The following is a 48816-nucleotide window of genomic DNA, read 5'->3' on the forward strand; positions in this document are numbered from 1 at the left end:
GGCGGCCTGTTCAGCGAGTCGATCAGCCAGTGGCTGGGTGCCGTCTTCGCGCTCGTCGCCCAGCGCCTCGGGCTGCGTCCCACAGCGCTGACCATCGCCAACCTGGTGCTCGGCCTGGCCACCTCGGTCACCGTGGTGGCGCTCGCCGGCCCGGTCGCCGACGGAGACGTACCGGCCTGGGTGGTCGGCCTGTTCGCCCTGATCGGCTGGCAGGTGGCGTACTCCCTGGACTGCGCCGACGGACAGCTGGCCCGGGTGACCGGGCAGGGCAGCGCGGCCGGGGCCCGGGTCGACATCCTCTGCGACGTGGCCGCGCAGATCGCCCTGGTCGCCGCGCTGGCCGCGACCGCCGTGGCGCAGGAACCGGCCACCCCGACCTGGCTGGTCGCGACCTTCGCGGGCACCTGGATGGTCAACCTGGTCACCTCGGTCATGCAGGCCGGTCCGAACGCCGCAAGCATGGTCACCTCGACCTCGCTGCCGGTCCGCCTGGTGAAGCTGGTCCGCGACTACGGCGCTGTGGTCTTCGTGGCCGCCCTGGTGCTGGCCGTGGCCCCGGCGCTGGTCCTCTGGGTGATTGTGGCGTTCACGATCGTCAACGGCGGCTTCCTGCTGGCCAGCATCGCCTTCTCCGCCCGCGCCTCCCTGCGCTGACACCACCCGCGCGCCCCCAAGATCACACCGCCACCCACGGGTGCCCGCCCGACTCCAAGACCGCGCCGGCACCCACGGGTGCCCGCCCGACTCCAAGATCGCACTCGATCCAGGATGAAGTGGCTTCAAAGCGGCCGGATGCCACTTCATCCTGGATCGAGCGCGATCATGACGTGCGGCCGCGGCCGCGGCGGGGGGCGGAGCACGGGGCACGGCGCGCACGGGGCACGGCGCGCACGGGACACGGGGCGCACGGGACACAGGGCGCGGCGCACGGGGCACGGCGCGCGGCGCGCGGCGCGGGGGCGCGGGCGGGGGCGGCGCGCGAGGTTAGACGTGGTCGGGGGTTCGGGACATCCCGGCGTAGATGTCGATGAGCTGCTTGGTGACCACGTCGGGGTGGAAGGTCCGCTCGTAGCGGGCGCGGGCGGCCAGCGCCAACCCGGACGCGCCGGCACGGGCCACCGGCAGGGCTGCCGCCAGCGCGGCCGGCTCCGGCGCCACCACCCAGCCGGCCTCCCCGAGGCCGATTCCGGCCGGCATGACCGGCCCGCCGCCCCCGGCGACCGCCGAGGCGGTCTCGGCCGGGCCGGTGCCGGCGGGCTCGTGCGGGGCGTCCGCTCCGACGAGGTACGGAATGCCGCCCAACGCGGTGCCGAGCACCGGCCGACCGCTGGCCAGCGCCTCGATGATCACGGTAGGCAGCACGTCGTGCCACATCGAGGCCGCGATCACCACGGCGCTCGCCTCGACCGCGGCGCGTACCCCTGAGCGGTCGAGCTGACCGAGGTAGACCACGTCGGGTCGCTCGGCGGCGGCGGCCTCCACCAGCGGGCGCAGTTCGCCGTCACCTGCCACGCGCAGCGTGCCCAAGGTGCCCACCGGGTGCCGACGCCAGGCGTCCAGCAGCAGGTCGACGCCCTTCTCGGGCGAGAGCCGGGCCATGTAGAGGAAGCCGTCACCCAGCGGCGCCGGGCGGCCCGGATCGGGTACGGCATTCGGCTTCACGACGATCCGGTCGTCCGGAATGCCGTAGTCGCGGAGGTGGTCGGCGATGGCCGTGGTGAGCGCGACGTACCGATCCACCGACTTCCAGGTGCCCCGGTGCACGGCCAGGGTGGTCGCCATCAGCGCACTCTGCGCCGCCGAGTCGCGGTAGCACCGGTGCTTGATCGCCGGCACGCCCAGCGCCCGACCCTTGCAGTCCTGGCAGATCACGCCGTCCCGGAAGTAGATCCCCGACGAGCAGACCTGCCGGTAGTTGTGCACCGTCTGCAGCACCGGCACGCCGTGCCGGTGCGCGGTCCGCACCACCCAGGGCGAGATCAGGGGGTACGGGTTGTGCAGGTGCAGAACGTCCGGGCGGTGCTCGGTGAGCAGCCGGCTGAGGTCCTGCTGGGCACGCGGAGCCCAGATCGGCGAGATCGGCAGCAGCGCCTTGGCGGCCTTCGACATCGACGGGATCTCGTCCGAACTGCGGATGAACGGCAGCACCTCGACGCCGGCGGCGTTGAGCTGGGCGATCTCCGAGTCGACGATGGTGTTCTCGCCGGACGGTTGGGCTTCCCGGTACCGGTTGTGCGCCACCACGATTCTCACGGGAAAGAAGGCTACCGTTGGGTCGTGCCCGAACTACCGGAGGTTGAGGCGCTCGCGGGTTATCTGCGACAGCGCGCGGTGGGGCGGCGCGTCGATCGGCTGGAGATCGCCGCGATCAGCGCCCTGAAGACATACGAACCGGCACCGACAGCGGTCGCCGGGCGGGCGGTCATCGACGCCGGCCGGCACGGCAAGTTCCTCGACGTGCTCTTCGAGGGCGATCTGCACCTGGTGGTGCACCTGGCCCGGGCCGGTTGGCTGCACTACCGGGAGGCGTTCCCCTCCACCACCCCGCTGCGTCCCGGCAAGGGCCCGATCGCGGTGCGGGTACGCCTGGACGACGGCTCCGGCTTCGACCTCACCGAGGCCGGCACCCAGAAGAAGCTTGCCGCGTACCTGGTCACCGACGTGGCGGCGGTGCCCGGGGTGGCCAAGCTGGGTCCGGACGCGCTCGCCTCGGATCTACCCACCTTCGCCGAGCGGCTGCGCAGCCGGCGGGGGCAGGTCAAGGGGGTGCTCACCGACCAGTCGGTACTGTCCGGGGTGGGCAACGCGTACTCCGACGAGATCCTGCACGCCGCGAAGCTGTCCCCGTTCGCGATCACCGATCGGCTCACCGACGCCCAGATCGCCACCCTGCACGCGGCCACCCGGCAGGTCCTCGGCGACGCGGTCGAGCGGTCGCTCGGTCAGCGGGCCGCCGAGTTGAAGGGCGAGAAGCGCTCCGGGTTGAAGGTGCACGCCCGGACCGGGCTGCCCTGCCCGGTGTGCGGGGACACCGTCCGCGAGGTGTCGTTCGCCGATTCCAGCCTCCAGTACTGCCCAACGTGCCAGACCGGGGGCAAACCGCTCGCTGACCGACGGTTGTCCCGACTCGTACGGTGAGTAATTCCACTCGCCGACTACGCAGCGGAATCGCCCACGCTGAGCGGAAGCTCCGGTCCGCCGTTCTGTTCACGCGCGTATCCATCGGTATAGTGGCCCGGGTCCCCGGCTTCTGAAATGGTGCGGAGCCGGCCAGATCGCACCGGCACCATCGCTCGCCAATCTCCTTCGGGGCGGCGACCGGTGGGGGCCCGCGTGGGAGACTGGGACGGTGGGCGACCCGGGCCCTCACGCCGAGTGAGCGGCCCGTGTCATGCGGGAGGACATGGGTGAGGTGACGGCAAGCCTCCAGCGCCCGGTAACCAACGAAGGCCGGAGCAGACTCGTGCGGCACGTCGACAGCTTCGAGATCCAGCCGCCGACGCCGCCGTCTCACAACGGTGTCCCCCGGTCGGCGTGGACCAGGTCGCGTCGCCGGGTCTCCCGCTGGCACCGCCCCTACATCGCCATCCTGCTGCTGCTCGACTTCGGCGCGGCGGCGTTCGCCAGTTGGATCGCGATCCAACTGTTCGACCAGGCCGCCTCCGGGTTCTCCGGCACCCAGCAGGACCCGACCTGGTTCCACACCGTCTCCTACCTGCTGCTTCCGCTGGGCTGGGTGGTGATCCTCTGGAGCAACCGGGCCTACGACCGGCGCTACCTGGGGCTCGGCCCGGACGAGTTCAAGCGGGTGATCCGGGCCTCGGTGACGGTGGCCGCGAGTGTCTCGTTCCTCGCCTTCTCCACAGTCACCCAGCTGTCCCGGTTCACCGTGGGCACCGCACTTGTCGGTGCGACGCTGCTGATCCTCTGGGGTCGTTTCGTGGCCCGCTGGGCGCTGCACTACATCCGACGGCGGGCCGGCCAGGCCGCGCACCGGATGGTGCTCGTCGGCACGCTGCCCGAGTGCCTGGAGGTCTACGCGGCGGTCACCCGCAGCCCGGCCGCCGGGCTGATGCCCGTCGCCATCCACATCACCGACGGGTACGCGGCGGCCCGCGGCATGCCGACCCCGGTCCCGGTGTACGCCGGACGCGACGTCCTCGCGCTGGTCCGTGAGGTCGGCGGGGACACCATCGCCGTCTGCGGATCGGCCAGCGCCGAGCCGGGTGAGCTGCGCCGACTGGCCTGGCAGTTGGAGGGCTCCGGCGTCGACCTGGTGGTCGCCCCGCAGTTGACCGACATCGCCGGCCCACGGGTGCACATCCGCCCGATCGAGGGTCTGCCGCTGCTGCACGTCGAGGAGCCGACCCTGTCCGGGCCGGCGCTGCTCGCCAAGAACCTGATGGACCGGGTCGCCGCCGGCCTCGGTCTGCTGCTGCTCGCCCCGCTCTTCGCGGCCATCGCGGTGGCGATCCGGATCTCCGATCCCGGGCCGGTCTTCTTCCGCCAGCCTCGGGTGGGGCACGAGGGGCGCACGTTCCGGGTGTGGAAGTTCCGGACCATGTACGTCGACGCTGAGGATCGGCTGGCCAGCCTGGTCGACCGCAACGAGACCGACGGCATGCTGTTCAAGATGAAGGAGGACCCGCGGGTCTTCCCGGTCGGTCGGTTCCTGCGGGCCACCTCGCTCGACGAGCTGCCGCAGCTGATCAACGTGCTCTGGGGCGAGATGTCGCTTGTCGGGCCGCGTCCGCTGCCGGCCGACGACGGCGACTTCCTCGGCGACGTACGCCGGCGGCTGCTGGTCCGCCCCGGCATGACCGGCCTCTGGCAGGTCTCGGGCCGCTCCGACCTGTCCTGGGACGAGTCGGTCCGGTTGGACCTCTACTACGTCGACAACTGGTCGTTGGCGTACGACCTGAGCATCCTGTGGCGCACCGTCGGCGTGGTGCTCGCCCGCAAGGGCGCGTACTAGGGCTTGGCGCACCGGCTCACAGGGGCAAGGATCACTGCGTGGGCGCCAACCTCTCCGCCGTGGTCGGCGTCGTATCACTCGTTACCGCGCTGACCGCGGCCCTGCTGGCGGTGCTGCGACTGCGGGCTCGCCGGGGCATCGCCACCGCCACCCAACGGGCCACCTACGAGGTGCTGCACACCGCCGGCCTGGCCGCCGAGCCGCTGCGGGCGGGGTTGAGCGCGGCGGGCGCGGCGAAGGCCGTACGTCATCTGCGGGCCCTGGTGGGCGCGGTCGGGCTGGCCCTCACCGACGTCGAACGGCTGCTGGCCCTCGACGGACGGGGCACGCACCACGGCGATCAACTGCTCGCGGCGGCCCGGCGGACGGTGGACACCGGGCGGTCGACGGTGCTCGGCGAGCAGGAGCTGCACTGCGACCGGGTGGACTGCCCGATCCGGGGGGCGGTGGTCGCGCCGTTGCAGGGGGCGGACGGGCGGATGGTCGGCGCGCTGGTGGCCGTCGCCGACAGCCCGCCACCCCCGGGGCTGGTGCAGGCCACCCTGGAGACGGCGCACTGGGCCGGTAACCAGCTGGCCCTGGCCGAGCTGGACTCGTCGCGGGAGCGGCTGGCCCGTGCCGAGATCCGCGCGTTGCGGGCGCAGATCAGCCCACACTTCATCTACAACGCGCTCACCGCGATCGGCTCGTTCGTCCGCACCGACCCGGAGCGGGCCCGGGAGCTGATCCTGGAGTTCGCGGAGTTCACCAGGTACTCGTTCCGGGCGCACGGGGAGTTCACCACCCTCGCCGAGGAGCTGCGCTCGATCGACCGTTACCTGACCATCGAGCGGGCCCGGTTCGGCGACCGGTTGCAGGTGCGGTTGCAGATCGCCCCGGAGGTGCTGCCGGTGACGCTGCCGTTTCTCTGCCTCCAGCCGCTCGTGGAGAACGCGGTTCGGCACGGGTTGTCCCGCAAGCCGGGCACGGGCATGGTGAGCATCGAGGCCCGGGACGCGGGCGCCGAATGTCACATCACGGTGGAGGACGACGGAGTGGGAATGGACCCGTCCACGCTTACCGCCGGCATCGCCGAGCTGGCCCGGGGCACCGGCGATCCGGGGGACGACCCGGGTCAGCACGTCGGCCTCTCCAACGTCGACGAGCGGCTGCGCTCGGTCTTCGGGGACCGGTTCGGCCTGGTGGTGGAGACCGGGTTGGGCTCGGGTACGAAGGTGAGCATGCGGGTGCCGAAGTTCCACCCCGGTGTGCGGGCGGGCTCGTGACCACGGGGTTCCTCCGGGTGCTGGCGGTGGACGACGAGCCGCCCGCGCTCGACGAGTTGGCGTACCACCTGCGGGCCGACCCCCGGGTGGCCCGGCTGCACACCGCCGGGGACGCGACCGAGGCGCTGCGGTTGCTGCGCGACGGTGACGTGGACGTGGTCTTCCTGGACATTCGGATGCCGGGCCTGGACGGGATGGAGTTGGCCCGGGTGTTGCGCCGGTTCGCCCGGCCGCCGGCGATCGTCTTCGTCACCGCGTACGACGACGGCGCGGTGGACGCCTTCGATCTGGGTGCCACCGACTACGTGCGCAAACCGGTTCGGGCCGACCGGCTGGCCGAGTCCCTGCGTCGGGTGATCGGGTCGCGGGTGGTGCCGTCTCATCCGGCGGCGCTGGCCCGCGCTGAGGAGGACCCGACGATTCCCATCGAGTTGGCCGGCACCACCCGGATGTTGCCGCGCTCGGCGGTGCGGTGGGTGGAGGCGCAGGGCGACTACGCCCGGTTGCACACGGCGGACGGGTCGCACCTCGTGCGGGTCTCGCTTGCCACCCTGGCGGAGCGGTGGGCCGATGCCGGTTTCGTCCGGGTGCACCGGTCGTACCTGGTGCAGTTGCGGTTGATCGCTGAGCTGCGGCTTGTCAACTCCGGCTATGTCGTGGTGATCGACGCCACCGAGCTGCCGGTGAGCCGGCGGCACACCCGGGAGCTGAAGGACAAGCTGGTCCGGGCGGCGAAGCAGGACTGGGGCCGCTGACCAGGCGCCTGGCCGACCGGCACGATCGCGCAGCTGCGGCGGGAATAAGCGCGCCGAGCCGTACGTCGTACGGTACGTTATCCGGACGACGATTGGAGCCGCCGTGTTCGACGCCGCCACCGAGTTCGACAGTCAACTCGACCACCTGGTGCGACTCGACTACCCCGCGCTGGCCGGGCTGACCGAGCCCGCCTTCCGCGACCTGGTCGCACCGCTGCGGGCCAAGGCGATCGAGGGCACCGCGGGCCTGCCCGCCCCCACCGACGCCCGGGTGCCGTTCCTGCTTGTCATCACCCGGGAGTTGATCGGGGTGGTGGAGCGGCTCGGGCGCACCACCCTGGCCGGCAAGCGCAAGCCCGGCGTCCTCGACCGCAACTACGCCGACGACGACCTGCCCCGCTTCGACCCGATCAAGGAGCTGGAGGTGCCGGCCGGCCCCGCGTACCTGCTCTTCGACGTCGACCGGGGCGAGGAGTTCCGCAATCTGGCCCCGGCCACCGCCATGGAGGGGATCACCGCCCAGGGCCGGCTGCCGCTCTCCATCGACGAGGGTCTCGCCTTCATCACCCTCTACCCGGCCGCGCTGGCGAGCAACAGGTGCTTCTCGCTCGTCGGTTCCCGCTGCGGCGACCGGCGGGTGCCGGCCCTCTGGATCAGTCAGGGCGCACCGAAGCTGGGGTGGTGCTGGCACGGCAACCCGCACACCTGGCTCGGCTCGGCCTCGGCCCGCCCTGAGCGCGTCGGCGTGGAGTGACAGTCCGCTGAGGAGGGATGACCGGTCGTTCAGGTCCGCCCGACCGGCCCTGCCGACGGATATCGCCGGTGGCCTATTCTCCGGGAGCCGATTCCCGTACGGGGCGCAGGGGCGGTGTGGGCGAAGCCTGCTCAAGTCGCCCCACCACCCTCACAAAGGGACATCCATGCAGCTATCCACAGCCCGCCGAGCCCTGCTGGCCGGTGCCGTCGTGGCGGCACTCGTGCTGCCCGGCGCCACTCCGGCGCAGGCCGCGGCCACAGGTGCGGTCAGCGGACACCTGACCACCAGCACCGGCACGGCTGCCGCCGAGGTCCAGGTGCTGGTCTACGACGCCGACAGCTACTCGTACGTCCACGACACCTACACCGACGCCGACGGCAGCTACACAGTCGCCGGGCTGCCCGCGGGCTCGTACCTGGTGGGCTTCTTCCCGCTTGAGCAGCCCGGGCAGTACTACCACCAGCAGCCGACCATCTTCAGCGCCACCCCGGTGGACGTCACCGCTGGTGGCACCGCCAGGGCCGACGATCAACTCTTCGCCGTCGGCACCATCACCGGCCAGATCGTCAACGCCGCCGGTGAGCCGGTGCCGAACCTGGCCGTCAACGCCCGCGAGGTCGAGACGGGCGCCGCGACCGGAGGCCTCACCGACGACCAGGGCCGGTTCAGCTTCACCACCCAGCCGGGCCGTTACACACTGAGCTTCGAGCCGATCCCGGGCTCCTACCAGAAGCAGTACGTGCCCGGAAAGATCGATCAGGACAGCGCCGGTGTCTTCGAGGTGAAGGCGGACGAGACGATCGTGGTCAACGAGACCGCGCTGTCGGCGGGCACCCTCAGCGGCCGGTTCACCAACGCCGCCGGTGCCCCGCTCGCCAACGCCCAGGTCAGCATCAACACCGCCGGTGGTGGCAGCGGGGCGTACACGGAGACCGACGCCAACGGTGAGTTCACCGCGCAACTCCTTCCGGCCTCCTACCTCGTGGGCCTGTACGCCGGTGACCGGCAGCAGTACTACCGCGGCAAGTTGAACTCTGAGGACGCCGACCGGGTCGAGGTGCGCGGCGGGGAGCAGACGACGATCACGGACAGCCTGCTCGGCACCGGTTCGGTCACCGTGCAGGCTGTCGATTCGGTCACCGGAGCGTCCATCGCCAACTTCTGCGTCCGGTCGGTCTGCAGCAACGGCAGCGGCACGGCGACCGTCACCGACCTGCCGCAGGGCAGCTACACCCTGGACGTGAACGTAGCGGACGGGCTGCACTTCTCCCGCGAGGTGACCGGGGTCGACGTGCGGGCCGGCCGCGACAAGAAGCTGACAGTGAAGCTCCGGCCCGCAGCGGTTATCAGCACCACGATCGTGGACCGACAGAGCGGCCTTCCCGTACCGAACGTCTGCCTTGACACGTTCCTACCGAAGCAGGCGAAGCTGGGGGCCGGCTACGGCAACTGCAGCGACCGCACCGGCAAAATCAAGACCGGCCCGCTCGCGGCCGGCAGCTACAAGCTCTTCGCAGTGCCGCGCGGCGACACCTACGGCCGCCAGTGGGTCGGCGTCAATGGCGGCACCGGCGACGAGCGGGAGGCAGCCGTCGTCACCGCGACCGTCGGTCAGGTCGTCACCGGGCCGCAGATCAAGCTGGACCGGGCCGGGTCGGTCACCGGCACGGTCACCGACCCGACGGGCAAGCCGGCGCCGGAGGCCGCAGTGTCGGTGCTGACCGCCCACCCCGGGGTCGGGGCAGAGGACGCCACCACCGACGAACACGGCGTCTACACCCTCAACCGGCTCGGCCCGTACGCGTGGCCGGTGGTGGTCAGCGGCTACTCGTACGTCAGCGAATGGTCCGGCGACAAGCCGAGCCGGTTCACCGCCACCCCGGTGACGGTCACCGCCGGGGCGGCAGCCACCTACAACGTCCAGCTCGACCAGGGCGTCCAGTTGACCGGCACCTTCCGGACGCCGGACGGCACCCCCTTCACCGATGGCTTCGTCATTGCCCGCAGCGTCGACACCGGCGACATCGCGGGCAACAGCAGGATGGAGAACGGGCAGTTCAGCTTCCGCCTCAAGGGTCCGCAGAAGATCTTCTTCACCTACGACGTCTCGCTCGGTGACAAGCAGTTCGACGGTCGCTACCTGGTGACCCAGCCGGACGGCACCCGCAAGCTGGCACGGTTCACAGTGCCGACGAGCGGCAGCATGTCAGTGGATCTGGTCGTTCCGACCAGCTGACGATTCGACACGGCGGGGCCGGTGGCACCACGCCACCGGCCCCGCCGCCTACCCGAAGGAACGTGTGCGCTCAGTCCGGGAGCGCCAGGCGCGTCCAGGTGGTGCCGTCGCTGGTGAGCAGGACATGGTCGGCTCCGCTCACCGTCATGTCGTCCCGGCCGTAGAGCCAGGCGTATCCGGGCGCGGCACCGACGCCTCCGTCGCTGTCGTACTCGCGGACCGTCTTGAACTGTCGCCCGGCATCCAGGCCGATCATGGCCCTGGACGTGTTGCGGGAGGGCTCTGTGTTACCCGCCTCGACGAGCAGCAGGGAGCCGCCCGAGCCGACAACGAGGAACCGGGTCTCCACCGAGTTGGGCAGGGTGGTGCCCATGTCCGCCCAGGTCCGCCCTCCGTCCGTGGTACGCAGCAGCTGCGACGTGCCCTCGACCTCCATCGGCTGGGCACCGGCCGGTGGTGGCGGCGCGATCAACAGGTACGCCTCCTGGGCGCTGACCCCCGCTATCGCGATCACGTTCGCCCCGTCGGCTGGCCGCCAGGTGGTCCAGGTGGCTCCCCGGTCCACGCTCCGCGCCACCACCATGGCGCCGACGTCACCGGGCCAGTAGGTCACCCAGATCGTTCCGTCCGCACTCGGATAGATGCTCGCGGGCGGATAGGGCGACGGCGGCTTGCTTCCGAGCCGGTACACCGTCCCCGTCGGCGAGACCGCCACCGGTTCACGCAGCGCCCCGCAGCCCCGGCCCCACTGACAGAAGACCGGCTGCGCCGTAGCCGGAAAGGACGGCACCGTCACCATGGCCTGCTCGGCGTCCTGCCAGGTGCGACCGTAGTCGGTGGAGAGCCGGAGCTGGGCGCCGTCCCGGACCAGGTAGGAGCGCTGGCCCAGCACCGAGAACTCCGGGTTGCTCAGCGGATTTCCCTGTTCGTCCTGTCCGCATTGGCTGGTGGTGCGGTAACGGGTCGTCTCGTCATCGGTCCAGCTCCGCCCGCCGTCGTCGGTGTGCCGGAACCGCACAGTGAAGCAACCCTCGTCGGCGTCCCACACCCCCGCGACGACTGCCGATTCCGGCCCGGTCAGGAAGAGCTCGCCGCCGCGGTCCGGCTTGACCGGCGGCTGGTCAGGACCAGTCCATCCATCCCGGCCGGTGTTGCCGAACAGCGGCAGCAGCGCGATGCTCGCCACGGCGACAACCAGGACAAGCGCCACCCCGCTGGTACGCCGCCGACGGCGGGCGTGCGCTGCCGTCCACAGGTCGTCCAAGGGTGGCTGGCGAATCGCGTCGGCGACGGTGTCGACGTCGAAGCCACTGAACTCACGACCGGACATCGATCCTCCCGATGGTCATGCTCTCGCTGATCTCTGAATCGGTGAGCAGCGCCGCCAGGGCCTGCCGGCCCCGGGACAACCGGGACTTCACAGTGCCCGGCGAAACGCCGAGTGTCGCCGCCACCTCGTCGATCGGCAGGTCGACCAGGTAGTGCAAAGCCAGCGCGTGCCGCTGCCCCAGGGGCAGTTCGCGCAACGCGGCGAGCAGTGCAAGGTGCTCGGGCGAGCGGTCGGCAACCGTCGGGGGCGGCCCGATCCGACGCAGCAGCCCGTCCAGCACCCGCCGCCGCCGGTGGCGGCTACGGGCGACGTTCACCGCGACCCGGCGCAGCCACGCCTCCGGGTTGTCGAGGCGGGTCAGCCGCCCGGGTGCGGTCAGCGCCCGGGTGAACGCCTCCTGGACCGCCTCCTGCGCCTCGCACAGATCGCCGGTCACCGCGTAGAGCTGGACCACCAGGCGTCGGAAACAGCCTGCGTACAGCTCGCCAATCAGATCACCGTCGGACACCCTCACCACCCTTCTTCACCTGTCCCACTCCTGGGCGGAGGGAAAGGTTCCGGGCGACGATCAGAAGGTGGTGACGGCCAGCAGGGCGGGAGTCCCATGCGCCAGCCGGCGACCGGAGTTATCCACAGGCGTGAGCCGTTCTCCACAGGTTGTTCACAACGCAACCCACTGATCTCCACGGCGGCTCCCTACAGTCGTGACCCATGAGGGAACGCCGGATACTGGTCGTCGAGGACGAACGGACCATCGCCGATTCCATCGCCGCCCGTCTGCGGGCCGAGGGTTTCACGGTGCAGGTCGCGGCGGACGGGCCCAGCGCTGTCACGCAGTTCCGCACCGGCCAGCCGGATCTCGTCGTACTCGACGTGATGTTGCCGGGCTTCGACGGCCTGGAGGTGTGCCGCCGGATCCAGGCCGAGCGGCCGGTGCCGGTGCTGATGCTCACCGCCCGGGACGACGAGACCGACCTGCTGGTCGGGCTCGCGGTCGGTGCCGACGACTACCTCACCAAGCCCTTCTCGATGCGGGAGCTGGCCGCCCGGGTGCACGTTCTGCTGCGCCGGGTGGAGCGGGCCGCCACTCCGACGCCGCCCGCGATCCGCCTCGGCGACATCGAGATCAACGAGTCCGAGCGGCGGGTCCGCCGGGCCGGCGCCGACGTGCACCTCACGCCGACGGAGTTCGACCTGCTCGTCCACCTCGCCCGGCGGCCCCGCACCGTGCTCCCCCGGGAACGACTGCTCGCCGACGTGTGGGGATGGGTCGACGGTAGTGGCACCCGCACTGTGGACAGCCACATCAAGGCGCTGCGCCGCAAGCTCGGTGCCGACCTGATCCGGACCGTGCACGGCGTCGGGTACGCCCTGGAGGTGCCCGCGTGACCGGTCGGCTGTTGGACTGGCTGGAACTGGTGTTACCGCGTCCGCTGGATCCGGTCCGCTCGATCAAGATGAAGCTCGGTGTGCTGCTCGTCGCCTCGTGGGCGGTGGCCATCGGCTACTTCTGGTACGGCATCGGTTGGCTCCCGCCCGGCACGGCGGCCACCAGCATCCTCATCGGGCTGGTCACCTCGCAGGTGCTCGCCCACGGGATGACCTCGCCGCTGCGCGAGATGACTGCGGCCGCCGGGGCGATGGCCCGCGGCGACTACACCCGACGGGTCCGCGCCACCTCCCGGGACGAGGTCGGTGAGCTGGCGCAGGCGTTCAACAAGATGGCCGAGGATCTGCACGCCGCGGATCAGCGCCGACGTGAGTTGATCGCGAACGTCTCGCACGAGCTGCGGACCCCGATCACCGCGTTGCAGGGCGTGCTGGAGAACATGGTGGACGGGGTGGCCGACCCCGAGCCGGCGGCGCTGCGCTCGGCGCTGGCCCAGACCGAGCGGCTCGGGCACCTCGTCGCCGACCTGCTCGACCTGTCCCGCCTCGACGCCGGGGTGGTGCCACTGCGCCGGGTACGCATCGACGTTGACGACTTCCTCGACGAGGCGGTGGAACACGCCACCGCCAGCGCGTCCGGAGCCGGGCTTGATGTGCGCTTCCAGCTCCGCGAGCTGCCGGCGCCGCTCACCGTCCACGCGGACCCGTGGCGGCTGCACCAGGTCTTCGCGAACCTGCTCGACAACGCCGCCCGGCACAGCCCGCCCGGTGGCACCGTGCGGCTGAGCGCCGAGGAGCACGCCGGCCAGCTCCGCTTCGAGGTCAGCGACGAAGGCCAGGGCATCTCACCGGGTGAGCGGTCCCGGGTCTTCGAACGGTTCACCCGCGGCGACCGATCCGCCGGTGGCGGGACCGGGCTCGGGCTGGCCATCGCCCGCTGGGTCGTCGAACTGCACGGTGGTCGGATCGCGGTCCTCGACCCCGTCAAACCGCACCGGGTTGATCGGCCCGGCTGCCGCATCCAGGTCACCATCCCGACCGACGGGCCACACCGGAAAGAGGTCGCATGACCAGCCCTGGCACCACTCCGCCGCCGGCCACCGGACCGACCGGACCGACCGGATCGCAGGTCCTCCCGACCGTCAGACCGGGTCCGACAGTCGCACCGGCCGCCGCTCATCAGCCCCAACCGTGGCCGAGCGCACCTGCCGTACCACGGCCACCGTCGGCTATCGCGCGGCGCTGGCCGGGACCGTCCGGCCCGGCCCGGCCGCTGGTGCTGGCGGCGTTGGCGGCGGCGGCGGTCGTCGGCGCGACCACGCTCACCACGGTTCGTCCCGGCCTCGGCTGGCTGGTGGCCACGCTGGTCGGCACCGCCGCCCTGGTCACCGCCGGCGTGGCCCGGTCCAGGACATCGCCGTCGCCGGCTGGCGTCACCGCGCCGGTCAGCGCACCCGGCGCACCGGTGACGCCGGCCGCCGCCGCACCGACTACCGCCAGCACGCCGCCACCCACCACCACCGCGCCAGCATCACCGACCGCGCAGCCCGCCGCGCCAGCACCACCAACCGCGCAGCCCGACACTCCGACGCCGACCGCCGCCGCCCCGGCACCCTCGGGTGGGTCGGCGACCGTCACCGCGCCAGCACCCCCATCCGCGGGGACGCCCGCCCGTTCCGGTGCCACGGGGGCACCGGGGCGGACGGCACAGGTCGCCTGGGCCGTCTTGACAATCGCACTGGTCGCGGTCGGCACGGTCCGCGCCGCCGGCTGGCTCTTCGCGCTCTGCGTGCTCGCGGCGGCGGTGACCGGGACCCTCGCGGTAACCGGCGGTCGAAGCCCACTCGGGATGCTTGTCGCCGCGATGCTGCCGCCGGCCGCGACAGTACGGGCGCTCCCCTGGGCGGCACGCGGGCTGGGCGACACCCGCCCGGCCGGCACGGGGATCGGGGTGGGCCGCATCCTGAAGAGTTTGACGATCTCCGCCGGTCTGTTGATGCTCTTCGGCCTGCTCTTCTCCTCCGCCGACGCGGTCTTCGCCGACCTGCTCACGGGTCTGCTGCCCGACATCTCGCTGGACGGTGTCGTCGGCTGGCTGGTGCGTCTGGGGCTGATCGGCGGCGCGCTGCTCGGTGCCGCGTACCTGGTCAGTCGCCCACCCGACCTGGAGGGCCTGCGGCCGGGGCCGGCCCGACCGGCCCACCGGCTGGAGTGGACCATGCCGCTGGTGTTGCTCGACACCCTGTTCGCCGCGTTCGTACTGGTCCAGCTCACCGTGTTCTTCGGTGGCGCGGGGCATGTGCTGCGGACGGCCGGGCTCACCTACGCCCAGTACGCCCGTGGCGGCTTCTGGCAGCTGCTCGCCGTCACCGCACTCACCCTGCTGGTGATCGCTTTCGCCGCCCGCCGGGCACCGAAGGCCACCCGAACGGACCGGCTGCTGGTTCGAGCGCTACTCGGCACCCTCGCCGCGCTCAGCCTGGTGGTCGTCGCCTCCGCGCTCTACCGGATGCAGGTCTACGCCGACGCGTACGGTGCCACCCGCCTCCGGCTCTTCGTGACGACAGTCGAACTCTGGCTCGGGCTGCTCTTCGTCCTGGTCGGGGTGGCGGTGGTGCGGCTGCGGGCCGCCTGGTTGCCCCAACTGGTGGTCGGCACGGCGGTGCTCGCGCTGCTCGGGTTGGCAGTGGTCAACCCGGACCGGATGATCGCCGACCGGAACGTCGACAGGTACCAGCAGACCGGCCGCTTGGACGTCGGTTACCTGTCCGGATTGTCGGCGGACGCGGTACCGGCGCTGAACCGGCTGCCCGAGCCGATGCGTGGCTGCGCCCTGAGGCAGCTCGCCGCCGAGATGCCCCGCGACGGGCTCTGGGGGACGAACCTCGGCCGGGAGCGGGCGCGGGGAGATCTCGAGGAGGTCCAGGGGGCCGCTGCGCTGATGGACTGCACCGCTGTGCGGGGCTGGTGAGCGTGAACGCTTGACAATCGCGCGCGGCGGGCAAGACTGCCGGGGTGGCCAAGCAACTCCCTGACGTGGGGTCGGGCGGTGCGGTACCGCCGCCCCGGCGGACCCGGGTCGTGCTGGCCGAGATCAGCCGGCAGGACACCCGCGCCGAGCGGACCCGCGCCGAGCTGGCCCAGCAGACCCAGGTCGGCGAGGCGCTGGTCCGCGGCCTGGTCCGGGCCCAACTCGCGCTTGCGTTGCGGCTGTCCCTGGTGGTGGTCATCGGGTTGGGTGGGCTGCCTCTGCTGTTCGCCATCGCCCCGTCGCTCGGCCGGACCACGGTCGCCGGCGTCAACCTGCCGTGGTTGCTGCTCGGGCTGGCCTCGTTCCCGTTCCTGATCGGGGTGGGCTGGGCGTACGTGCGGTTGGCCGAGCGCAACGAGCAGGACTTCACCGACCTGGTGCAGCGGCCGGAGCGCTGAGTGGGCAACGACTTCGTGGTCCCGGCAATCGTCGCGGTTACCCTGGTCACCGTCGGCATCGGCTTCTACGGGCTGCGGTTGGCCCGGACCACGTCGGACTTCCTGGTGGCGTCCCGGGCGATCAGTCCGACGTGGAACGCCGCCGCCATCGGGGGTGAGTACCTGTCGGCGGCGAGCTTCCTCGGCGTCGCCGGCCTGGTCCTCAAGTACGGCGTGGACGTGCTCTGGTACCCGGTCGGTTTCGCCGCCGGTTACCTGGCTCTGCTGCTCTTCGTGGCCGCGCCGCTGCGCCGCTCCGGCGCGTTCACCCTGCCCGACTTCTGTGAACTGCGGCTGGGGTCGCGCCGGCTGCGCATCCTGGCCACCGCGTTCGTGATCTTCATCGGGTGGTTGTACCTGGTGCCGCAACTCCAGGGCGCCGGGCTGACCCTGGCGACGGTGGCCGGTTCCCCGTACCCGGTCGGTGCCCTGCTGGTGGCCACGGTGGTCACCGCGAACGTGGCGCTGGGTGGGATGCGGGCCATCACCTTCGTGCAGGCGTTCCAGTACTGGCTCAAGCTGACCGCGCTCGCCGTACCGGTGATCTTCCTGGCCTTGCAGTGGCAGGCCGACGGTCGCCCGGCGGTGACGCCACCCGACGGGCCGACGTTCCGGGTCGCGACCACCGTCGTGGTCGAGCACCGCGCGACCCTCACCCTGCCCGACGGCGACATCCGCGAGGTACGCCCCGGCGACGAGCTGACCTTCGCGGCCGGCGATCCGGTGCCGGACGTGTCCGGGGTGGCCACCGCCGCCAGCGACTGGCTGCTGCCCAGCGCCGCCGGTAACGACGACCGGGGGCTGTTCGCCACGTACTCGCTGATCCTGGCCACGTTCCTGGGCACCATGGGCCTGCCGCACGTGCTGGTCCGCTTCTACACCAACCCGGACGGCGCGGCGGCCCGCCGGACCACCCTTGTCGTGCTGGCCCTGGTCGGCCTCTTCTACCTGCTGCCCACCCTGTACGGGGTGCTCGGCCGGATCTACACGCCGCAACTGCTCGTCAGCGGACAGACCGACGCGGTGGTGGTGTTGCTGCCGGGTGCGGCCCTCGGCGACGGGGCAGCCGGTCGACTGCTCGCCGCACTGGTTTCGGCGGGCGCGTTCGCGGCCTTCCTCTCCACCTCGTCCGGGCTACTGACAAGCGTCGCCGGGGTGATCTCGACGGATGTGCTCGGCCGGGGCTCGGTGCGCGGTTTCCGGCTGGCGACGGTGATCGCCGGAGCGGTGCCGACGCTGCTGGCGCTGCACGTCTCCGGACTGGACGTGTCGCAGGTCGTCGGGCTGGCCTTCGCCGTCGCCGCGTCGAGTTTCTGCCCGCTGCTGGTGCTCGGCATCTGGTGGCGGGGGCTGACCGACGTGGGTGCCGCCGCCGGTGTCGTGGTGGGCGGCGGCGCGGCCATCGGGGCGGTGTTGGTCACCGTGCTCGGCCCGCCGCTGTCCGGCTGGCCGGCCACGCTCACCACCCAGCCGGCCGCCTGGACGGTGCCGCTTGCCTTCACCGTGATGGTCGTGGTGTCGATGGCGACCCGCCGCCGGGCGCCGGCCGACGTCGCAGCCACCATGCTCCGCCTGCACACCCCGGAAGCCCTGCGCATGCAGTGACTGCGGGTGCCCTTCGCGGACCCACCCCACCCCGCCCCGCCGATCATGGAGTTCTGGTGCCTGGATTGCTCTTTCACGGGCGCTTTGTCACCCACCACAAGTCCCTGATCGACAGGGTCAACACGTGCGGACGGGATCCGGTGCGGATCAGGTTATGAATGGATCTCGTGGTACGTCGCGACACGACGAGCAGCTGCGACAGGGCAGCGGTGTTACCGACGGCAGCGGCCTCCGCAGTGGGCGACAAAGTCGGAGGAGCAGGTGACTCTACGCCTCCAGGATGATCGCGGGTCCGTCGGTCGCCGGACGGCGGAACTGGTGGTCGGCGGATAACGTCGGTCCATGACTGGTGAGCATCCCGCGCTCGCGCTGCGGGGCCTGGCGAAGCGATTCGACGGCACGGTGGCGGTGGCCGGCGTGGACCTGGACGTCCCGGCCGGATCCTTCTACGGCCTGCTCGGCCCGAACGGCGCTGGCAAGACCACCACCCTGTCGATGGCGGTCGGGCTGCTGCGGCCGGACGCGGGATCGGCGTGGGTGCAGGGGCACGACGTCTGGCAGGACCCGGTGACCGCCAAGCGGCTACTCGGCGTGATGCCCGACGGGGTCCGGCTGTTCGACCGGCTGACCGGGGCGGAGTTGCTCGCGTACAACGGGTTGCTGCGGGGGATGGACCCGGCGGTGGTCGACCAGCGGGCCGCCGAGCTGCTTGACGTGCTGGCGCTCGGTGACGCTGGTCGCACGCTCGTGGTGGACTACTCGGCGGGCATGAAGAAGAAGATCGGCCTGGCCTGCGCGCTGCTGCACGGCCCTCGGGTGCTGGTGTTGGACGAGCCGTTCGAGGCTGTCGATCCGGTCTCCGCGGCGCTGATCCGGGACATCCTCACCCGGTACGCGGCGGGCGGCGGCACTGTCGTCTTCTCCAGTCACGTGATGGAGGTCGTCGAGCGGCTCTGTTCGCACGTGGCGATCCTCGCCCAGGGCGTCATCAAACGGGTCGGGACGATCGACGAGGTCCGCGACGGCCGCTCGTTGGAACAGATCTTCGTCGAGGTGGTCGGCGGGCGCACCGCGACCGGTGAGGAGCTGTCGTGGCTGTCCCAGTGAGCGTGGACGCCACCTCCGCCGCGCCCGTACGCGCGGTCTCCGCTCGCCACTTCATGCGGCTCAAGCTGCGGGTGATGGGCAACAACTTCCGGGGCCAGGGCTGGCGGATCGCCCTGTTCATCGGTGGCGCGCTGGTCGGGCTCTGGTTCGCCGCCAGCGGCTTCTTCCTCTTCGCCGCGCCCGGCCTGGCCGACGACGGCCAGTACGCGGTGCTGATCGCGGCGGCGGGCGGCGGGCTGCTGGTGCTCGGTTGGCTGCTGCTGCCCCTCGTCTTCTTCGGCGTGGACGAAACCCTGGACCCGGCCCGGTTCGCGCTGCTGCCGCTGTCCCGCCGCACGTTGGTGACCGGCCTGTTCGCGGCGGCCCTGATCAGCGTGCCGGTGCTCGCGGTGCTCATCGCGACGTTCGGGCTGGTGCTGACCTCCTGGTCGTTGGGTGGCTGGTCGGCCGGACTGGTCGCGGTCGTGGGTGTGCTCGCCGGGCTGCTGCTCTGTGTGGCCGCGAGCCGGGCCGTGACAAGCGCCTTCGCCACCATGCTGCGCTCACGCCGGGTCCGCGACCTGGCGGCCGTGCTGCTGGCGGTGACCGCCGCGCTGATCGGCCCGTTGCAGGTCTTCGGTCTCGCCGCGCTGCGGGAGGCGGACTGGTCCCGGCTGTCCAGCGCGGCGACCGTGATCGGTTGGACGCCGTTCGGTGCCCCGTGGACCGCCGGCATCGACGTGGCCCAGGGCCGGGTGTGGGCGGCACCGGTCAAGTTGCTGATCACGGTGGTGGCGCTCGGCGCCCTGCTGGCCTGGTGGTCCCGGTCGCTGGAGTCGGCGATGGTGGGTGCGGCGAGCGCCGGTAAGGCCCCGGTTCGGCGAGGCGTGAGCGGCGGTGCGGTCGCTCAACTGTTTCCCCGCGTGGCCGGCTGGGTCCGTCGCGACCGGTTCGGCGCCCTGGTCGCCCGGGAGGCCCGTTACTGGTGGCGGGACGCTCGCCGCCGGGCCAACCTGATCACGATCGCGGTGGTCGGCATCTTCGTACCCGTGTTCATAAACGTCACTGGCGGGGACTTCGCGGCCATGGAGAGCGGTGGGTTGACGGCTGCGGCGAGCGACAGCTCACCGGTCGTGGTCACCATCTCCATGGTTCTCGTGGGTGTGCTCGCCGCGGCCACCCTGGCCAACCAGTTCGGCTTCGACGGCAGCGCGTACGCCGCGAACGTGGTGGCCGGGGTGCCCGGTCGGGTGGAGCTGCGGGCGCGGATGACGGCCTTCTCGCTGTACGTGCTGCCGATGTTGGCGCTCGTGTCGGTGGTGCTCGCGGTGCTGCTCAGTCGACCGGGTTGGCTTGGGCTCACCTTCGGCAGCCTGGTCGCCACCTACGGTGCCGGGCTGGCGGTGAACAGCCTGGTCTCCGTGCTCGGGGCCTACTCGCTGCCGGAGACGAGCAACCCGTTCGCGATGACCAGCGGCGCGGGCCTGACGAAGGGGCTCCTGGTCATGCTGAGCATGGTCGCCTCGGCGGTCGCCGCGGTGCCGATGGTGGTGGCCGCCGCGCTCCTCGGTGACGTGTGGCTCTGGCTGGCTCTGCCGCTCGGTGTGGCGTACGGGCTGGGCACGGCGTTGCTGGGGGCGTACCTGGCCGGCGACGTGCTGGACCGACGTCAGCCGGAACTCCTGGCCACGGTTACGCCGCGCCGTTAACCGGCGCGGTGGCCGGGACCTGGGCAGCGTTGGCGATGAAGTCGCGCCAGACGGCCGGAGCGAAGGTGAGGACCGGGCCGGAGCGGTCCTTGCTGTCCCGGACCAGGACGACACCGGGCACGTTGTCCGCCACCTCGACGCAGGCACCGCCCGTGTCACCGGACCTGGTCGACGTCCTCCAGCGGGGTTGAGCAACGGTCATGGCGTCACCTTCAGCTTCCGGACCAGATCCAGCGAGGCGCTTGTGGAGAGTGCTTCGCCGAGCAGGCTATCCCATTTACGACCAATCAGACGGACCACGTCCGGGTCGTCGATGACGTGTCCACGAGCAACATCCTCGACATAGGTGACCCGTTCCCCGTCGGGCAGTTCAGCGAGCAAGAAGCCGCCGGTCAGTCCGACGTGAGCGCCGGCGTCGAGCGGCACGACGTGCAGACTGACGCTGGGTATGACGGCGATTTCCATCAGCCGACCGAGCTGAGCGTCCAGTACCGCCGGCCCGCCGACCGGGCGGCGTAGAGCCGTCTCGTCCAGGACGAAGACGCATTGCGGCGACTCTGCACGCTGCCACAACTGCTGTCGTTCCATCCGGACCGTGACCAGCTCGTCCACGACCTTGGTGGGATTGAGGCCACCAGCGGAAATGACCGCGCGGGCATAGTCCTCGGTTTGCAGGAGTCCCGGAATCAGGCACGGCTCGAACTCGCAGAGCCTGATCGCCTGCTCCTCATGGTTGCGCCATGGAACGAACCACGTCGGCAGCCGCTGCCGATCGGCAGCCCGCAACAGTTCGGCGAGGAGGCCGCCGGTGGCGAGGGCCTCGTCGGCGGCGACCGCGAATTCCATTGTCGGCCTGCGTCGGCCGGTTTCGATGGCTGCGACGGTGGATGGACTCCACTTGGTGAGTGTCGCCAACGTCTCCTGGGACACCTCGGCACCGGCGCGGGCGGCCTTCAACGCCCGTACCCACATCTCGACGTTCATCCTTACCTCTCCGGTAAGTACGTGACTGCGCTGCGTAGTAAGCCCTGGCATCCTCCCCTTTCCGCGCCTTCCCGTCCAGGGTGGAGGGCACGCGGCCCGGCCGGTGGAGGCGACGTCCCGGCGACTGGGTCCTGCGTTCGGGCCGCCCCGGTCATCCCCCGGCCGGGGCGGCCCTCGTCGACCGGGAGGAGATGAGCCATGTTCCGATTCGTCAGGGGCAGGCACGGGGCGCGGTGGTCGTACCGGAGAAACAAGCCGGTGGTGAGCGCGGAGAGTGCGCCGAGGACGGAGCCCACGCGGCGGCCCGCGTGGGCGGACGGGCCGACGGTAGCCGTGCCGCGACCGGGCCGGGCCGGCTGGCTGACCCCGGCGCAGACCTGGCGCGCGAACGGCGGTCGCTGGTGAGCCGACCGCACCTACCGATGCGGCCGCTCTGGCGGTGTCGCGGCTGCGGGGCTCCCTGGCCGTGCCAGTCGGCGCGGCTGGCGCTGCTCGCCGAGTACCGGCACGACCGCGTGGGGCTGCTGGTCTACCTGGGTGCCCTGATGACGGAGGCCGGCGCTCAGCTCACGCGGCTCACCGGGCGACCCGCCGACCTGCACGAGCGCTTCCTGGGTTGGGCGCGGGGCCGGGGCGGCACAATGTTTCACGTGAATCATGAGCCGGGTGCCGAGATCCATTCCACCGACCCGTTCGCGGTGCCGAGCGGGCAGCGGTCGCCGGTACGCCGGCTGCGTGGTCGCCTCGCCGCGCCGGTGACCCTCTGGACGGCGCCGGGCCCGGCCGGGCTGACGGTGTCGTCCACCCTGGTGGCCGAGGGGGAGCCGGACCGGCTGCTCGGGCTCGTCGACGCCGAGTCCGACCTCTGGGCGGCCGTCGAGGAGTCCGGGCGCTTCGCCGTCACGCCGCTCGGTCCGCCGCACCGGCAGCTCGCCGACCGGTTCGCCGGCCTCTTTCCCGCCCCGGGCGGGCTCTTCGCCACCGGTGGGTGGATCGAGACGCCCTACGGGCCGGTGCCGGCGGATGCCGGCGGGTGGGCGGGGTGCCGGCTGGACACCGCCCGGGAGTACGGCTGGGGCCTGCTGGTCGAGGCCACGATCGAGGCGGTCGACCTGGTCGAGGACGCCACTCCGCTGCTGCACTACCGAGGTCGCTATCACGAGCTGCCGGCCTGAACGGAGGCCTCGCCCGGGCGACCGATCATCGCAGTGACCTGAGTCACTTGGCGCAGCCAACCAACCGCTCGGCGCACTCGCCGACCGCCGTCGATCTCAGCCTTCCCTGCCGGGGAGTGCGCTCTTTACGGTGCGCAAAACTCCCCTGACGCCTGTGAAGGTGGTGATCCACAAATGTCCACGGACACACCCGCTCCGGCCGCTTCCCAGTCGGACAAGTACCTCGCCGTACAACAGTCGGACGAGTTCGCCGGGCTGCGGCGTGCGCTGCGCGGCTTCGTCTTCCCGATGACCGTCGCGTTCTTCCTGTGGTACGCGCTCTACGTCATTCTCTCCGCGTACGCCCGGGACTTCATGGGCACGAAGCTGTTCGGCAGCAACATCAACGTCGCACTTGTCTTCGGCCTGCTCCAGTTCGTCTCCACGTTCGTGATCGCCTGGCTCTACTCCCGGTACGCGGACCGGAAGATCGACCCCGTCGCCGACCGGATCCGCGCCGAGATCGGGGAGGTGACCCATGAAGACGGTCCTCGCGGCTAATCCGCTCCTCGCGGCCGAGGCGGGCAACCACACGGCCCGCAACCTGACGATCACGCTGTTCCTGGTCTTCGTGGCGGTGACCCTGGGCATCACCATCTGGGCCAGCCGACAGACGAAGACGGCGACCGACTTCTACGCGGGCGGCCGCTCCTTCTCCGGTTTCCAGAACGGCATGGCGATCGGCGGCGACTACATGTCGGCCGCGTCGTTCCTCGGCATCGCCGGCATCATCGCGCTCTACGGTTACGACGGCTTCCTCTACTCGATCGGCTTCCTGGTCGCCTGGCTGGTGGCCCTGCTGCTGGTCGCGGAGCTGCTGCGTAACTCGGGCCGGTACACGATGGCCGACGTGCTGGCGTTCCGGATGCGCCAGCGCCCGGTGCGGACGGCGGCGGCGGTCTCCACCATCACGGTGTCGATCTTCTATCTGCTCGCGCAGATGGTGGGTGCCGGCGCGCTCGTCGCGCTGCTGCTCGGCATCCGGCCGGGCACGACCTTCCTGGGCATGGACGCGTCCACCGCGAAGATCGCCACCATCATCATGGTCGGCGCTCTGATGATCATCTACGTGACCGTGGGTGGCATGAAGGGCACCACGTACGTGCAGATCGTCAAGGCGTTCCTGCTCATGAGCGGCGCGCTGCTGATGACGATCCTGGTGCTGGCCAAGTTCCACTTCAACCTGTCGGAACTGCTCGGCGCTGCCGCCTCCGCCTCCGGCAAGGGTGACAAGCTCCTCGAACCGGGTCTGCGGTACGGCGTCGAGGTCGCCGGCAACTCGACGCAGACCTTCTACAACAAGATGGACCTGCTCTCGCTCGGCATCGCCCTGGTGCTCGGCACCGCCGGCCTGCCGCACATCCTGATCCGCTTCTACACGGTGCCGACCGCGAAGGCCGCCCGCAAGAGCGTGCTCTGGGCGATCGGCATCATCGGCACGTTCTACCTGCTCACCCTGGCCCTCGGCTTCGGTGCGGCGGCGCTTGTCGGCAGTGAGGCAATCACCGCGCAGGACAAGGCAGGCAACACTGCCGCACCGCAGCTCGCCGAGGCGCTCGGCCTGGAGTTCTTCGGCGGCGACCTGGGCGGGGCGGCTCTGCTGGCGATCATCGCGGCGGTCGCCTTCGCCACCATCCTGGCGGTGGTGGCCGGGTTGACCCTGGCCTCCTCGTCCAGCCTGGCGCACGACTTCTACGCGAACGTCCTGAAGAGGGGCGAGACGTCCGAGCGCCAGGAGGTACGGGTCGCCCGGATCTCCGCCCTGGTGATCGGCGCGATCTCCATCCTCCTGTCGATCTTCGCGCAGAACCTCAACGTGGCGTTCCTGGTGGCGTTGGCCTTCGCGGTCGCCGCCTCGGGCAACCTGCCGGCGATCCTCTACAGCCTGTTCTGGCGGCGGTTCAACACCTCCGGCGCGGTCTGGGCGATCTACGGCGGTCTGCTCTCGGCAGTCCTGCTGGTGTTCTTCTCACCAGTGGTCTCCGGCGCGGCGACCTCGATGTTCCCGGAGCACGACTGGCAGTGGTTCCCGCTGTCCAACCCGGGCATCCTCTCCATCCCGTTCGGTTTCCTCTGCGGGTGGATCGGCACGATCATTTCCAAGGAGCACGACGAGGACAAGTACGCGGAGCTGGAGGTGCGCTCCCTCACCGGGGCTGGCGCCCACTGATCCAGGCACCGGGCCCCCTGTTGACGCCACGCGTCGGCAGGGGGCCTCTTGCCGCAATCGGGGCTCGGTAGGCTGACCAGTATGAAGGTTGCTGAGCGCTTCGGTCCCGGTCATCGCGTTCTCGTCACCGGCGGCGCTGGTTTCGTCCCATCGCACCTTGTCGACGCCCTGATCGCCCGTGGCTGCACGGTGGTGGCGCTCGACAACTTCGTCACCGGTTCCAAGGAGAACGTCGCCCACCTGCTGGGCCGGCCCACCTTCACGCTGGTCGAAGCGGACATCTCCGAGGGTCTGCCGACCCACGACCCGGCGCTTGCCGAGCGGTTCGACGCGATCCTGCACATGGCCTCGCCGGCCAGCCCCACCGACTTCGCCCAACTGCCCGTGGAGATCCTCCGGGTCGGCTCGGTGGGCACCCTGCACCTGCTTGAGCGCGCGGTCGCCGACGGCGCCCGGTTCCTGATGGCCTCCACCTCCGAGGCGTACGGGGACCCGAAGGAGCACCCGCAGCGCGAGACCTACTGGGGCAACGTCAACCCGATCGGGGTCCGCAGCGTCTACGACGAGGCGAAGCGCTTCTCCGAGGCCGCGACAATGGCGTACCACCGCTACCGCGGGCTCGACGCGGCCATCGTCCGGATCTTCAACACGTACGGCCCGCGGATGCGCCCGGACGACGGCCGCGCCATCCCCACCTTCATCTCCCAGGCGCTGCGCGGTGAGCCGATCACCGTGCACGGCACCGGCAACCAGACCCGGTCGATCTGCTTCGTCGAGGACCTGGTGCGGGGCATCCTGCTGCTGCTCGACTCGACCGAGACCGGCCCGGTCAACTGTGGCACCGAGCATGAGATGTCGATGCGGCAACTCGCCGAGTTGATCGTGTCACTCTCCGACAGCACCTCGTCGGTGACCTACGTCACGCGCAGCTCGGACGATCCGGAGATGCGCCGGCCCGATCTCACGCTCGCCCGGGAACTACTCGGCTACGAGCCGACGGTGGCGCCCGAAGATGGCCTGCGCCGCACCATCGCGTACTTCCGGGCGCGGCTGGGATAGGCACCCACGGTCTCTGAGTGTCGGCTGAAGGCGGCGGTGGCTCCGGCTACGTACCCTGAGTGACATGTCTGCGACCTCGTCTGCCGGCGTCCCGTACCTGCACCGCAGCTCCGGACGCGCGTCGGTCCCTGGCCCCGACCGGGGTGCCTCCGGGCGTGCCCGTCCGACCGAGGCGCGCTTCTACCCGCCGTACGACGAGGAGCAGCCCAGGCCCGACGGCCCGGTGGGGCCACGGGGACCCGGCGGGCCGGGTGGCCCCGGTGGGTCGGGGCGTCGTGGGCCGCGCCCCCGGTGGGGTCGGATCGCCCTCGTCTCGGGGGTCGCGGTGCTGGTGCTGGCGCTGCTCGGCGGCGTCGGCGCCTGGCTGTACGCCCGCAACCTCGACGGCGACCTGGCCCGCACCGACCCGTTCGCGGAGATCACCGGTGGCCGGCCGGGCAAGACGGTGGATGGTGCGTTGAACATCCTGCTGGTCGGCAGCGACTCGCGGGACCCGGACGCGCCTGTCGACGCCAAGAGCCAGTGGCGTGCCGACACGATCATCGTGATGCACATCCCGGCCGACCACCAGGAGGCGTACCTGGTCTCCATCCCGCGCGACCTCTACGTGCCGATCCCGGAGAGCGCCGGCGCGGACTGCGGTTCCGGACAGCGCGCGAAGATCAACGCTGCGTTCGCGTTCGGCGGCCTGCCGCTCGCGGTTCGCACAGTGGAGTGCTTCACCGACGTCCGGATCGACCACGTGATGGCTATCGACTTCGGCGGTTTCAAGGAGGTCACCGACGCCCTCGGCGGTGTGGACCTGAAGGTGGAGCGGACCATCACCTCGATCCACAAGCCGTACCGGACGTTCACCAAGGGCACCAACCACATGGACGGCGCGGAGGCGCTTGACTGGATCCGTCAGCGCAAGCAGTTCCCGGACGGGGACTTCGCCCGGATGCGGCACCAGCAGGAGTTCCTCCGGGCGCTGATGGACAAGGCGGCGAGCTCCGGCACGCTGGCGAACCCGGGCAAGCTCAACAACTTCCTCAAATCGGTGACCGCGGCCGTAACCGTCGACAGGGATTTCTCCGTTACCGATATGGCGTTGCAGTTCCGCAACCTGCGCGGCCAGAACCTCACCTTTGTGACCAGCCCGAACTCGGGCAGCGACACGATCAACGGCGAGTCGGTGGTGGTCTCCGACCGGGAGAAGGCGCTCGCCATGTACCAGGCAATGACTGCGGACACCATGGCGGACTGGGTCAAGGCCAACCCGCCGAAGGGCAAGGACGGCGGCTGACCGCACCGGTCGGTCGGGTGGTACGCCGGGCGGACGCTCACCCCGCCGTTCGGGTCATCGAGGTGCGACGATCGATCCGATTCGGGTAGGTCCGTGTCGAGATTGACCCGGGATGAACTCGCCAAGTCGATTTGATGTACGTACAGTGGTGCCGCCCCCTCCTGATCACGAGCTGGAGCACGCATGCCGGTTCAGGCCAGTCGCCGCCCCTCCTCCCCCGGGTCCGCCGCCCCCAGCGGCCGCGTCGCCGCGGCCATACCGGCGCAGGTACACCCCGCGCGTGGTGGGCCGGGTGGCCGCCCGCCCGGCGGCGGTGACGGCGGCCGGGTGGGTGGCGCAGGGGCTGCGAAGAAGCGGACCAAGCGCAAGGACCCGCTCTGGGCCCGGCTGACTGTGGTGTTCGGGGCGGTGCTGATGCTCAGCAGCGGTGTGGGCATCGTCGGCGGCAAGGTGCTGATCGGCCAGGCCACCGGGGACATCGCCCAACGCAACCTGCTCGGTCAGGCGAGCAAGTCCGACGCCGAGGGCGGGGCCAGCCTGGACGGCCCGATCGACATGCTGCTGCTCGGGGTGGACGCCCGGGAACGCTGGGCCGCCGACAACGTCCGCTCGGACAGCATCATCATCCTGCACATCCCGGCCACCCACGACCAGGCGTACCTGATCTCCATCCCCCGGGACACCGAGGTGCAGATCCCGGCCCGCCCGAAGAACGGTTGGTCCGGTGGCAGCGCGAAGATCAATGCGGCCTTCGAGGTGGGCGCCCGCAACGGCGGCGGCTGGGAGGGCGGCGCCCAGTTGATGGCCGAGACGATCAAGGGGCTCACCGGCGTCAGCTTCGACGGCGCGGCGATCATCAACTTCGGCGGCTTCAAGAACGTCATCGACACCCTCGGCACCGTGCGGATCTGCGTGAGTCAAGAGGTCAAGTCGAAGCACATGTCGTTCGTCGACGGCAAGCCGATGTGGAACGCCGACGCCAAGAAGACCGGCAAGAAGATGACCCAGGTGGTGCACAAGAAGGGCTGCCAGCAGATGGAGGGCTGGGCGGCACTTGACTACTCCCGGCAGCGCTACGGGCTGGCCAGTGGCGACTACGACAGGCAGCAGAACCAGCAGCAGCTGATCAAGGCGATGGCCAAGAAGGCCACCGACGGCGGGATGCTCACCAACCCGGCCAAGCTCCAGCAGCTGATCAAGGCGGCCGGCAAGGCGTTCGTGCTGGACACCGGCGGCGCGTCGATCGAGAACTTCATCTTCACCATGCGCGGGGTGACCGCGAACGAGCTGACCATGCTCAAGACCAACAACGGCACCTTCAACGGCACCAGCAACGGCACCGAGGCGCTGAACGACGAGACGAAGGAAATGTTCCGGGCGGTCAAGCAGGACAAGCTCGCCGAGTTCGTCTTCAACCACCCCGAGGTGATCTCCACCCGCAAGTGAGGCCGGTGGCGGGAGTCCCGGAAAGCCGGCGACCATCCCGTCACCCCCCGTAGCCTGACGTGAGCAGGTTTCACGTATCGGCTGCGGGGAGGCGGTCACGTCCAGGTGGGGACGGAACGCGGCGGGCCGGGCCGGGGCGGCCCCGCCCACCCGGGCACGCCACGCCCTCGGGTCACGGATCATGCTCGGCCTCGGCCTGGTCCTCGTCCTGCTGGCCGGGCTCGCCATGGTCGGGCTCAAGACGCTCACCAACCGGTACGACCGCACGGTGACCAAGGAACAGTTGCTCGACCCCGACGCCCGCACCGCCCGCACCGACCTGGACGGGCCGCTCAACTACCTCCTGGTCGGCTCCGACCGCCGCCCCGGCGGCAGCGGCCCGGACCAACGCTCCGACACCATCCTCATCGTGCACGTGCCGGCCGGCCAGCACGAGGCATACCTGATCTCCGTCCCGCGTGACCTGCTGGTCGCCATCCCGCCGGGAAACGGCTTCGGCGGCGGTCAAGACAAGATCAATGCGGCGTACGAGCACGGCGGTGGCGGGCCAGCCGGGGCCCAACTGCTCTCCGCCACCCTCAACCGGCTCACCGGAATCCGGTTCGACGGTGCCGCGCTCATCGACTTCTCCGGCTTCCGGAAGGTCATCGACCTCCTCGGCGGGGTCCAGATGTGCGTGGACACCGAGGTCCGCTCCATCCACACCAACCGGGTCTTCGGAGTCGGCTGCCAACAGATGGACGGAGCGCAGGCCCTGGACTACGTCCGGCAGCGCTACGACCTGCCCGGAGGCGACTACGACCGGCAGCACCACCAGCAGCAACTGCTCCGGGCGATGCTGGACAGCGCCGGCCGGGCCGATCTGCGGAGCAACCCGGTCAAGTTGGATCAGGTGCTCCGCGCGGTGGGCGGCTCGTTGACAGTCGACACCAACGGCGTACCCCTGGAGGACCTGCTCCTCGCGCTACGCGCGCTGCCGCCCGACGGGATGCGCGGTGTCCAGGTGCCGTCGTCCCCACAGACCATCGACGAGGTCTCGTACGTGGTGCTCGACAACGGGGGCAACGGGCTGTTCGAGGCGGTTCGTGGCCGTCAGATGCCGTCCTGGGCCCAGGCCAACCCGCGCTGGGTGACCCGGTTGTGACAGTACTGACGGCCGAGTCGGTGCCGAACCGGCCGACGAGGATCTAGTGTTGCTTCCTGTGTTCGGACCCCAGGTTCCCACCGTGCCCGTGACCGAGATCGCCGACGAGACCTACCTGCTGGATGTGCGGGAGGCCGACGAATGGGCGGCCGGCCATGCGCCCCAGGCCCACCACCTGCCGATGATGGAGCTGCCGGCCCGGCTCGCGGAGGTGCCCACCGACCGGGAGGTGGCGGTCGTCTGCCGCTCCGGGGGGCGTTCCGCCCAGGTCGTCGCCTACCTGGTGAACAACGGCTGGGAGCAGGTGCGTAACGCCGACGGCGGAATGCGCCAGTGGGCTGCTGTCGGCCGCCCGGTGGTCGACGCGAACGGGCAGCCCGGCCAGGTCATCTGAGGCGGCCGGGATGGGTGGTCCACTGGTCTTCGCTCACCGCGGCGCCTCGTACGACCTTCCCGAGCACACCCTCGCCGCGTACCTGCGGGCGCTCGACGAGGGCGCCGACGGCCTGGAGTGCGACGTCCGGCTGACCAGGGACGGGCACCTGGTCTGCGTGCACGACCGGCGACTCGACCGCACCAGCAACGGTCGCGGGCTGGTCAGCGCGCGTACCCTCGCCGAACTGGAGGCGCTTGACTTCGGCTCGTGGCATCCGGGCAGCGCGCCGAACGGAGACCTGCCCCCCGACGACTCGCACACCCGGTTGCTGACCCTGACCCGGCTGCTGGAGGCGGTGCTCGCCGCCGGGCGGCCGGTCCGGTTGCTCGTGGAGACGAAGCATCCGTCCCGCTACGGCGCGAACGTGGAACGCCGACTTGTCAGCCTGCTGCGCCGGTACGGGCTGGCCGACCCGGCACCGGACGACCCTGTGCAGGTCACCGCCATGTCGTTCCACCCGCTGGCGGTCCGCCGGGTGCGCGAACTCGCCCCGACGCTACCCACTGTGCTGTTGCTCGATGTGTTGCCGCCCTGGCCGCGGCTGAGCCGGCTGCCGTTCGGCACCCGGATCGCCGGGCCGGGCATCGACCTGGTCCGGGCCCGTCCGCAGTTGCTGCCCGCACTCCGCACGGCTGGCAACCAGGTGTACGTCTGGACGGTGAACGAGCCCACCGACCTTGAGCTGGTGCTGGCGGCCGGGGCGGACGGAATCATCACCGACCGGCCGGGGTACGCCCTCGCCCGGCTGGACCGCTGACCGGCAGGGGTGCCAAATTCGGGTCGGCGGTGCAGACTCGGCACATGCCGGAGCGTATCGATTTCCCCGCTCTCCTCACCGGTCACACCATCATCATCGAAATGATCAATTCCGGTGAGGCGGGCCTTCCGGTCCTCAGCCAACTGCTCCGGATGGCCCAGCCGGCCCTCGGCGCGACCGGGATGGCGTTCGTCGAGTTCGGTCCGACCGGTGGGCGGGTGATCGCCGCGACCGGCGCGGCGGTCTGGGCCCTCGGCCGTCCACTGGCGGTCGACGACCCGGACACGGTCTGCCTGCTCAACGGGCCACGGGTGCGCAACGTGCTGGTGGGCCGCCTGAACGGCAAGCTGGCCGCCGAACTGGCCGGCAGCGACCTGCGCTGGATGGTGGTCTCCCGGGCCGAGATCGGCGGCCACACCGTCGGCAGCCTGCACGCGCTCTATCCCGGCGACGACGAGCCGGACGCCGAACGGCAGGGGGTGGTCGGCTACCTCGCGTCCTGTGTCGCGCACATGTACGGCGACCAGACCGGCCTGCCGGTGCACGGTGACGGCCCGGTGGTGGCCGCCCTCGCCGACGGGCTGGCCGTCGTCGACCGGGACGGGCACGTCCGACTCTGGAACCCGGCCGCCGCCCAGGTCACCGGCCGCCCTGTCGAGCAGGCGCTGAGCCGTCCACTGCCGTTTCCGCTGCCGCCCTCCGGTCAGGTCCGCGACCACCGGATGCCGGACGGCCGGTGGCTGCGGATCACCTCCGGCGAGTTGCCCGGTCCCGGCACGCTGCGGGTGGTCACCTTCCGCGACATCACCGACCAGCAGCGCCGCGACCACGACCGGGAGCTGTTCGTCGCGGTGACCAGCCACGAACTCCGCACCCCGGTCACCGTGATCAAGGGGTACGCGGACACCCTCACCGACCACTGGGACTCGCTTACCGAGGGCGACCGACGGCAGGCCGCCCGGGTGATCGGGCAACGCGCCAACGAGCTGGCCCGGTTGGTCGACCGGCTGCTCAGCTCGGCGGCCGAAGCCGGGCCGGGTGACGATCCGCCCACCCCGTTCGATCTCGGCGAAGCGCTGCGCGCCGCGGTCCTGGACCTGCCTACCGAGTTGCGTCACCGGTTGGCGCTCCATCTCCCGGTCGACCTGCCCAAGGCGCTCGGCCACCGGCCCAGCCTGGCCACCGTGGTGACCGAGCTGACGACGAACGCCGGCAAATACTCCCCACCGGAGTCGCCGATCGAGATCACCGCCTCGGTGGACGGTCAACTTGTCGCGTTCCGGGTCAGCGACCGGGGCATCGGCATCCGACCGGAGCACGTGGAGCGGGCGTTCGACAGGTTCTGGCAGGGCGAGTCCGGCGACCGGCGCGGCTACCCGGGGGCAGGGCTCGGCCTCTATCTCGTCCGCCGGATCGTTGAACAACAGAATGGATGGGTATCCCTACGTCCAAGGACCGGCGGCGGTACGGTCGCAGAGGTGCGGCTACCGCGCGGTTGACCGAGGTGACGCGACGTGGAGGCGACGGTGGCAGCGAGGGATCAGGCGTGGTGCGTGGTGGTTCCGCACCACCCGGTCGGGGCACGGCTGGCTCGGCGCCGGCTCGCCGGTGACCTGGCGGACGTCGTACCCCCGACGCTCCTCGCGGATCTGATCGCGGTGCTCGCGGAGCTGGTGGGCAACGCGGTGCGGCATGCCAGGCCACTGCCCGGCGGAGTGGTCCGGGTGGCCTGGCGGTTGCGGCCCTCGGCGCAGGGCCCACAGATCCAACTCGGCGTCACCGACGGCGGCGCGAGCACCACGCCACGGGTCCGGACGGCCAGCTCGGACGCGGCGGACGGGCGAGGGCTGCACATCGTGGCAGGTCTGGCCACCCGCTGGGGTGTCGAGCGGGACGGCATGGGCCAGCGCGTCTGGGCGGAGTTCGACCCGGCGCCGGCGCCCCGACCCGACCTGGTGCCGGCGGCCTGAGTCCGGCTCTGGCGGGTCCGGCCCACGGCCGGCCGGCCGGGCCTCTAGGCTGTGACGCCGTGAGTAAGCGTCGAAAGAGCCAGCGCACCGCCACCGACACTCCCCGCCGCGACAAGGTGCGTGACGTCTTCGTGCCGCGTCCGTTCGACGGGCTCGTCGACGAGGTCGAATGGATCGCACTTCGCGAATTGGTGCCCGCCGCCTCGGCACCGCTGCGGCTGACCCCCGCAGTGGTCGAGGAGTTCGGGGACCGGCAGGTGACGCTCGCCACGGTGCTGCCGATGGCCGCTCCGGCGATCACCAAGCCGGACGGTCGGGTGCTCATCGGCCTTCAACGCCACCAGCAGTCCGGGGACGTCTCCCGGGATCTTGCCGAGGCGCTGCTCTGCGCGCTGCGGACCGAGCCTGGTGGCCAGGTGGCAGTGCCGCCGCTGCCCGGCCCGGGGCCCCGCCTACAGGACATCCTCGTGGACGGCCCACTGGAGATCACCATGCATGAGGGGTTCGAGTTCTGGCTCGACCCCGGTGCCGCCGACGATCCGACGGTGCAGGCATCGCTGGAGCGGGCGAACGCCGCCATCTACCCGACCGTGCGGCTGACCGCGGCGAAGGCCGCGTACTGGTGTCAGGTCCCGGAGAAGGCACACGTGCGGTGGGTGCTGCCGGACGACGAGGACGCCGCCCTGGACGCACTGGCCCGCCTCGGTGCGGCCGGCTCGCTGACGCTCGGCGAGCAGACCAAGTTCGCCGGCATGTTCCGCGCACACGGTCGGCTGGTCCCGGTCTGGGACCTGCCGGAGGAGACTCCGGCGGCCGACTGGGAGGAGCCGGTGGCGCAGTTCGCCAAGCGGTACGCCGAGGCGCTGGCCGACACCGATCCGCTGGACGCCCCCGGCCGACGCTCCCGCCAAGGGCTGCTCGGCCGCCAGCTCACCCTCCGCTGAGTCGCGTCCCGGCGCGGGCGACCACGCTCACAACGGCTCGCGGCTGATCGGGCAGGACATGCAGCGCGGGCCGCCCCGGCCGGAGCCCAACTCGGAGCCGGCGATCGGGATCACCTCGATGCCGGCGCGCTCCAGTTGGGCGTTGGTCTCGGTGTTGCGCTCGTAGCCGACGCAGAGCCGGGGCGCCAGGGCGAGGGTGTTGTTGCCGTCGTCCCACTGCTCGCGTTCCGCGGTCACCGGGTCCAGCCCGGTGTCGATGACCCGCAGCAGGTCGAGGTCCATCGCGTCGGCGGCAGCCCGTAGGAACGGCGCCGGCCCGTCCACCCGCGGGTCCGCACCGTCCGCGCCGGCGATCACCGTGTACGCGGACAGCGTGCTCGCGATGTTCGGATACATCAGTACGGCGTCCACGTCGACCATCGTGCAGACAGTGTCGAGGTGCATGGTGGCGCGCTTCTGGGCGATCGGCACCACCAGGATGGTGTGCGCCAGGCCGGCGGCGAAGACCTGTCGGCCGAGTCGTTCCGCGCCGGCCGGCGTGGTCCGTTCGCCCACCCCGACCGCCAGCACCCCGGGGGCGAGCAGCAGTACGTCGCCGCCCTCCAGGTGCTCGAGGTTCGGGCGGTAGACGAACTCGGTGCCGGCGAAGCGTGGATGGTGGCGGTAGATGGCGTCGGTGAGCGTGGTCTCGCGACGTCGGGCCGGCATGGCCAGGCTGGTGACCCCGACCCGGTCGCCGATCCACAGCGACGAGTCGCGGGTGAACAGCAGGTTGGGCAGCGGGTCGATGACGAAGTCGTGTCGGTCCATCAGCGTGTAGACGAGCCCGCCCGGCCGCTCCGAGCTGATCCGCAGCTCCTCGTGGGCCAGCCCGGCGGTGAGCACGTCGGCCAGGGCGGCCGGGTCGAGGTAGGAGAGATGGTCGGCGACGCGGGCCCGCAGGGTGTCACCGAGCCGTCGGGAGCGCAGCACCTGCTCGGTGAGCTCCGCACGGGCGTCCGCGACGGCAAGCGTCTCGGCCAGCAGGGTGGCCAGGTACAGCACCTCAACTCCACGGTCGCGCAGGGCTGCGGCGAACGCGTCGTGCTCCTCCTGGGCCCGCCCGACCCAGGGGATCGCGTCGAACAGCAGCGAGTCGTTGTTGCGCGGGGTGAGCCGGGCCAGTTCGGGGCCGGGCCGGTGCAGCAGGACGGTGCCGAGCCGGCCGACTTCACTGTCGACGAAGTGGGTCACTCCCGCAGCGTAGGGCAGGGTTTGGCGGCATCCGAGAAAAGAACTGTGGATGAATATGGCATTCATCCGCAGTCATTCCGGCGCTCCGGCTTGCCGAACACCGGTAGTGGCAACGTAGGGTAGTGAGGACATAACTTCGAGGGACCTTTTGCCGGAGGTCGCGATGACTGTCTTTCCCGCACGACGAGCCGTACCGTCCGCTCGGGCACTGCCGCCCGTCGCGGTGCCACACCCCCGAGTGGAGTCGCCGGGGGCTCTCGAACCGGTCCGTCCGACACCGCTCGAATGGGCTCGCCGCCGTCGTGCCGAACGGGGTGCGCGCCGCCTGGAGGCGGCCGGGGCGCGCGCACTGGGGCAACTCGACCACCTCGGGCCCGCCTGGCACGTCATCGAGTGGCCGCGCACCGACGTGACCGACGTGCTCGACCGTGGTCAGGACGACCGCGCCGGGTTCCTCGCCATCGGGCCGAGCGGTCTGTTCGCCGTGACCATCGCCGACCACGGCCGGGCCCGGGTGCTCGTCGCCGGGGACGTCGTGCAGATCAACGGCAAGCGTCCGCCGTACGTGGCCGAGACCCGCCGGGACGCCAAGCGGGCCAGCAAGGCCCTCTCCGACGCGGTGGGGCTGCCCGTCCCGGTGACGCCGGTGCTGACCTTCGTCGGCTCCGGCGTGATCAGCGTCTACGGCCTTCCGAAGGACTGTCTGATGGCCACCCACCGGGAGTTGGACCGGCTCCTCGTGGCTGGTGGCAGCCGGATCAGCCCGGCCACCGCCGAAAAGCTTTCCCGGGTCGCACAGCACCCCGGCACCTGGTTGAACGGCACGTACCGTCCACCGGCCGACTACCGGTGGTATGACGAGGGCCGAACGGCCGCTGACAAGGCGGCCCGTCGCCGGTAACGTCACCGGCGACGCCACGCGGCTCCGGTCCCCCCTCGACCTCACCGGTTTCCGCGCCGTCACCGACCGCCTCGGTTCAGGCTGCGCGGCTCGGTGACCCGGTGCGCTCGGTGATTCCGTCGGCGACCCGCTAGCGTGGACAGTCGATCGGTGCACATAGGAGGCGCGGTGGCCCACGTCGAACTTTCGCTCTCAGAAGCGTTCGTGCCGGCGACACGGGCCTTGCCTGAACCGGAGGCCGGCAACGTCGGCCAGTGGTCCTCGACGGTCTCCCGGGCCGACGAGCCGTGCCTGCTCATCGACGCCGACACCCTGGTGGTGGCGATCTCCACCGCCGGCTGCGAACTGCTCTGCCTGGGCGACCCGGACGGCCTGATCGGGCGTCCGCTGCTCAACGGCGGGCTGCGCCTTCTCGACTTCACCGCCAACCGGGGCGAGCTGACCGAGGCCGAGATCGACAAGATCCCGCCCCTGCTGGCGCTCTCCTCCGGTCGGCTCGCCCGCGGACTACTCCGGGTGCAGGCCGCCTCGGCGAACAGCTCCGACGCGACTGTCGACGCGATCTCCACCCCGGTGCTCACCGACGGTGCCGTGGCCGGCTCGCTCACCTTCTTCTCCGAGGTCTGACCTGCGACAAAGCCGCACACGGCGTTGCTGGCTCAGGCGCGCGGGAGTAGCCCGTAAGGTGCCCTCATGCTCGATATCGCCGTGCTGCCAGGGGAGTACGCCGTGTGCCGGCTGGCCGCCGGCACCGCCCTGCCGTACGCGATGTCGAGTGGGCTGAGCGGCACCGACGTGATCTCCGTGAGCTGGACCTCGGACGGGATCTCGGTGATCTGCCCAGCAGATCGGGTGCCGGCGCAAGCCGTGGTGGAGACCAGTTGGCGCTGCCTGCGGGTCACCGCCCCGGTGGGGTTGGCCAGCACCGGCAGCCTGGCCGCGCTTGTCGACCCGCTCGCCGAGGCACGGGTAAGCGTGCTCACCTTCTCCACCTTCGACACCGACTATCTGCTGGTGCCGGCCGTCCGGCTGACCGAGGGCACGGCGGCGCTCCAGCGCGCCGGGCACCGCGTCACCGGCTGACCTTCACCCGCTCGGGCGCTGACCCTACGATGGGCTCGGCCACCCCGGCCGCGACGAATTCTCCGATGTCCCGAGGATCGGCCCGTGCCGTTCACCCCACCCCGCCCCTCGTCTCCCCCACCACGGGCGACGTCCCACCGCCGACCGGCGCCCCGCGACCGGGCATCCGATCACGTCTCCGTGCGACCCACCGCGCAGATCCGACGGGTCGCGCTCGCCGTGCTCGCCAGCGCGGTGCTCGCCGGCTGTGGCGCCCCACCCGAGTTGTCCGAGCCGACCGCAACGCCCACCCGCACCGCGGCCCCGACGGCATCCGGACCGAGCACCCCACCCACCGGCCCGTCGACGAGCGCGCCGCCACTCGGCACGGTCACGCCCACCCCGGACGCCGGGCTCGTCGCGACGGCCTGCCGGAACGGCCCGACCGGTCAGCGGGTGGTGCAACTGCTGCGGGGCCGGGCCGGAGTGCTGCCGGCCAACGTCCGGGTCCAGGTCCGCACCGGGCCGCTCTGCGCCGCCGAGTGGCAGTACACCGTCCTGGAGGTGACCGGACACGAGGAACTCCAGGTGGTCACCCGGGGCCAGGGCAGCGCACCGACCCTGGTCACCGCCGGCACCGACGTCTGCACCATCGAGGTACGCGCCACCGGCCCGGCCGGAATCCGAGCCCTCGCCTGTGACGCCGGGCCGGCCGTCGGGCCGAGTGCGTAGGCTGATCGACATGCCGGGAACACCACCTACCCACTTCGTCTATCTCGGGCCGGAGGGCACCTTCGCCGAGCAGGCGCTGCGCTCCCTCCCCGCCGCCGAACGCGGCACCCGTACACCTGCCCGCAGCGTCGGAGAGGCGCTTGACAGCGTCCGGACCGGTGACGCCGACGCGGCGCTGGTGCCGCTTGAAAACTCGATCGGCGGCGCGGTGGGCGTCACCCTGGACGAGATGGCCGAGGGTGAGCCGTTGGTGATCACCCGGGAGGTGATCCTTCCGGTGGAGTTCGTGCTCGGTGCCCGCCCCGGCACACCGCTGACCGCGATCCGCACCGTGGCGGCCCATCCGCAGGCCTCCACCCAGTGCCGGGGCTGGCTGCGCGACCATCTGCCGGACGCCGTGGTGGTCGACGTGCTCTCCAACGGCGCTGCCGCGGCGGGCGCCGGTGCCGGCACGTACGACGCGGCCATCTGCGCGCCGATCGGGGCGGCCCGGCACCGGCTCAGCACACTCGCCGACAAGATTGCCGATCATCCGGACGCGGTGACCCGCTTCGCGTTGGTGTCCCGTCCCGGGCCACCTCCGCCGTCGACCGGCGACGACCTCACCTCGCTCGCTGTCTACATCGCACACGACCGGGTCGGCGCGCTGCTGTCCGTGCTCATGGAGTTGGCCGTCCGGGGCGTCAACCTGACCCGGATCGAGTCCCGCCCCACCGGGGAGGCGCTGGGCCGTTACGTCTTCTTCCTGGACTGCACCGGGCACGTGGCCGACGTACGACTGGGCGAGGCGTTGCAGGGGCTGCGGCGGGTCTGCGCGGACGTCCGCTTCCTGGGCTCGTACCCCCGGCACCGCTGGGCCGGGGGTACTGGCGATCGGCCGGTGCCCGCGCCGACGGGCCTCTCCGACACCGACTACCTCGACGCGGCGGCCTGGCTGGCCCGACTACGCACGGGCGAGCTGACCTGACCGGCTGGCGCCCCGCGCCACTCCCGACCAACCAGCAGATCGGGAGCGGTCGCGTGGCGGTGGTCAGCTCAGCAGACCGCCGAGCAGGCCGCCCTCCTGCTGCTGCTGGCCGCTGCCCATGACCGGCGGCTCCTCGGACGGCTGCACCACCACGAAGCCCTGCCCGGCGAAGCTCATCGTGAACGACTCGCCGGTGCGCCGGCCCAGCAGCGTGCCGAGGCCCAACTGCTCGGCCCGGTGGTAGCCGGTCTGGAGGTTGGCCGACCAGCAGACGGCGGCCTGCGGGTCGACGTACGTGGGGGCGTCCACGTTGAGCACGACGGGGGTGCCCTTGGTGGTGATGGCGATCCGTCCGTGGCCGCTGAACACACAGTTGAACAGGCCGGACGACGAGGCCATGCCGGCACCGCCGACCATCCTGATGTCGTACTGGAGGGTCGAGTCGAAGGCGAGCACGCTGGAGCCGTTGATGGAGAGGGCGTCGCCCGGCTCCAGGTCGATGATGTGCACGTCCTTGGCAAGCTCGGCGAGGAAGACGTCACCGTGGCCGGAGACCTTCATCAGGGGGACACCCTCGCCGGTGAGCTTCTGCTTGAGAAACTTGCCGAGCCCGCCCGAGCCCAGCGCCTGGAACTGCACATTCCCCTGGTAGGCGACCATCGACCCGACCCGGGCCATCGCCTCTCCGTTGAGTTCGATCTTCAACATCTTGGAATTCTGCAGCCGCATGCCGGGCTGCGCGGACTCCTTCTCCAGATTCTCCGTGGAGAACAGCTCACTGCGCATGAAAGGGTGCCTCCTGACAGGGTTGCGTTCGCTGCACCGAAGGTAGGCGACCAGGGCAACCACGGGCCATCGGCCGAGCGGGGACCGGGCGGCCGTCGGTGGGCTCAGCCCCAGCCCAGCGCGTGCAGCCGGTCGTCGTCGATGCCGAAGTGGTGGGCGATCTCGTGCACGACAGTCACCGCCACCTCGTCGACGACGTCATCGTCGTTGTCGCAGATCCGCAGGATCGGACGCCGGTAGATGAAGATCCGGTCCGGCAGCACGCCGGAGTAGTCCCAGCCACGGCTGGTGAGGGCGTGGCCTTCGTAGAGGCCCAGCAGGTCGGCCTCGCCCGGCGGTGGGTCGTCCTCGACGAGGATGACCACGTTGTTCATCAGGCCGAGCAGTTCCTCGGGCACCTCGTCGAGGGCGTCGCCGACCAGCTCCTCGAAGCGCTCACGGGTCATCTCCACCGGCACGTCGACCATTCTGCCCGATGCCGGACCGGGCCGGCCCCTCGTGACGTGTCGCGGCCGGCCCGCAGGCTCACGGAGAGAGCGACCGCCGGGCGGCTGCTCTGTCCGTGAACGAGCGGTTGTGGGTCGAACGGCCGTTGTGGGTCGACCGCTCAGGAGGCCAGTCGCGCGCTGAGGGTGATCTCGGCACCCGGCGAGAGCAGTCGGGAGATCGGGCAGTTGGCCTTGGCGGACTCGGCGAGCTTCTGGAACTCCGCGTCGTCGATCCCCGGGACCTGACCGACGGTCTCCAGGTCGATCCGGGTGACGGTCATACCGGCGTCGGTCTTGTCCAGGTGGACCTTGGCGGTGGTGTCGACCGAGGTGGCCGTCGAGCCGGCGTCGGCGAGCGCCTTCGAGAACGCCATCGAGAAGCAGCCGGCGTGCGCGGCGGCGATCAACTCCTCGGGGTTGGTGCCCTCGCCCTCCTCGAAGCGCGACTTGAACGAGTAGTTGCCCGACAGGCCACCCTTACCGGTGCGGACTGTGCCGGCACCCTCGGTGAGATTGCCCTGCCATTGTGCTGAAGCGGTACGGATAGGCATGAGGAGAACGCTAGCGGAAAGGTGACCGTCGGGCGACCGACCGGCACTGACGCCTACCATGCGATCCCTGTCACCACGGGCTGACTGTGCCATGATGCGACCAGGTCCCTGACCGGCGGAAGGATGGCCGATGTCCGACGAGCTTCCGATCCCGCGGCAGGGCGACCGGTCCGACCAGCCGACCGTGATCGAGTGGGGTGCCGCCGACCCGGCTCCGCGACGCCGGTTCGGCCTGTCCCTGGCCAATCTCACGCAGGACCCGCGGCTGCCGCTGCTGCTCGCCGGTCTGGGCGCGGTGGCCGGGGTCGCCTCGCTGATCGGCGAGTGGCTGGTGATGAGTCTGCCGAACGGCGGCCCGGACGGTGAGAGCACGATCGAGGTGCCGGCCGGGGTGTCCGAGGTCGGTGGGTTCGGGGTTGGCTACCTGGTCGGGCTCCTCGGCCTCGTCTGCACGGTGGCCCTCGCCCTGCGCGGCACGGCGGCGGTGCGGCCGAACGCCCGGTTGGTCGGTCTCACCCTGGCCGGTGCCCTGCTGACGCTGCTGGTCGCCGCCACGGCCACCCTCGACGACCCCAGTCAGCGCAACTTCTTCTACTCGCCACAGGACGGCTTCCGGGCCGAGTACGGCCGCGGTGTGGTGATGGCGTTCGTCGCCTGCGTACTGCTCGGTGCGGCCCTGCGACTGGCTCCGGCCGCACCGCCCGGCGCACCTGTCGGGCCGGTGGCGGACGACGAACCCGGCGACGCGCCGACGGCCCGCCCATGGCGCCGGCACCGCGACCGCAACCCGGCCGAGGGCGACGCTCTCCCCGCGCCGGCCGACCTCACCGTCACGCCCGTCGCCCCCTTCACCCGCCCCACCCCACCGTCCTGACCCCCGGCCGCGAGCTGTCACCTCCCGGGCCGACACCAGGTGCGCCAGGCCACCCGTCTGGAGCCGACAGCGCGGGGGCGGAGCGAGGATGGTTTGTTCGCGTCCGATTCGCCTGGAAGCCATGGATGCGACCCGTTCCGCGAGGTACGGTTGCTGCCCGCCACGACACCAGGGTCTCCTCAGCAGAAGGGGACGGCAGGCGCGACGGCGGTGGGCGAAGGAGGAACGATGACCCGCCCGGGACTGCCCAAGCTGATCGCGACCGACCTCGACGGAACGCTGGTCCGCAGCGATGACACCGTCTCCGCGTACACCCATGGGGTGCTCGACCGGGTGCGGGCCGCCGGAATTCCGGTGGTCGGCGCGACCGGTCGCGGCCCTCGGCTCACCGAGTTGACCCGCAACGACATCCGGGCCGCCGACTTCCTGGTGATGGCCGGCGGAGGCCGGGTGGTCGACCAGAGTGACCCGGCCGGCCCTGTGGTGCTGCGCGACGAGCGGCTGCCCGCCGAGGTGCTGGCCCGGCTGCTCGCCGACCTGGAGGCCGAGGTCGGACCGCTTACCGTGATGGTCGAGGCGTCCGACGAGCACGACGCCCCGCTCTGGGGCGACTACCACGAGAGTTGGCCCTACCAGGACCGGTTCGAGGCACGGAGCCGAGCGGAGTGCCTCTCCTGCGACGTGATCAAGGCGTTCGCCCGGACCGCGGACCACCACGTGGACGAGCTGCTCGCGGTGGCCCGCCGGATCGTTCCGCCGCAGGTCGCCACGCTCACCCAGGCCGGGCTCGGCTTCATCGAGATCTGCCCGCCGGGCGTGGACAAGGCGACCGGGCTGACGGTGGTGGCACAGACCCTCGGCGTGGACCCGGCCGATGTCCTGGTCTTCGGGGACATGCCCAATGACCTGCCGATGTTCGCGTGGGCGGGCTGGGCGCGGGTGGCGGTGGCCAACGCGCACCCCGAGCTCCGCGCCGCCGCCGACGAGGTGACCCTGCGCAACGACGACGACGGAGTGGCGGTGTATCTGGACCGGCTACTGTCCCGGTGATGGGAGAGACACCCCGCCTGATCGCCACCGACATCGACGGCACGCTGATCCGCGACGACCACACCGTCAGCCCGCGCACCGCCGACGTGCTCGCGCGGATCTCCGCGCGCGGCACGCCGGTCATCCTGGTCACCGGCCGTCCGGTCCGCTGGCTGAAGATGGTGTACGACCAACTGGCCAAGCCGCTGCCGGCCGTCTGCGCCAACGGCGCGGTGGTCTACGACCCGGCCAACGACGAGGTGCTGCGGGCCGACCCGCTCGCGCCGCACCATCTGGCCGAGGTGGCCCAGCGGCTACGTGCCGAGGTGCCCGGAATCAGCTTCGCCGTGGAGATCATGGACAGCCGGCAGATGCGGCACGAGGCGCACTACCCGCTGCGCTGGGATGTCGACCCGGACGGCATCCGAGCGATCGAGACGCCGGAGGAATTGCTCTCCGTGCCGGCGGTGAAGCTCCTCGCCCGCGCCGGTGAACAGGACCCGGACGCCTTCGCCGAGCTCATCGCCACCGCAGTGGCGGGGCTGGCCGAGGCCACGCACTCGTCGTCGTCCGGCCTGGTGGAGATCTCGGCGGTCGGGGTGACCAAGGCGGCCGGCCTGGCCTGGTACTGCGACCGGATCGGGGTGAACGCGGCCGACGTGGTGGCCTTCGGCGACATGCCCAACGACGTCCCGATGCTCACCTGGGCCGGGCGGGGCGTGGCGGTCGCCAACGCCCACCGCGCCGTCCTGGCGGTCGCCGACGAGGTGACGACGACGAACTCCGAGGACGGCGTGGCGGCGTACCTGGAAAAGATCTTCGGGGTGGGCTGAGGTCAGAGGTACTGGCCGGTGTTGTGGCCCTCACCGCCGCCGGGCTGGCCGATGCCCGGCATCCCGGGGACGACTCCGCCAGGGCCACTGGGCAGTGCCTGCCGGCCGCCGCGCATCTGCTCCAACTGGACCCGGGCGGCCATCTGCTGGGCCACCAGAGCCGCCTGAATGCCGTGGAACAGGCCCTCCAGCCAGCCGACGAGCTGGGCGTGGGCGATGCGCAACTCGCCCTCGCTGGGGGCCTTGTCCTCGGTGAAGGGCAGCGAGATGCGCTCCAACTCGTCGCGCAGCTCGGGGGCGAGGCCCTCCTTGAGCTCGACGATCGACCGCTCGTGGATCTCCCGCATCCGGTTGCGGCTCGCGTCGTCGAGAGGTGCGGCTTTCACCTCCTCCAGCAACTGCTTGATCATGCTGCCGATCCGCATCACCTTGGCCGGCTGTTCGACCAGGCGGGTCGGGTCCTCACCCTGGCCCTCGTCGGTCTGCATCGTCCCGATCGGCCGGCCGTCCGGACCGACCACCACAACAGTGCCGGGGTGGCCGGAGTCGTCGGTGCCCGGCTCGTCGTCGTGTCCAGCTGAGCGCGCTTCGGTCATGGGGTCCATCTTTACCCAGCGGGCGGGACCCGTGGCAGCCGGGACCGAGTACCGGACCCCAACCACCCGCGCGGGCGCGCTACCGTCGCGCCATGCCTGCCGACCCGCGCGCCGTGCTGACCCGACCCGCGCCGGCACCCCAGCTGACCGTGGCGTACGGCGACCACCCGGACCAGGTGGCCGACCTGCGGTGGCCGGCGGGGTCCGGCCCGGCGCGGCCCCTGGTCGTCGTCCTGCACGGCGGTTTCTGGCGGGTCGAGTACGACCGGCGGCACACCGACCCGCTGGCCGCCGCACTCGCCGCCGACGGCTACCCGGTGGCGCAGCTTGAATACCGGCGGACGGGGCAGCCGGGAGGCGGCTGGCCGGGCACGTTCACCGACGTGCTGAGCGGGGTGGCCGCGCTGCCGGTACTGGCCGCCGAGGCGCTGCCCGGCCGGGTGGGCGCGGTGGCGCCGATTCTGGTCGGGCACTCCGCGGGCGGCCACCTGGCGCTGTACGTGGCGGCCACCGCGGCGGCGACTGTGGGTGGGGTGCTCGCCCTGGCGCCGGTGGCCGACCTGGCCGAGGCGTACCGGCGGGACCTGGACTCGGGCGCGGTGGCCGCGTTGCTCGGCGGCGGCCCGATCGAGGTTCCGGACCGGTACGCGGCGACGGATCCACGATTGTTGGTACCGACGCGAACACGGACAGTAGTTTTGCACGGCTCCGAGGACCTGCAGGTTCCGGTGGAGATGAGCAGGGAATTCGTCGCGGAGGCAACCGCCGCAGGATCCGATATCTCCCTTCTTGAACTGCCCCGATGCGAGCATTTCGGGCTGATCGACCCGGAGTCGGCAGCGTGGCCTCAGGCCCTGGATTCGTTGCGGTCCCTGCACGTTGATCACTAGCCATTGACGCAGCGTCGCCGACCAGGTAGAACGCCGGAGGGGCGGTGTTCAGCCCTGCAACGCTCCTTGGAAGGAACTCGGTGTCACAGATGAATCGCAGGCGGGCGCTCCAACTGTTGGCCGCGCTCGGTACCACCGGGTTTGTCGCCGGGTGTGGCTCCGACACCGACGCCCAACCGACCGCCAACCGCAGCCCGATCAAGATCGGTCTGATCACGCCACAGGCCGGTGGTCTCAAGAGCATCGGCGACGACATCACCAACGGCTTCCAACTCTTCCTCGACATGCACGACAAGCGGCTGGGTGGCCACCCGGTGGAGCTGCTGACCGCCGACGAGGGCGACACCGCGAAGACCGGCAAGGCCGCCGTCGACGGACTGCTCAAGCAGGGCGTGCTGGCGCTCACCGGCGTGGTCAACTCGGCGGTGATGGTCGGCATCCGGGACACCGTCGAGCAGGCCAAGGTCCCGCTGATCGGCTCCAACGCCTCCCCGAGCAGCCTGCAGAGCGTCTTCTACATCTGGCGGACGTCGTACGTGCTCGACGAGGCCGGCCGGGCGCTGGGTCGCTACCTGCGCGACCAACTGCCGACAAACGGGCGCGTCGCGATCATCATGCCGGAGAACGTCGGCAGCCCGGACGTGGTGCGCGGCTTCCGGCAGGAGTTCGGCGCGAGCGACCCGCGGATCAGCGACCCGGTCACCTACACCAGCGCCAACCCCAACCCCGGCAAGACCACCTACGCCGCCGACATCACCAAGGCGTTGGCCAAGCAGCCCACCGCGGTCTTCTGCTTCTTCGCCGGCGTGGCCGCCGTGGAGTTCATCAAGCAGCTGCGGGAGAAGTTCCAGGGTCCGGTCTACGCGCCCGGCTTCCTCACCGAGGGCAACGTGCTGGAGAGCCTCAAGGAAAACGCGCTGGGCATCCAGACCGCGCTCAACTACTCCGCCGACCTGAACAACACGTCGAACCGGGTCTTCGCCTCGGCCTACCGCAAGAAGTACCAGGTCACGCCCACCACGTACGCGATGGCGTCGTACGACGCGGCGCAGGTGCTCGACCAGGCGATCCAGCTCACCGGCGGCTCGCCCAACCCGCAGCAGGTCAACCTGGCACTCGGCCGGATCGGCCAGATCGACAGCCCGCGCGGCATCTGGCAGTTCAACCAGCCGCGCACCCCGCAGCAGAAGTGGTACCTGCGCGAGGTGCAGCGCGACGGCCAGGTCATGTCGAACGTGCTGATCAACGAGCTGGCCACGCTCGGCTGAACGCCCACCCCACGCACGAGTCGGGGCCGGCCTCCCACTGGGAGGCCGGCCCCGGCGCATTCACGGAATCAGTGCCGCAGCTCGGCGATGCAGCACTTCACGCTGCCGCCGCCCTTCTTCAGCTCGGCCAACTCGACGGGAACCGCTGTGTAACCAGCGGCCTTGAGCTTGCCGGCCAGCCGGGTGGCCTCGCTGTTGAGCACCACGTTCGCGCCGTCGCTCACCAGGTTCAGCCCGAAGGCCAACGCGTCGGCGTCGTCGGCGATCACCGCGTCCGGGAAGAGTTGGGTGAGCACCCGCTGGCTCGCCGCCGAGAACGCGCCGGGGAAGTAGACGACGTTCGAGTCGTCGACGGCTGCCAGCGCCACGTCCAGGTGGTAGAAGCGGGGGTCGACAAGCCGCAGCGACACCACCGGGCGGCCCAGCGCCTCCTGCGCCTCGGCGTGCGCCGGGAGTTCGGTGCGGAAGCCGTGCCCGGCGAGAATGAGACCGCCGTGCGCCTCCGGCAGGTACGCGAAGTCGCCCTCACCCTCGTTGGTCTCGCTCGGCGCGACGAACCGCCAGCCCTGCGACTCGTAGAAGGCGTGGTGGACAGCTGCCTCGGCGGCCCGCTGCTCGTGTTTGAACCGGGCGCCGTACACGCTGCCGTCCACCACGAAGGCGCCGTTGGCGGCGTAGACCATGTCCGGCAGGCCCGGCTCGGCAGTGAGCAGGTGCACCTCGTGACCGAGGCCGACAAGCGTCTCGCGCAGCCGGTCCCACTGTTTGACGGCCAGGTCCCGGTCGACCGCTGTGGTCACGTCCATCCACGGGTTGATCGCGTACTCGACCGCGAAGTGCTCGGGCGAGCACATGAGATATGTCCGCTTTCGCGAGACTCGCTGCTGGTTCACGGTCACCAAGAGTAGGTACCGTGGAACTTTGGTAACAGCCACAACCGTTGCTTCCCAGAGGCGGAACGTTGCAGATAGATGCGGTAGACCAGCGAATCATTGCGTTGCTCGTCGCCGACGCCCGCGCGTCGTACGCCGACATAGGCACCCGGGTGTCACTCTCCGCCCCGGCGGTCAAGCGTCGCGTCGACCGGCTGCGCGCCACCGGCGTGATCAGAGGCTTCACCGCAGTTGTTGACCCGGCCGCCGTCGGCTGGACCACCGAGGCGTTCGTCGAACTGTTCTGCGCCGGCCGGACCACCCCCGCCCAGATCGGCGTCGCCGCCCGGCGGCACCCGGAGGTGGTCGGCGCGTACACCGTCTCCGGTGAGGCGGACGCGCTCGTGCACCTACGCGCCGCCGACATCGCCCACCTGGAGGCGGCCCTGGAACGGCTGCGCGCCGAGTCCTTCGTGACCTCCACCCGCAGCACCATCGTGCTGTCCCGGCTGGCCGAGTCCCCCGGCGTCGGCCCGTCGCCCAGCACCGCTTGACCTCGACCGTGGTTGAGGAGGTGAGGTGGTCGGGAGCGTGGGCGCATCGCCCACCACAGCCGAGGAGGATTCGATGCGGGCGGTCTGGTTACGCGAGTTCGGCGGGCCCGAGGTGCTGGTGCCCGGCCCCGCGCCCGACCCGACGCCCGGCCCCGGCCAGGTGCTCATCGACGTCGCGCACGCGAACATCACCTTCGTCGAGACGCAGCAGCGCGCCGGACGCCCCGGACCGTTCGCGATCACCCCACCCCTGATCCCCGGCAACGGCGTCGGCGGGGTGATCGCCGCCGTCGGCCCCGACGTCGACCCGGCACTGCTCGGGCGGCGGGTGGTGAGCGCCACCGGCGGCTCCGGCGGATACGCCGAACGCGCGGCGGTGGACGCCGCCGCGCCGATCGAGGTGCCGGACGGGTTGGCCGTGGACGAGGCGGTGGCACTGCTCGCCGACGGGCGTACCGCCACCATGCTGATCGAGGCGGTCGGGGTCCGCCCCGGCGACCGGGTGCTCGTGGAAGCCGCCGCAGGGGGCGTCGGCAGCCTGTTGGTGCAGCTCGCCGCCCGGGCCGGTGCCCGGGTGATCGGCGCCGCCGGTGGGCCGCGCAAGGTGGGCCTGTTACCCGGCCTCGGCGCCGACCTCGCCGTCGACTACCGCCAACCCGACTGGGCCGACCGGGTCCGTTCCACCACCGGCGGGGTCGACGTGGTGCTCGACGGAGTCGGCGGGGCGGTGGCCCGAACGGCTTTCGACCTACTGGACCCCGGCGGACGCATGGTCAGCTACGGCTTGGCGAGCGGCGAGTGGTCCTCGGTGTCGGCGGAGGCCGCCACCGCACGGCAGGTCACAGTGGTCCGGCCGGACACGTCACCCGAGCGGCTGCGGGCGTACACCCGGCAGGCCCTGGCGGACGGGGCTGCCGGCCGCCTGCGACCGCTCATCGGCCAGCGGTTCCCACTCGATCGCGCCGCCGACGCGCACGCCGCCATCGAGGCGCGGGCGACGGTCGGCAAGACCCTGCTCGACATCGATTAAGACTCCAACGTCACTGGTCAACCTGGCCACTACCAGCGCAGACTCGGCCGCTTAGCTTGAGACTCACTCGTCTAGGCCGTGTCTTCAAAGGTTCACAGCCATTGGAGTAGCGCGGCGATGGTGACGGTGGCCTGGTACGAGGTCGCGGTCTTGTCGTAGCGGGTGG

Annotated in this window: 50 protein-coding genes (1 of these 50 cut by a window edge); 38 read left to right on the forward strand and 12 right to left on the reverse strand. The window is 71.1% G+C overall.

Annotated elements, in window-relative coordinates; genetic code table 11:
- Window positions 1–654, forward strand: the 3' portion of a protein-coding gene (locus AB0B85_RS21990; RefSeq protein WP_357410098.1) for a CDP-alcohol phosphatidyltransferase family protein. The gene continues 69 nt to the left of window position 1, outside the view; 654 of the gene's 723 nt are visible here — the last part of the coding sequence; its start codon lies beyond the left edge, outside the window; the stop codon is at window positions 652–654.
- Window positions 655–984: 330 nt separating this feature from the next.
- On the opposite strand, the gene AB0B85_RS21995 is transcribed toward AB0B85_RS21990, so the two are convergent.
- Complete coding sequence (locus AB0B85_RS21995; protein ID WP_357410100.1) at window positions 985–2253, reverse strand: glycosyltransferase; 1269 nt, start codon at window positions 2251–2253, stop codon at window positions 985–987.
- 24 nt (window positions 2254–2277) lie between these two features.
- Between AB0B85_RS21995 and AB0B85_RS22000 the strand changes: the two genes are divergently transcribed.
- From AB0B85_RS22000 to AB0B85_RS22025, 6 genes are all read left to right on the forward strand, one after another.
- A complete protein-coding gene (locus AB0B85_RS22000) occupies window positions 2278–3138 on the forward strand; it encodes a DNA-formamidopyrimidine glycosylase family protein (RefSeq protein WP_357410102.1) in 861 nt (286 codons plus the stop codon).
- 265 nt (window positions 3139–3403) lie between these two features.
- Window positions 3404–4975 (forward strand): sugar transferase, encoded by a 1572-nt coding sequence (locus AB0B85_RS22005; RefSeq protein ID WP_357410187.1) that lies wholly within the window; start codon window positions 3404–3406, stop codon window positions 4973–4975.
- Between the two features lie 38 nt (window positions 4976–5013).
- Window positions 5014–6240, forward strand: a complete 1227-nt coding sequence (locus AB0B85_RS22010; protein ID WP_357410104.1) for a histidine kinase — start codon at window positions 5014–5016, stop codon at window positions 6238–6240.
- Window positions 6237–6995, forward strand: a complete 759-nt coding sequence (locus AB0B85_RS22015; protein ID WP_357410106.1) for a LytTR family DNA-binding domain-containing protein — start codon at window positions 6237–6239, stop codon at window positions 6993–6995. The genes AB0B85_RS22010 and AB0B85_RS22015 overlap by 4 nt, the downstream gene beginning before the upstream one ends.
- A gap of 103 nt (window positions 6996–7098) precedes the next feature.
- Window positions 7099–7749, forward strand: a complete 651-nt coding sequence (locus tag AB0B85_RS22020; protein ID WP_357410108.1) for a DUF5701 family protein — start codon at window positions 7099–7101, stop codon at window positions 7747–7749.
- Window positions 7750–7915: 166 nt separating this feature from the next.
- The gene (locus AB0B85_RS22025; RefSeq protein ID WP_357410110.1) at window positions 7916–9988 is read left to right on the forward strand and encodes a carboxypeptidase-like regulatory domain-containing protein; all 2073 of its coding nucleotides are present in this window, start codon (window positions 7916–7918) and stop codon (window positions 9986–9988) included.
- 70 nt (window positions 9989–10058) lie between these two features.
- Here the strand turns inward: AB0B85_RS22025 and AB0B85_RS22030 are convergent, their stop codons facing one another.
- Together AB0B85_RS22030 and AB0B85_RS22035 are read right to left on the reverse strand one after the other, a co-directional pair.
- Window positions 10059–11318 carry a hypothetical protein gene (locus AB0B85_RS22030; protein WP_357410112.1) on the reverse strand — a complete coding sequence of 420 codons (1260 nt, stop codon included), beginning with the start codon at window positions 11316–11318 and terminating at the stop codon, window positions 10059–10061.
- On the reverse strand, window positions 11305–11826 hold the full coding sequence (locus AB0B85_RS22035; RefSeq protein WP_357410114.1) for a sigma-70 family RNA polymerase sigma factor: 522 nt from the start codon (window positions 11824–11826) through the stop codon (window positions 11305–11307). Before AB0B85_RS22035 ends, AB0B85_RS22030 begins: the two co-directional genes overlap by 14 nt.
- 203 nt (window positions 11827–12029) lie before the next feature.
- On the opposite strand from AB0B85_RS22035, the gene AB0B85_RS22040 reads away from it, so the two are divergent.
- Window positions 12030–12707, forward strand: coding sequence for a response regulator transcription factor (locus AB0B85_RS22040; protein ID WP_357410116.1), 678 nt, complete (start codon window positions 12030–12032; stop codon window positions 12705–12707).
- A gap of 68 nt (window positions 12708–12775) precedes the next feature.
- Window positions 12776–13777, forward strand: a complete 1002-nt coding sequence (locus AB0B85_RS22045) for a HAMP domain-containing sensor histidine kinase (protein ID WP_357410189.1) — start codon at window positions 12776–12778, stop codon at window positions 13775–13777.
- Between the two features lie 109 nt (window positions 13778–13886).
- Here AB0B85_RS22045 and AB0B85_RS22050 read toward each other — a convergent pair whose 3' ends face one another.
- Complete coding sequence (locus tag AB0B85_RS22050) at window positions 13887–14345, reverse strand: hypothetical protein (RefSeq protein ID WP_357410118.1); 459 nt, start codon at window positions 14343–14345, stop codon at window positions 13887–13889.
- Between the two features lie 88 nt (window positions 14346–14433).
- On the opposite strand from AB0B85_RS22050, the gene AB0B85_RS22055 reads away from it, so the two are divergent.
- The 5 genes from AB0B85_RS22055 to AB0B85_RS22075 all read left to right on the forward strand — a co-directional run bounded on the left by AB0B85_RS22055 (window position 14434) and on the right by AB0B85_RS22075 (window position 20575).
- On the forward strand, window positions 14434–15678 hold the full coding sequence (locus AB0B85_RS22055; protein WP_357410120.1) for a DUF4173 domain-containing protein: 1245 nt from the start codon (window positions 14434–14436) through the stop codon (window positions 15676–15678).
- Between the two features lie 44 nt (window positions 15679–15722).
- Window positions 15723–16136, forward strand: coding sequence for a hypothetical protein (locus tag AB0B85_RS22060; RefSeq protein WP_357410122.1), 414 nt, complete (start codon window positions 15723–15725; stop codon window positions 16134–16136).
- Complete coding sequence (locus tag AB0B85_RS22065; RefSeq protein ID WP_357410124.1) at window positions 16137–17780, forward strand: cation acetate symporter; 1644 nt, start codon at window positions 16137–16139, stop codon at window positions 17778–17780.
- Between the two features lie 342 nt (window positions 17781–18122).
- Window positions 18123–18887 carry an ABC transporter ATP-binding protein gene (locus AB0B85_RS22070; RefSeq protein WP_357410126.1) on the forward strand — a complete coding sequence of 255 codons (765 nt, stop codon included), beginning with the start codon at window positions 18123–18125 and terminating at the stop codon, window positions 18885–18887.
- Window positions 18884–20575: an ABC transporter permease gene (locus tag AB0B85_RS22075; protein ID WP_357410191.1), complete on the forward strand. Its 1692-nt coding sequence runs from the start codon at window positions 18884–18886 to the stop codon at window positions 20573–20575. The genes AB0B85_RS22070 and AB0B85_RS22075 overlap by 4 nt, the downstream gene beginning before the upstream one ends.
- Here the strand turns inward: AB0B85_RS22075 and AB0B85_RS22080 are convergent.
- Together AB0B85_RS22080 and AB0B85_RS22085 are read right to left on the reverse strand one after the other, a co-directional pair.
- Window positions 20559–20777, reverse strand: a complete 219-nt coding sequence (locus AB0B85_RS22080; RefSeq protein WP_357410128.1) for a DUF397 domain-containing protein — start codon at window positions 20775–20777, stop codon at window positions 20559–20561. The two genes, AB0B85_RS22075 and AB0B85_RS22080, sit on opposite strands and share 17 nt — an antisense overlap.
- Window positions 20774–21559 (reverse strand): helix-turn-helix transcriptional regulator, encoded by a 786-nt coding sequence (locus AB0B85_RS22085; RefSeq protein ID WP_357410130.1) that lies wholly within the window; start codon window positions 21557–21559, stop codon window positions 20774–20776. The genes AB0B85_RS22080 and AB0B85_RS22085 overlap by 4 nt, the downstream gene beginning before the upstream one ends.
- A gap of 422 nt (window positions 21560–21981) precedes the next feature.
- Here AB0B85_RS22085 and AB0B85_RS22090 point away from each other — a divergent pair, with 422 nt between their 5' ends.
- The 12 genes from AB0B85_RS22090 (at window position 21982) to AB0B85_RS22145 (ending at window position 33984) form a co-directional block, all read left to right on the forward strand.
- Window positions 21982–22734: a flavin reductase family protein gene (locus AB0B85_RS22090; protein ID WP_357410193.1), complete on the forward strand. Its 753-nt coding sequence runs from the start codon at window positions 21982–21984 to the stop codon at window positions 22732–22734.
- A gap of 174 nt (window positions 22735–22908) precedes the next feature.
- Window positions 22909–23274, forward strand: a complete 366-nt coding sequence (locus AB0B85_RS22095; protein WP_357410132.1) for a DUF485 domain-containing protein — start codon at window positions 22909–22911, stop codon at window positions 23272–23274.
- Window positions 23252–24943, forward strand: coding sequence for a cation acetate symporter (locus AB0B85_RS22100; protein WP_357410134.1), 1692 nt, complete (start codon window positions 23252–23254; stop codon window positions 24941–24943). The genes AB0B85_RS22095 and AB0B85_RS22100 overlap by 23 nt, the downstream gene beginning before the upstream one ends.
- A gap of 81 nt (window positions 24944–25024) precedes the next feature.
- Window positions 25025–26002 (forward strand): NAD-dependent epimerase/dehydratase family protein, encoded by a 978-nt coding sequence (locus tag AB0B85_RS22105; protein WP_357410136.1) that lies wholly within the window; start codon window positions 25025–25027, stop codon window positions 26000–26002.
- A gap of 64 nt (window positions 26003–26066) precedes the next feature.
- Window positions 26067–27287 (forward strand): LCP family protein, encoded by a 1221-nt coding sequence (locus tag AB0B85_RS22110; RefSeq protein WP_357410138.1) that lies wholly within the window; start codon window positions 26067–26069, stop codon window positions 27285–27287.
- 183 nt (window positions 27288–27470) lie between these two features.
- A complete protein-coding gene (locus tag AB0B85_RS22115) occupies window positions 27471–28733 on the forward strand; it encodes an LCP family protein (protein WP_357410140.1) in 1263 nt (420 codons plus the stop codon).
- A 181-nt stretch (window positions 28734–28914) separates the two neighbouring features.
- Window positions 28915–29877: an LCP family protein gene (locus tag AB0B85_RS22120; protein ID WP_357410142.1), complete on the forward strand. Its 963-nt coding sequence runs from the start codon at window positions 28915–28917 to the stop codon at window positions 29875–29877.
- Window positions 29878–29935: 58 nt separating this feature from the next.
- Window positions 29936–30271: a rhodanese-like domain-containing protein gene (locus tag AB0B85_RS22125; protein WP_357410144.1), complete on the forward strand. Its 336-nt coding sequence runs from the start codon at window positions 29936–29938 to the stop codon at window positions 30269–30271.
- Between the two features lie 10 nt (window positions 30272–30281).
- Entirely contained in the window at window positions 30282–31070 is a 789-nt protein-coding gene (locus tag AB0B85_RS22130; RefSeq protein ID WP_357410146.1) for a glycerophosphodiester phosphodiesterase family protein, read from the forward strand.
- Window positions 31071–31114: 44 nt separating this feature from the next.
- On the forward strand, window positions 31115–32569 hold the full coding sequence (locus AB0B85_RS22135; protein ID WP_357410148.1) for a PAS domain-containing sensor histidine kinase: 1455 nt from the start codon (window positions 31115–31117) through the stop codon (window positions 32567–32569).
- 54 nt (window positions 32570–32623) lie between these two features.
- A complete protein-coding gene (locus tag AB0B85_RS22140) occupies window positions 32624–33040 on the forward strand; it encodes an ATP-binding protein (RefSeq protein WP_357410195.1) in 417 nt (138 codons plus the stop codon).
- Window positions 33041–33099: 59 nt separating this feature from the next.
- A complete protein-coding gene (locus tag AB0B85_RS22145; protein WP_357410150.1) occupies window positions 33100–33984 on the forward strand; it encodes a DUF5926 family protein in 885 nt (294 codons plus the stop codon).
- Window positions 33985–34011: 27 nt separating this feature from the next.
- Here AB0B85_RS22145 and AB0B85_RS22150 read toward each other — a convergent pair whose 3' ends face one another.
- A complete protein-coding gene (locus AB0B85_RS22150; protein WP_357410152.1) occupies window positions 34012–35217 on the reverse strand; it encodes an arginine deiminase in 1206 nt (401 codons plus the stop codon).
- A 163-nt stretch (window positions 35218–35380) separates the two neighbouring features.
- Between AB0B85_RS22150 and AB0B85_RS22155 the strand changes: the two genes are divergently transcribed.
- The 5 genes from AB0B85_RS22155 (at window position 35381) to pheA (ending at window position 38879) form a co-directional block, all read left to right on the forward strand.
- On the forward strand, window positions 35381–36118 hold the full coding sequence (locus tag AB0B85_RS22155; protein ID WP_357410154.1) for a hypothetical protein: 738 nt from the start codon (window positions 35381–35383) through the stop codon (window positions 36116–36118).
- Window positions 36119–36286: 168 nt separating this feature from the next.
- Window positions 36287–36745 carry a hypothetical protein gene (locus tag AB0B85_RS22160; protein WP_357410156.1) on the forward strand — a complete coding sequence of 153 codons (459 nt, stop codon included), beginning with the start codon at window positions 36287–36289 and terminating at the stop codon, window positions 36743–36745.
- A 66-nt stretch (window positions 36746–36811) separates the two neighbouring features.
- Entirely contained in the window at window positions 36812–37201 is a 390-nt protein-coding gene (locus AB0B85_RS22165) for an ACT domain-containing protein (protein WP_357410158.1), read from the forward strand.
- Between the two features lie 180 nt (window positions 37202–37381).
- Window positions 37382–37912 carry a hypothetical protein gene (locus tag AB0B85_RS22170; RefSeq protein ID WP_357410160.1) on the forward strand — a complete coding sequence of 177 codons (531 nt, stop codon included), beginning with the start codon at window positions 37382–37384 and terminating at the stop codon, window positions 37910–37912.
- A 10-nt stretch (window positions 37913–37922) separates the two neighbouring features.
- Entirely contained in the window at window positions 37923–38879 is a 957-nt protein-coding gene (pheA, locus tag AB0B85_RS22175; protein ID WP_357410163.1) for a prephenate dehydratase, read from the forward strand.
- 63 nt (window positions 38880–38942) lie between these two features.
- Here pheA and AB0B85_RS22180 read toward each other — a convergent pair whose 3' ends face one another.
- From AB0B85_RS22180 to AB0B85_RS22190, 3 genes are all read right to left on the reverse strand, one after another.
- On the reverse strand, window positions 38943–39665 hold the full coding sequence (locus tag AB0B85_RS22180; protein ID WP_357410165.1) for an AIM24 family protein: 723 nt from the start codon (window positions 39663–39665) through the stop codon (window positions 38943–38945).
- A gap of 104 nt (window positions 39666–39769) precedes the next feature.
- Window positions 39770–40117: a metallopeptidase family protein gene (locus tag AB0B85_RS22185; protein ID WP_357410197.1), complete on the reverse strand. Its 348-nt coding sequence runs from the start codon at window positions 40115–40117 to the stop codon at window positions 39770–39772.
- A 155-nt stretch (window positions 40118–40272) separates the two neighbouring features.
- Window positions 40273–40704: an OsmC family protein gene (locus AB0B85_RS22190; protein ID WP_357410167.1), complete on the reverse strand. Its 432-nt coding sequence runs from the start codon at window positions 40702–40704 to the stop codon at window positions 40273–40275.
- A 130-nt stretch (window positions 40705–40834) separates the two neighbouring features.
- On the opposite strand from AB0B85_RS22190, the gene AB0B85_RS22195 reads away from it, so the two are divergent.
- The 3 genes from AB0B85_RS22195 to AB0B85_RS22205 all read left to right on the forward strand — a co-directional run bounded on the left by AB0B85_RS22195 (window position 40835) and on the right by AB0B85_RS22205 (window position 43440).
- A complete protein-coding gene (locus tag AB0B85_RS22195; RefSeq protein ID WP_357410169.1) occupies window positions 40835–41578 on the forward strand; it encodes a hypothetical protein in 744 nt (247 codons plus the stop codon).
- A gap of 228 nt (window positions 41579–41806) precedes the next feature.
- The gene (locus tag AB0B85_RS22200; protein WP_357410171.1) at window positions 41807–42628 is read left to right on the forward strand and encodes an HAD family hydrolase; all 822 of its coding nucleotides are present in this window, start codon (window positions 41807–41809) and stop codon (window positions 42626–42628) included.
- Window positions 42628–43440, forward strand: coding sequence for an HAD family hydrolase (locus tag AB0B85_RS22205; protein ID WP_357410173.1), 813 nt, complete (start codon window positions 42628–42630; stop codon window positions 43438–43440). The genes AB0B85_RS22200 and AB0B85_RS22205 overlap by 1 nt, the downstream gene beginning before the upstream one ends.
- A gap of 2 nt (window positions 43441–43442) precedes the next feature.
- Here the strand turns inward: AB0B85_RS22205 and AB0B85_RS22210 are convergent, their stop codons facing one another.
- Window positions 43443–44045, reverse strand: coding sequence for a bacterial proteasome activator family protein (locus AB0B85_RS22210; protein ID WP_357410175.1), 603 nt, complete (start codon window positions 44043–44045; stop codon window positions 43443–43445).
- Window positions 44046–44128: 83 nt separating this feature from the next.
- On the opposite strand from AB0B85_RS22210, the gene AB0B85_RS22215 reads away from it, so the two are divergent.
- Together AB0B85_RS22215 and AB0B85_RS22220 are read left to right on the forward strand one after the other, a co-directional pair.
- Window positions 44129–44926 (forward strand): alpha/beta hydrolase, encoded by a 798-nt coding sequence (locus AB0B85_RS22215; RefSeq protein ID WP_357410177.1) that lies wholly within the window; start codon window positions 44129–44131, stop codon window positions 44924–44926.
- An 80-nt stretch (window positions 44927–45006) separates the two neighbouring features.
- Window positions 45007–46194 carry an ABC transporter substrate-binding protein gene (locus tag AB0B85_RS22220; protein WP_357410179.1) on the forward strand — a complete coding sequence of 396 codons (1188 nt, stop codon included), beginning with the start codon at window positions 45007–45009 and terminating at the stop codon, window positions 46192–46194.
- A gap of 68 nt (window positions 46195–46262) precedes the next feature.
- On the opposite strand, the gene ddaH is transcribed toward AB0B85_RS22220, so the two are convergent.
- Window positions 46263–47096: a dimethylargininase gene (ddaH, locus tag AB0B85_RS22225; protein WP_357410181.1), complete on the reverse strand. Its 834-nt coding sequence runs from the start codon at window positions 47094–47096 to the stop codon at window positions 46263–46265.
- 59 nt (window positions 47097–47155) lie between these two features.
- Here ddaH and AB0B85_RS22230 point away from each other — a divergent pair, with 59 nt between their 5' ends.
- Both AB0B85_RS22230 and AB0B85_RS22235 read left to right on the forward strand, forming a co-directional pair.
- Window positions 47156–47620, forward strand: coding sequence for an Lrp/AsnC family transcriptional regulator (locus tag AB0B85_RS22230; protein ID WP_357410183.1), 465 nt, complete (start codon window positions 47156–47158; stop codon window positions 47618–47620).
- Window positions 47621–47645: 25 nt separating this feature from the next.
- Entirely contained in the window at window positions 47646–48650 is a 1005-nt protein-coding gene (locus AB0B85_RS22235; RefSeq protein WP_357410185.1) for a zinc-binding dehydrogenase, read from the forward strand.
- Window positions 48651–48816 lie beyond the last annotated feature (166 nt).

This window comes from Micromonospora sp. NPDC049044, assembly GCF_040649215.1.
Lineage (GTDB): Bacteria > Actinomycetota > Actinomycetes > Mycobacteriales > Micromonosporaceae > Micromonospora.

Excerpts from the sequence above, each read along its gene's own strand:
- AB0B85_RS22200 (WP_357410171.1), top strand. The coding sequence starts at position 41,807 with ATGACCCGCCCGGGACTGCCCAAGCTGATCGCGACCGACCTCGACGGA.
- AB0B85_RS22045 (WP_357410189.1), top strand. The coding sequence starts at position 12,776 with ATGAAGCTCGGTGTGCTGCTCGTCGCCTCGTGGGCGGTGGCCATCGGC.
- AB0B85_RS22090 (WP_357410193.1), top strand. The coding sequence starts at position 21,982 with ATGCGGCCGCTCTGGCGGTGTCGCGGCTGCGGGGCTCCCTGGCCGTGC.
- AB0B85_RS22155 (WP_357410154.1), top strand. The coding sequence starts at position 35,381 with ATGACTGTCTTTCCCGCACGACGAGCCGTACCGTCCGCTCGGGCACTG.
- AB0B85_RS22190 (WP_357410167.1), bottom strand. The coding sequence starts at position 40,704 with ATGCCTATCCGTACCGCTTCAGCACAATGGCAGGGCAATCTCACCGAG.
- AB0B85_RS22070 (WP_357410126.1), top strand. The coding sequence starts at position 18,123 with ATGACTGGTGAGCATCCCGCGCTCGCGCTGCGGGGCCTGGCGAAGCGA.
- AB0B85_RS22085 (WP_357410130.1), bottom strand. The coding sequence starts at position 21,559 with ATGAACGTCGAGATGTGGGTACGGGCGTTGAAGGCCGCCCGCGCCGGT.
- AB0B85_RS22080 (WP_357410128.1), bottom strand. The coding sequence starts at position 20,777 with ATGACCGTTGCTCAACCCCGCTGGAGGACGTCGACCAGGTCCGGTGAC.
- AB0B85_RS22110 (WP_357410138.1), top strand. The coding sequence starts at position 26,067 with ATGTCTGCGACCTCGTCTGCCGGCGTCCCGTACCTGCACCGCAGCTCC.
- AB0B85_RS22130 (WP_357410146.1), top strand. The coding sequence starts at position 30,282 with ATGGGTGGTCCACTGGTCTTCGCTCACCGCGGCGCCTCGTACGACCTT.
- AB0B85_RS22195 (WP_357410169.1), top strand. The coding sequence starts at position 40,835 with ATGTCCGACGAGCTTCCGATCCCGCGGCAGGGCGACCGGTCCGACCAG.
- AB0B85_RS22105 (WP_357410136.1), top strand. The coding sequence starts at position 25,025 with ATGAAGGTTGCTGAGCGCTTCGGTCCCGGTCATCGCGTTCTCGTCACC.
- AB0B85_RS22205 (WP_357410173.1), top strand. The coding sequence starts at position 42,628 with ATGGGAGAGACACCCCGCCTGATCGCCACCGACATCGACGGCACGCTG.
- AB0B85_RS22210 (WP_357410175.1), bottom strand. The coding sequence starts at position 44,045 with ATGGACCCCATGACCGAAGCGCGCTCAGCTGGACACGACGACGAGCCG.
- AB0B85_RS22095 (WP_357410132.1), top strand. The coding sequence starts at position 22,909 with ATGTCCACGGACACACCCGCTCCGGCCGCTTCCCAGTCGGACAAGTAC.
- AB0B85_RS22005 (WP_357410187.1), top strand. The coding sequence starts at position 3,404 with ATGGGTGAGGTGACGGCAAGCCTCCAGCGCCCGGTAACCAACGAAGGC.
- AB0B85_RS22030 (WP_357410112.1), bottom strand. The coding sequence starts at position 11,318 with ATGTCCGGTCGTGAGTTCAGTGGCTTCGACGTCGACACCGTCGCCGAC.
- AB0B85_RS22115 (WP_357410140.1), top strand. The coding sequence starts at position 27,471 with ATGCCGGTTCAGGCCAGTCGCCGCCCCTCCTCCCCCGGGTCCGCCGCC.
- AB0B85_RS22120 (WP_357410142.1), top strand. The coding sequence starts at position 28,915 with ATGCTCGGCCTCGGCCTGGTCCTCGTCCTGCTGGCCGGGCTCGCCATG.
- AB0B85_RS22135 (WP_357410148.1), top strand. The coding sequence starts at position 31,115 with ATGCCGGAGCGTATCGATTTCCCCGCTCTCCTCACCGGTCACACCATC.
- AB0B85_RS22040 (WP_357410116.1), top strand. The coding sequence starts at position 12,030 with ATGAGGGAACGCCGGATACTGGTCGTCGAGGACGAACGGACCATCGCC.
- AB0B85_RS22215 (WP_357410177.1), top strand. The coding sequence starts at position 44,129 with ATGCCTGCCGACCCGCGCGCCGTGCTGACCCGACCCGCGCCGGCACCC.
- AB0B85_RS22100 (WP_357410134.1), top strand. The coding sequence starts at position 23,252 with ATGAAGACGGTCCTCGCGGCTAATCCGCTCCTCGCGGCCGAGGCGGGC.
- pheA (WP_357410163.1), top strand. The coding sequence starts at position 37,923 with ATGCCGGGAACACCACCTACCCACTTCGTCTATCTCGGGCCGGAGGGC.
- AB0B85_RS22165 (WP_357410158.1), top strand. The coding sequence starts at position 36,812 with ATGCTCGATATCGCCGTGCTGCCAGGGGAGTACGCCGTGTGCCGGCTG.
- AB0B85_RS22180 (WP_357410165.1), bottom strand. The coding sequence starts at position 39,665 with ATGCGCAGTGAGCTGTTCTCCACGGAGAATCTGGAGAAGGAGTCCGCG.
- AB0B85_RS22025 (WP_357410110.1), top strand. The coding sequence starts at position 7,916 with ATGCAGCTATCCACAGCCCGCCGAGCCCTGCTGGCCGGTGCCGTCGTG.